General features: G+C 75.1%; 54 protein-coding genes and 1 pseudogene (1 of these 55 cut by a window edge). 27 read left to right on the top strand and 28 right to left on the bottom strand.

The window, feature by feature from the left end; genetic code table 11:
• On the bottom strand, positions 1-686 hold the 5' portion of the coding sequence (locus ABD353_RS15440) for a hypothetical protein (protein WP_344624157.1). It extends 247 nt beyond the left edge of the window; the window shows 686 of its 933 coding nt (coding positions 1-686); the start codon lies at positions 684-686; its stop codon lies beyond the left edge, outside the window.
• A 245-nt stretch (positions 687-931) separates the two neighbouring features.
• Here ABD353_RS15440 and ABD353_RS15435 point away from each other — a divergent pair, with 245 nt between their 5' ends.
• Both ABD353_RS15435 and ABD353_RS15430 read left to right on the top strand, forming a co-directional pair.
• Positions 932-1,699: a crotonase/enoyl-CoA hydratase family protein gene (locus ABD353_RS15435; RefSeq protein ID WP_344624156.1), complete on the top strand. Its 768-nt coding sequence runs from the start codon at positions 932-934 to the stop codon at positions 1,697-1,699.
• A gap of 118 nt (positions 1,700-1,817) precedes the next feature.
• Positions 1,818-2,372 carry a hypothetical protein gene (locus ABD353_RS15430; protein WP_344624155.1) on the top strand — a complete coding sequence of 185 codons (555 nt, stop codon included), beginning with the start codon at positions 1,818-1,820 and terminating at the stop codon, positions 2,370-2,372.
• A gap of 10 nt (positions 2,373-2,382) precedes the next feature.
• Here the strand turns inward: ABD353_RS15430 and ABD353_RS15425 are convergent, their stop codons facing one another.
• On the bottom strand, positions 2,383-3,948 hold the full coding sequence (locus tag ABD353_RS15425) for a PucR family transcriptional regulator ligand-binding domain-containing protein (protein WP_344624154.1): 1,566 nt from the start codon (positions 3,946-3,948) through the stop codon (positions 2,383-2,385).
• A 245-nt stretch (positions 3,949-4,193) separates the two neighbouring features.
• On the opposite strand from ABD353_RS15425, the gene ABD353_RS15420 reads away from it, so the two are divergent.
• The 4 genes from ABD353_RS15420 (at position 4,194) to ABD353_RS15405 (ending at position 9,022) form a co-directional block, all read left to right on the top strand.
• Complete coding sequence (locus ABD353_RS15420) at positions 4,194-5,660, top strand: sodium:solute symporter family protein (RefSeq protein WP_344624153.1); 1,467 nt, start codon at positions 4,194-4,196, stop codon at positions 5,658-5,660.
• Between the two features lie 39 nt (positions 5,661-5,699).
• Positions 5,700-6,662, top strand: a complete 963-nt coding sequence (speB, locus tag ABD353_RS15415) for an agmatinase (protein WP_344624152.1) — start codon at positions 5,700-5,702, stop codon at positions 6,660-6,662.
• Complete coding sequence (locus ABD353_RS15410) at positions 6,659-8,287, top strand: thiamine pyrophosphate-binding protein (protein WP_344624151.1); 1,629 nt, start codon at positions 6,659-6,661, stop codon at positions 8,285-8,287. Before speB ends, ABD353_RS15410 begins: the two co-directional genes overlap by 4 nt.
• A 315-nt stretch (positions 8,288-8,602) precedes the next feature.
• Positions 8,603-9,022: an acyl-CoA thioesterase gene (locus tag ABD353_RS15405; protein WP_344624150.1), complete on the top strand. Its 420-nt coding sequence runs from the start codon at positions 8,603-8,605 to the stop codon at positions 9,020-9,022.
• A gap of 18 nt (positions 9,023-9,040) precedes the next feature.
• Here the strand turns inward: ABD353_RS15405 and ABD353_RS15400 are convergent, their stop codons facing one another.
• From ABD353_RS15400 to ABD353_RS15390, 3 genes are all read right to left on the bottom strand, one after another.
• A complete protein-coding gene (locus tag ABD353_RS15400; protein WP_344624149.1) occupies positions 9,041-9,964 on the bottom strand; it encodes a LysR family transcriptional regulator in 924 nt (307 codons plus the stop codon).
• An 83-nt stretch (positions 9,965-10,047) separates the two neighbouring features.
• The gene (locus tag ABD353_RS15395; protein ID WP_344624148.1) at positions 10,048-10,476 is read right to left on the bottom strand and encodes a DUF7144 family membrane protein; all 429 of its coding nucleotides are present in this window, start codon (positions 10,474-10,476) and stop codon (positions 10,048-10,050) included.
• Between the two features lie 266 nt (positions 10,477-10,742).
• Positions 10,743-11,171 (bottom strand): DUF7144 family membrane protein, encoded by a 429-nt coding sequence (locus tag ABD353_RS15390; RefSeq protein WP_344624147.1) that lies wholly within the window; start codon positions 11,169-11,171, stop codon positions 10,743-10,745.
• Positions 11,172-11,377: 206 nt separating this feature from the next.
• Between ABD353_RS15390 and gad the strand changes: the two genes are divergently transcribed.
• Both gad and ABD353_RS15380 read left to right on the top strand, forming a co-directional pair.
• The gene (gene gad / locus ABD353_RS15385; RefSeq protein WP_425555161.1) at positions 11,378-12,766 is read left to right on the top strand and encodes a glutamate decarboxylase; all 1,389 of its coding nucleotides are present in this window, start codon (positions 11,378-11,380) and stop codon (positions 12,764-12,766) included.
• A 49-nt stretch (positions 12,767-12,815) separates the two neighbouring features.
• The gene (locus ABD353_RS15380) at positions 12,816-13,526 is read left to right on the top strand and encodes a pyridoxine/pyridoxamine 5'-phosphate oxidase (protein WP_344624146.1); all 711 of its coding nucleotides are present in this window, start codon (positions 12,816-12,818) and stop codon (positions 13,524-13,526) included.
• A gap of 104 nt (positions 13,527-13,630) precedes the next feature.
• On the opposite strand, the gene ABD353_RS15375 is transcribed toward ABD353_RS15380, so the two are convergent.
• The 3 genes from ABD353_RS15375 to ABD353_RS15365 all read right to left on the bottom strand — a co-directional run bounded on the left by ABD353_RS15375 (position 13,631) and on the right by ABD353_RS15365 (position 17,462).
• Positions 13,631-15,637, bottom strand: coding sequence for a PTS fructose transporter subunit IIABC (locus ABD353_RS15375; RefSeq protein WP_344624145.1), 2,007 nt, complete (start codon positions 15,635-15,637; stop codon positions 13,631-13,633).
• 122 nt (positions 15,638-15,759) lie between these two features.
• Complete coding sequence (gene pfkB / locus ABD353_RS15370; RefSeq protein WP_344624144.1) at positions 15,760-16,704, bottom strand: 1-phosphofructokinase; 945 nt, start codon at positions 16,702-16,704, stop codon at positions 15,760-15,762.
• The gene (locus tag ABD353_RS15365) at positions 16,701-17,462 is read right to left on the bottom strand and encodes a DeoR/GlpR family DNA-binding transcription regulator (protein WP_344624143.1); all 762 of its coding nucleotides are present in this window, start codon (positions 17,460-17,462) and stop codon (positions 16,701-16,703) included. Before ABD353_RS15365 ends, pfkB begins: the two co-directional genes overlap by 4 nt.
• Positions 17,463-17,751: 289 nt before the next feature.
• On the opposite strand from ABD353_RS15365, the pseudogene ABD353_RS15360 reads away from it, so the two are divergent.
• Both ABD353_RS15360 and ABD353_RS15355 read left to right on the top strand, forming a co-directional pair.
• Positions 17,752-17,994: pseudogene (locus ABD353_RS15360) on the top strand (HPr family phosphocarrier protein); the annotation flags it as partial.
• 47 nt (positions 17,995-18,041) lie between these two features.
• Positions 18,042-19,694, top strand: coding sequence for a putative PEP-binding protein (locus ABD353_RS15355; RefSeq protein WP_344624178.1), 1,653 nt, complete (start codon positions 18,042-18,044; stop codon positions 19,692-19,694).
• A gap of 21 nt (positions 19,695-19,715) precedes the next feature.
• On the opposite strand, the gene ABD353_RS15350 is transcribed toward ABD353_RS15355, so the two are convergent.
• Positions 19,716-20,903, bottom strand: coding sequence for a hypothetical protein (locus ABD353_RS15350; RefSeq protein WP_344624142.1), 1,188 nt, complete (start codon positions 20,901-20,903; stop codon positions 19,716-19,718).
• 38 nt (positions 20,904-20,941) lie between these two features.
• Positions 20,942-21,472 (bottom strand): SigE family RNA polymerase sigma factor, encoded by a 531-nt coding sequence (locus tag ABD353_RS15345; protein WP_344624141.1) that lies wholly within the window; start codon positions 21,470-21,472, stop codon positions 20,942-20,944.
• A 109-nt stretch (positions 21,473-21,581) separates the two neighbouring features.
• On the opposite strand from ABD353_RS15345, the gene ABD353_RS15340 reads away from it, so the two are divergent.
• Positions 21,582-22,142: an SLATT domain-containing protein gene (locus ABD353_RS15340; protein ID WP_344624140.1), complete on the top strand. Its 561-nt coding sequence runs from the start codon at positions 21,582-21,584 to the stop codon at positions 22,140-22,142.
• Positions 22,143-22,158: 16 nt separating this feature from the next.
• Here ABD353_RS15340 and ABD353_RS15335 read toward each other — a convergent pair whose 3' ends face one another.
• From ABD353_RS15335 to ABD353_RS15305, 7 genes are all read right to left on the bottom strand, one after another.
• Positions 22,159-22,761, bottom strand: a complete 603-nt coding sequence (locus ABD353_RS15335) for a DUF4291 domain-containing protein (RefSeq protein ID WP_344624139.1) — start codon at positions 22,759-22,761, stop codon at positions 22,159-22,161.
• A gap of 37 nt (positions 22,762-22,798) precedes the next feature.
• The gene (locus ABD353_RS15330) at positions 22,799-23,449 is read right to left on the bottom strand and encodes a hypothetical protein (protein ID WP_344624138.1); all 651 of its coding nucleotides are present in this window, start codon (positions 23,447-23,449) and stop codon (positions 22,799-22,801) included.
• Between the two features lie 28 nt (positions 23,450-23,477).
• Complete coding sequence (locus ABD353_RS15325) at positions 23,478-24,323, bottom strand: pentapeptide repeat-containing protein (protein WP_344624137.1); 846 nt, start codon at positions 24,321-24,323, stop codon at positions 23,478-23,480.
• Between the two features lie 96 nt (positions 24,324-24,419).
• Entirely contained in the window at positions 24,420-24,593 is a 174-nt protein-coding gene (locus ABD353_RS15320; RefSeq protein WP_199922877.1) for a hypothetical protein, read from the bottom strand.
• Positions 24,594-24,676: 83 nt separating this feature from the next.
• Positions 24,677-25,201, bottom strand: a complete 525-nt coding sequence (locus ABD353_RS15315; RefSeq protein ID WP_344624136.1) for a DUF4240 domain-containing protein — start codon at positions 25,199-25,201, stop codon at positions 24,677-24,679.
• Between the two features lie 47 nt (positions 25,202-25,248).
• Entirely contained in the window at positions 25,249-25,665 is a 417-nt protein-coding gene (locus ABD353_RS15310) for an HIT family protein (RefSeq protein WP_344624135.1), read from the bottom strand.
• Positions 25,662-26,447, bottom strand: coding sequence for a sterol desaturase family protein (locus ABD353_RS15305; RefSeq protein WP_344624134.1), 786 nt, complete (start codon positions 26,445-26,447; stop codon positions 25,662-25,664). Before ABD353_RS15305 ends, ABD353_RS15310 begins: the two co-directional genes overlap by 4 nt.
• Positions 26,448-26,608: 161 nt before the next feature.
• Here ABD353_RS15305 and ABD353_RS15300 point away from each other — a divergent pair, with 161 nt between their 5' ends.
• Positions 26,609-27,817: an MFS transporter gene (locus tag ABD353_RS15300; RefSeq protein WP_344624133.1), complete on the top strand. Its 1,209-nt coding sequence runs from the start codon at positions 26,609-26,611 to the stop codon at positions 27,815-27,817.
• 68 nt (positions 27,818-27,885) lie between these two features.
• Here ABD353_RS15300 and ABD353_RS15295 read toward each other — a convergent pair whose 3' ends face one another.
• The 7 genes from ABD353_RS15295 to ABD353_RS15265 form a co-directional block, all read right to left on the bottom strand.
• On the bottom strand, positions 27,886-28,734 hold the full coding sequence (locus ABD353_RS15295) for a helix-turn-helix domain-containing protein (RefSeq protein ID WP_344624132.1): 849 nt from the start codon (positions 28,732-28,734) through the stop codon (positions 27,886-27,888).
• A 105-nt stretch (positions 28,735-28,839) separates the two neighbouring features.
• Positions 28,840-29,682 carry a class I SAM-dependent methyltransferase gene (locus tag ABD353_RS15290; protein WP_344624131.1) on the bottom strand — a complete coding sequence of 281 codons (843 nt, stop codon included), beginning with the start codon at positions 29,680-29,682 and terminating at the stop codon, positions 28,840-28,842.
• The gene (locus tag ABD353_RS15285; protein ID WP_344624130.1) at positions 29,679-31,151 is read right to left on the bottom strand and encodes a 4-hydroxyphenylacetate 3-hydroxylase family protein; all 1,473 of its coding nucleotides are present in this window, start codon (positions 31,149-31,151) and stop codon (positions 29,679-29,681) included. The genes ABD353_RS15290 and ABD353_RS15285 overlap by 4 nt, the downstream gene beginning before the upstream one ends.
• Positions 31,148-31,675 carry a flavin reductase family protein gene (locus ABD353_RS15280; protein WP_344624129.1) on the bottom strand — a complete coding sequence of 176 codons (528 nt, stop codon included), beginning with the start codon at positions 31,673-31,675 and terminating at the stop codon, positions 31,148-31,150. The genes ABD353_RS15285 and ABD353_RS15280 overlap by 4 nt, the downstream gene beginning before the upstream one ends.
• Positions 31,672-33,501: an asparagine synthase (glutamine-hydrolyzing) gene (gene asnB, locus ABD353_RS15275; RefSeq protein WP_344624128.1), complete on the bottom strand. Its 1,830-nt coding sequence runs from the start codon at positions 33,499-33,501 to the stop codon at positions 31,672-31,674. Before asnB ends, ABD353_RS15280 begins: the two co-directional genes overlap by 4 nt.
• Positions 33,501-34,295 (bottom strand): hypothetical protein, encoded by a 795-nt coding sequence (locus ABD353_RS15270; RefSeq protein WP_344624127.1) that lies wholly within the window; start codon positions 34,293-34,295, stop codon positions 33,501-33,503. The genes asnB and ABD353_RS15270 overlap by 1 nt, the downstream gene beginning before the upstream one ends.
• 303 nt (positions 34,296-34,598) lie before the next feature.
• Positions 34,599-35,504 carry a LuxR C-terminal-related transcriptional regulator gene (locus tag ABD353_RS15265; protein WP_344624126.1) on the bottom strand — a complete coding sequence of 302 codons (906 nt, stop codon included), beginning with the start codon at positions 35,502-35,504 and terminating at the stop codon, positions 34,599-34,601.
• Between the two features lie 597 nt (positions 35,505-36,101).
• On the opposite strand from ABD353_RS15265, the gene ABD353_RS15260 reads away from it, so the two are divergent.
• The 11 genes from ABD353_RS15260 (at position 36,102) to ABD353_RS15210 (ending at position 49,354) form a co-directional block, all read left to right on the top strand.
• On the top strand, positions 36,102-37,046 hold the full coding sequence (locus ABD353_RS15260) for an ABC transporter permease (protein WP_344624125.1): 945 nt from the start codon (positions 36,102-36,104) through the stop codon (positions 37,044-37,046).
• Between the two features lies 1 nt (position 37,047).
• The gene (locus ABD353_RS15255) at positions 37,048-37,890 is read left to right on the top strand and encodes an ABC transporter permease (protein WP_344624124.1); all 843 of its coding nucleotides are present in this window, start codon (positions 37,048-37,050) and stop codon (positions 37,888-37,890) included.
• Positions 37,887-38,666, top strand: a complete 780-nt coding sequence (locus ABD353_RS15250; RefSeq protein ID WP_344624123.1) for an ABC transporter ATP-binding protein — start codon at positions 37,887-37,889, stop codon at positions 38,664-38,666. The genes ABD353_RS15255 and ABD353_RS15250 overlap by 4 nt, the downstream gene beginning before the upstream one ends.
• A gap of 256 nt (positions 38,667-38,922) precedes the next feature.
• A complete protein-coding gene (locus ABD353_RS15245; protein WP_344624122.1) occupies positions 38,923-39,657 on the top strand; it encodes an ABC transporter ATP-binding protein in 735 nt (244 codons plus the stop codon).
• A 65-nt stretch (positions 39,658-39,722) separates the two neighbouring features.
• Positions 39,723-41,354 carry an ABC transporter substrate-binding protein gene (locus ABD353_RS15240; RefSeq protein ID WP_344624121.1) on the top strand — a complete coding sequence of 544 codons (1,632 nt, stop codon included), beginning with the start codon at positions 39,723-39,725 and terminating at the stop codon, positions 41,352-41,354.
• A gap of 50 nt (positions 41,355-41,404) precedes the next feature.
• Positions 41,405-42,430 carry an LLM class F420-dependent oxidoreductase gene (locus ABD353_RS15235; RefSeq protein ID WP_052390229.1) on the top strand — a complete coding sequence of 342 codons (1,026 nt, stop codon included), beginning with the start codon at positions 41,405-41,407 and terminating at the stop codon, positions 42,428-42,430.
• Between the two features lie 104 nt (positions 42,431-42,534).
• A complete protein-coding gene (locus ABD353_RS15230; RefSeq protein ID WP_344624120.1) occupies positions 42,535-43,641 on the top strand; it encodes an LLM class flavin-dependent oxidoreductase in 1,107 nt (368 codons plus the stop codon).
• Between the two features lie 95 nt (positions 43,642-43,736).
• On the top strand, positions 43,737-44,750 hold the full coding sequence (locus ABD353_RS15225) for a carbohydrate kinase family protein (protein ID WP_344624177.1): 1,014 nt from the start codon (positions 43,737-43,739) through the stop codon (positions 44,748-44,750).
• 85 nt (positions 44,751-44,835) lie between these two features.
• A complete protein-coding gene (locus ABD353_RS15220) occupies positions 44,836-45,663 on the top strand; it encodes an FAD binding domain-containing protein (RefSeq protein ID WP_344624119.1) in 828 nt (275 codons plus the stop codon).
• Positions 45,660-48,386, top strand: coding sequence for a molybdopterin-dependent oxidoreductase (locus ABD353_RS15215; RefSeq protein WP_344624118.1), 2,727 nt, complete (start codon positions 45,660-45,662; stop codon positions 48,384-48,386). The genes ABD353_RS15220 and ABD353_RS15215 overlap by 4 nt, the downstream gene beginning before the upstream one ends.
• Complete coding sequence (locus tag ABD353_RS15210) at positions 48,383-49,354, top strand: antibiotic biosynthesis monooxygenase (RefSeq protein ID WP_344624117.1); 972 nt, start codon at positions 48,383-48,385, stop codon at positions 49,352-49,354. Before ABD353_RS15215 ends, ABD353_RS15210 begins: the two co-directional genes overlap by 4 nt.
• Here ABD353_RS15210 and ABD353_RS15205 read toward each other — a convergent pair.
• Entirely contained in the window at positions 49,326-49,751 is a 426-nt protein-coding gene (locus ABD353_RS15205; protein WP_344624116.1) for an HGxxPAAW family protein, read from the bottom strand. The two genes, ABD353_RS15210 and ABD353_RS15205, sit on opposite strands and share 29 nt — an antisense overlap.
• Positions 49,752-49,850: 99 nt before the next feature.
• Between ABD353_RS15205 and ABD353_RS15200 the strand changes: the two genes are divergently transcribed.
• The 3 genes from ABD353_RS15200 (at position 49,851) to ABD353_RS15190 (ending at position 52,763) form a co-directional block, all read left to right on the top strand.
• Positions 49,851-50,333 carry a MarR family transcriptional regulator gene (locus ABD353_RS15200; RefSeq protein WP_344624115.1) on the top strand — a complete coding sequence of 161 codons (483 nt, stop codon included), beginning with the start codon at positions 49,851-49,853 and terminating at the stop codon, positions 50,331-50,333.
• Between the two features lie 106 nt (positions 50,334-50,439).
• Positions 50,440-51,954 (top strand): MFS transporter, encoded by a 1,515-nt coding sequence (locus ABD353_RS15195; protein ID WP_344624114.1) that lies wholly within the window; start codon positions 50,440-50,442, stop codon positions 51,952-51,954.
• 65 nt (positions 51,955-52,019) lie between these two features.
• Positions 52,020-52,763, top strand: a complete 744-nt coding sequence (locus ABD353_RS15190; protein WP_344624113.1) for a TetR/AcrR family transcriptional regulator — start codon at positions 52,020-52,022, stop codon at positions 52,761-52,763.
• Positions 52,764-52,805: 42 nt separating this feature from the next.
• Here the strand turns inward: ABD353_RS15190 and ABD353_RS15185 are convergent, their stop codons facing one another.
• A complete protein-coding gene (locus ABD353_RS15185; RefSeq protein WP_344624112.1) occupies positions 52,806-53,171 on the bottom strand; it encodes a hypothetical protein in 366 nt (121 codons plus the stop codon).
• A gap of 96 nt (positions 53,172-53,267) precedes the next feature.
• On the opposite strand from ABD353_RS15185, the gene grpE reads away from it, so the two are divergent.
• Positions 53,268-53,717, top strand: a complete 450-nt coding sequence (gene grpE, locus ABD353_RS15180) for a nucleotide exchange factor GrpE (protein WP_344624111.1) — start codon at positions 53,268-53,270, stop codon at positions 53,715-53,717.
• A gap of 26 nt (positions 53,718-53,743) precedes the next feature.
• On the opposite strand, the gene ABD353_RS15175 is transcribed toward grpE, so the two are convergent.
• Complete coding sequence (locus tag ABD353_RS15175; RefSeq protein WP_344624110.1) at positions 53,744-54,322, bottom strand: hypothetical protein; 579 nt, start codon at positions 54,320-54,322, stop codon at positions 53,744-53,746.
• Positions 54,323-54,431: 109 nt separating this feature from the next.
• Positions 54,432-55,336: phytoene desaturase family protein (locus ABD353_RS15170; protein ID WP_344624109.1), on the bottom strand; the 905-nt coding region annotated here is incomplete at its 5' end.

Below are 55,336 nucleotides of genomic sequence, written 5' to 3'. Positions count from 1 at the left end.
TTGCTGTCGGTCTTGTTCACCAGCCAGTGCGAGTCGTTGTACGAGGACTCGCGCTGGGTCATGGTGAGCAGGCCGCGCATCCAGTTGGCCCGGGCCTGCGGGTCCTTGATGCCCATGGTGTCGAGCGCCTGGTTGACGTAGTCCTCGCAGGCGGCCCGGCCGCTCTTCCACGAGCCGGCGCCGCTGTAGTCGACGTCGGACATCGGGATCTTGCCGTGCGGGTTCGGCGAGGAGGGCATCGGGTGGTGCCCGCCGCTGCCGCCGCCGTCGTGGCCGCCGCTGCCGCCCTGGTGTCCGCCGCCGTGGTGTCCGCCGCTGCCGCCGGGCTTGCCGGGCGACTTGGGCGGGGTGTGGTGGCCGCCGCCGGGCAGCTGCTTGCCGGCGTGCTCCTCGGCCTCGCGGTAGTTGTCGGCGCAGTGCCGGATCCCGGCCGCGTCCTGGTGCATCGCCTTCGCGGTGGCGGCGGCGCTCTGCCCGGCGTCCTGGGCGGCCTGTTCGGCGGCGAGCACGATGCCGGTGGAGAGCACGCCGCCGGTGATCAGGGTCTCGATCTCGGCGGTGCGGAACTTGCCCGAGAGCGCGTCGACCTTGGCCGCGACGCGTTCCAGGCGTTCGGCCTGGGCCTGCCACTCCTTGGCGAGCCGGTCGAGTTGTTCGGGCGACACTTTGTAGTGGCTGCCTGACATGGCGGTCCTTCCCCCGTCGGACGGCTTCCCGTCCGCGCTGTCCCCGTCGGGTCGGACGGCCCCGGCGGTGCGGCCGCCGGATCGTGTGCCACCCAATCCCCGGCGGCAGATCATAGTATGAGCGCCTGTCAGTGGGCCCGCCGGACCCCGCCGCGCGGCGGCCTCGTCGGGACGGCGCCGTTCTGGTTCGATGGGGTCCGTCCACCGGTCGGCGGTGGCCGCGGCAGCGAGGAGGACCGGCACAGATGCCCGTACGCACCGAACGCAGCGGACCGGTGACCACCGTCGTGCTCTCACGCCCCGAGAGCCGCAACGCCGTCGACGGACCCACCGCCGAAGCCCTCGCCGAGGCCTTCCGCTCCTTCGACGCCGACCCCGAGGCCTCCGTCGCCGTCCTGTGGGGCGAGGGCGGCACCTTCTCCGCCGGCGCCGACCTCAAGGCCTTCGGCACCGCCGACGGGAACCGGGTCGCCCCCGAGGGCGACGGGCCGATGGGCCCCACCCGGATGCGGCTCTCCAAGCCCGTCATCGCCGCCGTCTCCGGCCACGCCGTCGCGGGCGGCCTCGAACTCGCCCTCTGGTGCGACCTGCGGGTCGCCGAGGAGGACGCCGTCTTCGGCGTGTTCTGCCGCCGCTGGGGCGTCCCCCTGATCGACGGAGGCACCGTCCGGCTGCCCCGGCTGATCGGCGCCGGCCGCGCCATGGACCTCGTCCTCACCGGCCGCCCGGTCGACGCCGGGGAGGCCAAGAGCATCGGGCTGGTCGACCGGGTCGTCCCCCGCGGCACCTCCCGGCAGGCCGCCGAACGGCTCGCCGCCGAGATCGCCCGCTTCCCGCAGACCTGCATGCGCGAGGACCGGCTCTCCCTCCTCGAACAGGACGGGCTGAGCGAGCACGACGCCCTCGACAACGAACTCCGGCACGGCCTGCGGTCCCTGCCCGAGGCCGGCGAGGGAGCCGCCCGCTTCGCCAAGGGAGCCGGCCGCCACGGCTCCTTCACCGATCGGCACTGACCGCCGCCGACCGCCGCCGACCGTGCCCCTGCGGGAAGCCGCGCGGTTCCGTGGCGCCTGCACCGGGTAGGGCCCGGGTCGAACAGGTGAACGGGTGGTCGAGTGGCGGGGGCGCCGCATGGGGTGGACGGACCGGACGTGGTCCTGGCGGCTGGCCGGCGGCTTCGCCGTGCTCTGGCTCGGCGGCTGCCTGGCGGTCGTCTGGCTGCTGTTCGGCGCCCGGCTGGCCGCGCTGACCGGTGTCGCGGGGGCGACCGGCACCTTCGTGGTCGCCGGATGCTTCGAGGAACTGGAGGGCAACGACACCCACTGCCGGGGCACGTACACGCCGTTCGCCGCGTCCTCGTCCACCGGTGCGGCGGCTGTTCCCTCGGTGCTGCTCCGCTCCGCCGCCGGCGACCACCGGCCGGGCACCCGGCGCGACGTCCGGCTCGTCGGCCGCGACGTCTTCGAGCCCTTGCCGTCCACCGCCGCCCACTACGTCACCTACGCCGGCTGGACGGCAGCCACCCTCGGTGTGCCCGGTCACTGGCTGCTCACCTCCGCCCGCCGGGGACGCCTCCGCAACGGCGAGAACTACTTCTTCGGCTGGCTCGTCGCCCTGTTCGGCGCCGTCGCCCTCGGCATCCTCGCCCTGCCCGTCGCCTGGATCCTGACGGTCTCCCTCGGTTAGCGGGCCGGATTCAGGCCCGGTGGTCCGTCGGCGGGAGCCGGCGGAGGGCGAACCACAGCTCCATGCGGACGTCGGGGTCGTTGAGGTCGGCGGCGAGGAGGTCGGCGGTGCGGGCGATGCGCTGGCGGACGGTGTTGCGGTGGAGTTCGAGGGCGGCGGCGGTGCGGTCCCAGCTGCCGTGGTGGGCGAGCCAGGCGGTGAGGGTCTCCCGCAGGACGTCCGGTCCGGGGGCGCCCGCCTCCGCGAGCGGCGCCAGCAGGGCCCGGGCGTGGGCGCGGGCCTCGTCCTCGGCGACCAGGGCGTGCATGCTCAGGGCTTCGTCGCGCTGCTGCGCGGCGCCCCGGCCGCCCGCCAGCGCCCGTCGCAGGGCGCGGTCGGCGTGCACGGCCGCGTTCCCGAGCCCGTCCGGCCCGGTGGGGGTGCTGAAGCCGAGCGTCCAGCCCAGCCGGACGGCGGCGGCCGGATCGGGCGCGGCGGGCCCGGGGACGAGGGCCCGCAGTTCGTTGCCGGTGACGTCCAGGTAGGGCGTGCCGAGGGCGGTGCCGAGCGCCGCGACCTGGACGGGGTCGTCCCCGCGTCCGGGCCGGGTGCGCCGTCCGGCGACGACGATCCAGCGGCCGTCCGCGGCGCCGTCCGGTTGCAGCAGGGCGGCGACCTCGGCCGGGGCTGCGCCGAGCAGCAGCCGGACGAGGGCGCCGGAACCGCGGGTGTCGGCGCCGAGGGCGGGCCGGGGGCTGGTGAGCAGGGCGAGCAGGACGGCGGCGACGCCGGTGACCGAGCGGTGGACGCTGCTGGGCGGGGTGTCCGCGGCGATGCCGAGGGCGAGGCCGCCGGGCAGGGTGTGAACGGTGAGGTGGCGTCCTTCGAGGTGCTCGGCGGCGGCCGTCGGGGGCGCCGTCCGGCCGGGCCGGCCGGCGAGCCGGGCCGTGGTGCGGGCGGCCAGCTCCCGCACCTGCCGCGGCGCCGGCGCGGCGGGGCGCTCCCCGGCGGCGAAGAGCTCCTGTCCGGCGGCGTCCAGCAGCACCGTCCAGGAGCCGGTGCGCACGGCCAGCTGGTGCAGCACGGCCTGCAGCGCGTCCGGCCGGGCCGCGGCGGAGGCGAGGGCGGACTGCGCCTCGGAGACCAGCCGCAGGTCGCGGTTGCGGGCCTCGGCCATGAACGCGTACGCGGCCCGGTTGACCGCGACGAACGGCGTCGCCGGCGGCACCCGCACCAGCGGCAGCGCATGCCGCTCGCAGGTCTCGACGAGCACCGCCGGCACCTCGTCGTGGACGGGGGCGATGCCGAAGCCGAGCGCCGCGATCCCGGCCGCGGCGACGCTGCGCACGTACGCGTCCACGGCCTCCGCGGTCGGCGGGAAGCGGACGCCCGCGGTCAGCAGCAGTTCGCCGCCGGACAGGTACGGCGCCGGGTCGGGCAGCTCGGTGGTGCCGATGGTGCCGATCAGCCGGTCGTCACGGGGCCCCGCGATCTGCTCCAGGCCGAGGCCCGGGGCGCCGAGCAGCACCCGCAGCGGCAGGGCGGGCGTCCCCGGCTCGGGCGCGCGCGGGGCCGCCGGGACGGGCGGTGCGGACATGCCCGGCCTCCCTCTGATGGACACTTCCTCCATCCAGAGCATAGAGAATGGACGGATCCGACACTTCAACCGCCCCGGCGCTGCTCGTACCGTTTCAGCACGGGCCGAGGACGCCGTCGGGCGGTCGGTGCCCGTACCCGTCCCCCCTCCGGCGCCGCGGCAGGCCCCCTTCCGGCCGCGGCAGCCGTCCCCCACGAGCACCCCGGCCCCGCACCCGCAGCGCGGCGGCCGGATCGGAGGACCACATGGCCATCGACTACGTCGTGATGACCTGCTACCTGGCGGGCATCGTCGCCGTCGGCTGGTGGGGCAGGCGGCGCGCCCGCTCCAAGAGCGACTTCCTGGTCGCCGGCCGCCGCCTCGGCCCGCTGATGTACACCGGGACGATGGCCGCCGTCGTGCTCGGCGGCGCCTCCACCATCGGCGGCGTCCGCCTCGGCTACACCTACGGCCTGTCCGGCGCCTGGATGGTCTTCGCGATCGGCCTCGGCCTGCTCGCCCTGAGCGCCTTCTTCTCCGCCCGGATCGCCCGGCTGAAGGTCTACACCGTCGCCGAGATGCTCTCGCTGCGCTACGGCGACGCCGCGAGCGTCATCTCCGGCGTGGTGATGTGGGTCTACACCCTGATGCTGGCCGTCACCTCCACGATCGCCTACGCCACCGTCTTCGACGTGCTCTTCGACGTGCCCCGCTGGGCGGCCGTGGTGATCGGCGGCACCATCGTCGTCGGCTACTCCGCCCTCGGCGGCATGTGGTCGATCACCCTCACCGACATGGTGCAGTTCGTGGTGAAGTCGATCGGCGTGCTGGTGCTGCTGCTGCCGATCGCCGTCGTCAAGGCCGGCGGCTGGAGCGCCATGGCCGACAAGCTGCCCGACGGCTACTTCTCCTTCGGCTCCATCGGCGGCGAGTCGATCCTCACCTTCGTGCTGATCTACACCTTCGGCATGCTGATCGGCCAGGACATCTGGCAGCGGGTGTTCACCGCCCGCACCGACAGGGTCGCCTCCTACGGCGGCACCGTGGCCGGCGTCTACTGCCTGGTCTACGGGCTCGCCGGCGCCGTCATCGGCATGGCCACCAAGGCGCTGCACCCGCAGCTCGTCGGCGCCGACAGCGCCTTCGCGACCATCGTGAAGACCACCCTGCCGACCGGTGTGAAGGGGCTGGTGCTGGCCGCCGCGCTCTCCGCGATGATGTCCACCGCCAGCGGCGCCCTGATCGCCTCCGCCACCGTCGCCAACAACGACATCTGGCAGTGGCTGCGCACCCGCGGCGGCAAGGTCCGCCCGCAGGGCGACGACCACGACGAGGTCGGCTCCAACCGGCTGGCGATCATCGTCCTGGGCGCGATCTCCATCGGCCTGGCCTGCCTGCTCGACGACGTCCTCGCGGCCCTCACCGTCGCCTACAACCTGCTGGTCGGCGGCCTGCTCGTGCCGATCCTCGGCGGCCTGGTCTGGCGCCGCGGCAACCTGCCGGGCGCGCTGGCCGCGATGACCGCCGGCGGCGTCACCGTGATCACCCTCATGGTGCTCAAGGGCACCCTCGCCAACGAGCCCATCTACTACGGCCTCGGCGCCAGCCTGGTCGCCTACCTGGCCGTCAGCCTGGCCACCCGGCCCACCGACGCCCGCCTGCTGGAGCGCTGGCGCGACCGCCTCGACGGCCGTACCCCGGCCGAGCCCGAGGCCGTCCCCGCCGCCGCCTGACGGCACGCCACCGCACCCACCGACCCTCCCGAGGAATCCATGAGCACCACCGAACCGCGCGGCCCGATCGACTCGTCCCGCGTCCCGCGCTACGCCGGCCCCGCCACCTTCGCCCGGCTGCCCCGCCTGGACGAGGTCGGCCGCGCCGACATCGCCGTGGTCGGCGTCCCGTTCGACACCGGGGTCTCCTACCGGCCGGGCGCGCGGTTCGGCGGCAACGCGATCCGCGAGGCCAGCCGCCTGCTGCGGCCCTACAACCCGGCGCAGGACGCCTCGCCGTTCGCCCTCGCCCAGGTCGCCGACGCCGGCGACGTCGCCGCGAACCCCTTCAACATCAACGAGGCCGTCGACACCGTCGAGGCCGCCGCCCGCGACCTGCTCGCCACCGGTGCCCGGCTGATGACCCTCGGCGGCGACCACACCATCGCCCTGCCGCTGCTGCGCGCCGTCGCCGCCGAGCACGGCCCGGTCGCCCTGCTCCACTTCGACGCCCACCTCGACACCTGGGACACCTACTTCGGCGCCGAGTACACCCACGGCACCCCGTTCCGCCGCGCCGTCGAGGAGGGCATCCTCGACACCTCCGCGCTCAGCCACGTCGGCACCCGCGGCCCGCTCTACGGCCGCCAGGACCTCACCGACGACGAGAAGCTCGGCTTCGGCATCGTCACCTCCGCCGACGTGATGCGCCGCGGCGTCGACGAGGTCGCCCAGCAGCTCCGCGAGCGGATCGGCGACCGCCCGCTGTACGTCTCCATCGACATCGACGTCCTCGACCCGGCGCACGCCCCCGGCACCGGCACCCCCGAGGCCGGCGGCCTCACCTCCCGCGAACTCCTGGAGATCCTCCGCGGACTCGCCGGCTGCAACATCGTCTCCGCCGACCTCGTCGAGGTCGCCCCCGCCTACGACCACGCCGAGATCACCTCCGTGGCCGCCTCGCACACCGCCTACGAGCTGACCACCCTGATGGCCCGCCGGATCGCCGAGGAGCGCGCATGACCCACGTCCGCAACGGCGGCGACCTGGTCGTCGAATCCCTCGCCAACCTCGGCGCCGAGACCGTCTTCGGCCTCCCCGGCCAGCACGCCCTCGGCCTGTTCGACGCCCTGCGCCGCTCCCGGCTGCGCTACGTCGGCCTGCGGGTGGAGAACAACGCCGGCTTCGCCGCCGACGGCTACGCCCGCACCGCCGGCACCGTCGCCCCGCTGTTCCTCTCCACCGGCCCCGGCGCCCTCACCTCGCTCGCCGCCCTCCAGGAGGCCGCCGCCGCCTCCGCCCCCGTGCTCGCCGTCTCCTCGCAGATCCCCTCCGCCGGCCTCGGCGGCCGCCGCCGCGGCTACCTGCACGAACTCGTCGACCAGCAGGCCAGCTTCCGCGACGTGGTGAAGTCCGTGCACACCGCGCGCACCGCCTCGCAGATCCCCTCCGCCCTCGCCGCCGCCTGGGAGTCCGCCCTCACCGCCCCGTACGGGCCGGTCTGGGTGGAGATCCCGCAGGACGTCCTGCTCGCCCCGACCACCGTGCCCCGGGTCACCGGCCTGCGCGCCGAACCCCGCCCGCTCGTCCCGCGGGCCGAACTCGTCGCCGAGGCCGCCGTGCTGCTCGCCGAGGCCGAGAACCCGGTGATCCTCGCCGGCGGCGGGGTCGTCCGGGCCGGCGCGACCGACGAACTGCTGCGCCTGGCCGAGCTGTTGCGCGCGCCGGTGGCCTGCACCTTCGGTGCCAAGGGCGCCTTCCCCTGGGAGCACCCGCTCTCGCTGCAGTCCTGGCTGGAGGACCGGCACACCACCGACCTGCTGGAGAACGCCGACGTACTGCTCGTCGTCGGCTCCGGACTCGGCGAACTCTCCAGCAACTACCACACCTTCGCCCCACGCGGTCAGCTGATCCAGGTCGAGGCCGACCTCGGCAAGCTGGAGTCCAACCACCCCGCCTTCGGCATCCACGCCGACGCCCGGCTCGCCCTCGCCGCCCTCGCCGACTCCGTCCCCGCGCGCGAGCCCGACGGCCGCGCCGAGGCCGCCGCCGCCGACCTGCTCAAGCAGGTCCGGGCCCGGATCGACGGCCAGGGAATGGAGTTGGAACAGCAGGTCCTCGCCGCGGCCCGCGCCGCCCTGCCGGACGACTCCCCGGCCTTCTTCGACATGACCATCCTCGGCTACTGGGCCTGGTCCGCGTGGGACGCCCGGCGCCCCGGCGCCATGCACTCCGCCCAGGGCGCCGGCGGCCTCGGCTACGGCTTCCCCGCCGCGCTCGGCGCAGCGGCGGCCCTGCCGGGCCGGCCCGTCCTCGCCGTCTCCGGGGACGGCGGCGCGATGTACTCGATCGCGGAACTCGCCACCGCCCGCCAGCACGACCTGGACGTCACCTGGCTGATCGTGGACGACGGGGGCTACGGCATCCTCCGCGAGTACATGACGGACACCTTCGGCGAGGCCACCGCGACCGAACTCGCCCGCCCCGACTTCCTCCGCCTCGCCGAGTCCTTCGGCGTCCCGGCCGTCCCCACCACCCCCGAAACCCTCCACACCGACCTCACCGCCGCCCTCGCCACCCCCGGCCCCACCGTGGTCGTCCTCCCCGCCCTCCTCCGCATGTTCGCCCCCACCCACCTGGAGCCCTGAGGCCGAGTCAGGGGCACCACCCCAGGGGCGCGTGGGGGCACCTCCCGGCCGAAGGCTGGGGGAGAGCTGCGCAATCCGGGATCGGCTGGCTCTGGAGAATCAGGTAGAGCCAAGTCAGGGGCGCGGGGAACTGCGCAGTCCGGGGTTGGGTGTGGGGGCTGTCAGGGCCGACCTCTGGTTCGTAGCGGGCAGCCACATCCGGATCGCGCAGTTCCCCGCGCCCCTGTTTTTGCTTGGCCCATCCTGCAAGTGCGGCCGCACCCGGATCGCGCAGTTCCCCGCGCCCCTGCCGGGCGTGCCCGTACTGTTCGTGGCATGACCGAATTCAGTGTTCCGATCACCGTCCGCGGCTACGAGACCGACTCCCAGGGCCACCTCAACCAGTCGGTCTACCTGCAGTACGCCGAGCACGCCCGCTGGTGCTACCTCGAACACGCCGGCATCCGGCAGGCCGACCTGCTGGCGAAGGGCGTCGGCCCGGTCGTGCTGGAGACGACCGTCCGCTACCGGCGCGAGCTGCGGGCGGGCGAGGAGGTGGCGGTGAGCTGCCGTTTCGTGTGGGGCGACGGCAAGACCTTCGGTGTCGAGCAGACCGTCGTGAAGGCGGACGGCACCCTCGCCGCCGAGGTCACCGGAGTGGGCGGCTTCCTCGACCTGACGGCCCGCCGGCTGGTCGAGGACGCCCGGGAGCCGATGCGCGCCCTGGCGGCGGACCCGGCGGCACTGGGCCTCTGACGCCCGCCGCAGGCGCCCTCACCAGGCCGGGGCCGCCGCCAGCAGTCGTGCACGGACCTGTGCGACGGCGGCCGGTTCGGCGGCCCCGGCCCGTCCGACCAGCCAGGCGGTGTTGATCGGCGGGTCCTCCGGTTCGTGCAGTGCGACCAGTGCCCCCGAGGCGAGGTCGGCCGCGCACAGGTAGCGCGGCAGGACGGAGAACCCGGCGCCGCCGGCCACCGCGGCGGCCACCCCGCGCAGGTCGGGCACCACGGCCGCGGCCGGTCCGGTCAGCCGGGTGCCGAACACGTGCCGCCAGTAGCGCCGGGCGATCGGCAGGTCCTCGGCGTAGGTGACCAGCGGTACGCCGCGCAGTGCGGCGGGGCCCTCGGCGGCGACCCGCCCTGCGCCGATCCGGGCGGCCCAGTCGGGCCCGGCGACGAGGACGAACTCCTCGTCGGCGAGCGGGACGGCGTGCAGGGCCCGCCCGCGCGGCCGGGCGGTGGCCACGACGAGGTCGTAGCGGCCGGCCCGCAGTCCGGCGAGCAGGTCGTCGGTGAGTCCGGCGGTGACCCGCAGCCGCAGTCCGGCGCCGATCAGCGGGGCGAGCGCGGGCATGGCGCAGACGCCGAGGAACTCGGCCGGCCCGGCGAGGTGGACGGGCTCGGCCGGGGCGCCGGGGTCGGCGCTGCCGCGTTCGGCGACGGCGGCGAGGGCGTCCAGCGGGGCGGCGACCTCCGCGGCGAGGGCGTCGGCCGCGGCGGTGGCGGTGACCCCGCGCGGCAGCCGTTCGAACAGCGGCCTGCCGAGCTGCTGCTCCAGGGTGCGGATCTGTGCGGTGACGGTCGGCTGGGAGAGCCGCAGCAGCCGGGCGGCGGCGGTGAAGGAGCCGGAGCGGTGCACGGCGAGGAAGGTCCGCAGCAGGCCGAGGTCGAGCGGTCCTGAGGTGTCACCACTGGGCATGCCCGGCAGCCTAGGGCCTGCCCGGGAACGCGGGCGGCCGCGGCACCCGCTCGGGTGCCGCGGCCGGTCCGCGGAGGCCCTGCTCAGTCCTCGTGGTACAGGGCCAGCGCCCAGATCACGAGGATGTCCAGCGTGATCAACACCCCGCTCCACACCGGGTAGTACGGCAGCCACAGGAAGTTGGCGATGGTGCTCAGCGCGGCCAGCCCCATGCCCGCGTAACGGGCCCAGGCGATGCCGCGCAGCACGAAGGCGCCGATCACGGCGACCAGGATGCCGAGCACGATGTGGGTCCAGCCCCACGCGGTCACGTCGAAACGGAACACGTACCGCGGCGTGGTCACGATCAGGTCGTCCCGGGCGACGGCCACGATCCCCTGGAACACGTTGAGCAGGCCGGTGACCAGCATCACCACGCCCGCGAACAAGGCCAGGCCGGTGACCCAGCCGCTGTACGAACGCGCGGGCGGGCCGCCCGCGCGGGCGCCCGGGGGGACGGAGGTGGAGGCCATGGCGATCTCCCTTTCGGAGACGTACGGATGTCCCGACCGTCCGTCCGGTCGCCGGGCCGGGCCATCGGGGCTGGGCCGTCCGGGTACCGGGGTCGCCGTAGGTGGCGCAGCCCCCGCCCGGTACGGAGTACGCCCGCTGTCGGGCACCGGTGCCGACGCGAGGGGTGCCTCGGTGGCTCTGCACAATGCTCAGGAACCGGCGGCCGACCCGGCCGTCGACGTCTTCGCCTCGCCGCTGAGCGAGCGGCCGCCCCGTGGAGGGCCGCTCAGTCCTGCCGGTACACCGCCAGTGCCCAGATGACGAAGATGTCCAGGGCGATGATCACGATGCTCCACAGCGGGTAGTACGGCAGCCACAGGAAGCTCGCGATGAGGCTCAGCGAGGCGACCCCGATGCCGGCGTACCGGGCCCAGGCCATGCCGCGGAGCACGCAGAGGCCGACGAGGGCGACCACGAGGCCCAGGATGATGTGGATCCAGCCCCAGGAGGTCACGTCGAACTTGAACACGTAGTTCGGTGTGGTGACGATCAGCTCGTCCTGCGCGACGGCGACGATCCCCTGGAACAGGTCGAGGAGACCGGTGACCAGCATCACCACGCCGGCGAACAGCACCAGGCCGGTGACCCAGCCGCTGTTCTGACGCGGTGGCAGGCCCCCCGTGGCGGGGCCCGGGGGGACGGAGGTGGAGGCCATGGCGATCTCCCTTTCGGAGACGTGCGGATGTCCCGACCGTCCGTCCGGTCGCCGGGCCGGGCAATCGGGACTGGGCCGTCCGGGTGCCGGGGGTCGCCACAGGTGGTGCCGCCCCCGCCCGGTATGGAGTACGCCCGCTGTCGGGCCCGCGAGGGCGCCCGTAGGGTCCGAGGGGATGCTGTCGGACGACGCGAGAGGGGCCCTCGGTGGCTCTGCACAACGCTCAGGAACCGGCGGCCGACCCGGCCGTCGACATCTTCGCCTCGCCGCTGAGCGAGCGGCCGCTGCCCAAGCGGGCCATTCCGGACTTCCCGGCCCCGCCGTCGGTGGTCTTCCAACTGCTGCGCAACGAACTGCTGCTGGACGGCAACGCCGCGCAGAACCTGGCGACCTTCTGCACGACCTGGGCGGACGACGAGGTCCGCCGGCTGATGGACCTGTGCCTCGACAAGAACATCGTCGACAAGGACGAGTACCCGCAGACCGCGGAGATCGAGTCGCGCTGCGTGAACATCATGGCCGACCTGTGGCACGCGCCGGCCGGTGCCGAGGGGGCCAACGCGGTCGGCTGTTCGACCACCGGCTCCAGCGAGGCGGCGATGCTCTGCGGCCTCGCGCTGAAGTGGCGCTGGCGCGACCGGCGCAAGGCCGCCGGGCAGTCGACCGAGCGCCCGAACCTGGTCTGCGGGCCCGTCCAGGTGTGCTGGGAGAAGTTCGCCCGGTACTTCGACGTGGAGCTGCGCCAGGTGCCGGTGGAGCCCGGCGCGACCGGCCTGCAGCCGCACCAGCTGCGCGAGTACGTCGACGAGAACACCATCGGCGTCGTCGCGATCCTCGGCGTGACCTACACCTGCACCTACGAGCCGGTCGCGGAGATCGCCGCCGAGCTGGACCGCATCCAGACGGAGACCGGCATCGACGTGCCGCTGCACGTGGACGCCGCCTCGGGCGGGTTCATCGCCCCGTTCCTCCACCGCGACCTGGTCTGGGACTTCCGCCTGCCGCGGGTCTCCTCGATCAACGCCTCGGGCCACAAGTACGGCATGGCCCCGCTGGGCGTCGGCTGGGCGCTGTGGCGGGACAACGACGCGCTGCCGGACGACCTGGTCTTCCATGTCTCCTACCTCGGCGGCGACATGCCGACCCTCGCGCTGAACTTCTCCCGCCCCGGCGGACAGGTCGTCACCCAGTACTTCATGTTCCTGAGGCTCGGCCGCGAGGGGTACCGACGGGTCTACCAGGCCTGCGCCGACACCGCGCAGCACCTGGCCCGGCAGGTCGCCGAGATGGGCCCGTTCACCCTGCTGTACGACGGCGTCGGCGCGCTGCCGGCCGTCTCCTGGACGCTCACCGACCCGGACTCGGTCGGCTGGAGCCTGTACGACCTCTCCGACCTGCTGCGGATGCGCGGCTGGCAGGTGCCCTCGTACCCGCTGCCGCCGGACCGGCAGGAGACGGTCATCCAGCGCGTCCTGGTGCGGCACGGCGTCGACCGCGACGAGATCGAGCTGCTCGCCGAGGACATGCGCCGGGCGATCAAGCGCCTCGAACAGGGACACCCGCACGAGGCGGACCGCGTCGGTTTCCATCACTGAGTACGGTGGGGTCGGGGGTCGGACGTCGGGACGAGCGAACGGGAGGCCGATGGTGGCGGGCGACGACGGGTTCGACAGGTACCGGCCCAGTGCGGTCGGCGAGATGCTGCGGGACCGGCCGCCGATGGCCCGCGAACTGCCGGTCTTCGAAACCGACCTGGCACCGGCCGAGCCGGGAGCGCTCTTCGTGGACTGGCTGGTGCAGGCCCTCGAGGCGGGTGTGCTCGACCCGCAGGTGATGACGCTCTCGACGGTCGACGCGGACGGCGTGCCCGATGCCCGGGTGCTGGTGCTGCGGGACGTCGACGCGGCCGAGGGCGCCTGGCTGTTCGCCGCGGAGGCCGACAGTCCGAAGGGCCGTCAACTCGCGCTCAGCCCGATGGCCGCGCTCAGCGTGTACTGGCCGCTGCTCGGCCGCCAGGTCCGCGTCCGCGGCTCGGTCGAGGCCGCGCCGCCGGCCGTCTCCGCGGAGGAGTTCCGCGGACGCTCGCCGGGCGCCCGGGTCGCCTCGCTGGTCGGACGGCAGAGCGAGCCGCTCGGGTCGCTCGCCGCGTACGACCTGGCGGCCGACGAGGCCCAGCTGCTGCTGGACGCCGACCCGGAGCTGGTGGCCGCGGGGCACACGGTGTACGTGTTGCGCGCCGCCGAGGTCGAGTTCTGGCAGGGCGACCCGAGCCGGCGGCACGTCCGGCTGCGGTACACCCGCACCGGCCTCGGCACCGGCCGGATCGCCTGGACCAGCACCCTGCTCTGGCCGTAGGGGAGCAGCACCGCGAAGGGGCAGCAACACAGGGGCGTGTGGGGCGCCTCCCAGCCTTCGGCCGGGAGACGCCCCACACCACCCTGATCGGCGCCTGCCGACTGTCAGGCCGCGGTGCCGGCCAGGACCCGGGCTGCCGGGTCCGGTTCCTGGGCGGCTGTCGGGGCGGGGCGTCGCAGGCCCTTCAGCAGGATCACCAGGCCGGCGGTGACGACGGTGCCCGCGGCGATCGCCACCAGGTAGAGCACCGGGTTGCCGATCAGCGGCAGGACCCAGATGCCGCCGTGCGGCGCCCGCAGGGTCGAGCCGAAGGCCATCGTCAGACCGCCGGCGACCATGCTGCCCGCCATCGCGGAGGGGATCACCCGCAGCGGGTCGGCCGCGGCGAACGGGATCGCGCCCTCGGTGATGAACGAGGCCCCGAGCACCCAGGCGGCCTTGCCGTTCTCCCGCTCCTCACGGGTGAACAGCCGCCGCCGCACGGTGGTCGCCAGGGCCAGGCCCAGCGGCGGGGTCATGCCGGCGGCCATCACCGCGGCCATCACCTTCAGGCTGCCCGCGTCCGGCACCGAGCCCGCGGTGGTCAGCGCGCCGGCGGCGAAGGTGTACGCCACCTTGTTGAGCGGGCCGCCCATGTCGAAGGCCATCATCGCGCCCAGCAGCAGGCCGAGCAGGATCGCGTTGGTGCCCGACAGGCTGTTCAGCCAGTCCGTCAGCCCCTTCATCGCGGAGGCGATCGGCGAGCCCAGCACCACGAACATCAGGAAGCCGACCGCGGCCACCGACAGCAGCGGGATCACCACCACCGGCATGATCCCGGCGATCGCCCGCGGCACCTTCCAGCCGGTCATCCAGCGCACCAGCAGGCCCGCGATCAGACCGGTGACGATGCCGCCGAGGAAGCCCGCGCCGACCGTCACCGAGACCGCGCCGCCGACGATGCCCGCCGCCAGCGCCGCCCGGTCCGCGATCGCGTAGGCGATGAACCCGGAGAGGACCGGCACCAGGAAGGCGAAGGCCGCCGCGCCGGTCTGGAAGAGCAGCGCCGCCCAGCTCAGGTGGGACGTCCAGTCGAAGTGGCCGACCACCGACGGTGCCGAGGAGATCGTGTAGCCGCCGATCGCGAAGCCCAGTGCGATCAGCAGTCCGCCGGCCGCGACGAACGGGATCATGTAGCTGACACCCGTCATCAGGTAGCCGCGCAGCCGCTTCGCCCAGTGCTCCTGCCGCTGCACGGGCGCCGGGGAGGCGGCCGGCTCCGCGGTGCGGGCGGGGGCGGCCGCGGCGAGCGCGACCGCCTCGGCGACCAGCTCGTCGGCCCGGTTGACGCCGGCCTTCACCCCGGTGTCGACCGTCGGCAGCCCGGCGAACCGGGCCCGGTCGCGGACCTCCACGTCGTGCGCCAGGATCACCGCGTCCGCGGCGGCGATCACCGCCGGGTCCAGCGGGGTCGAGCCCGCCGAGCCCTGGGTCTCCACGTGGATGGTGGCACCGGCCCGGGCCGCCGCCTGCTCCAGCGCCCGGGCGGCCATGTAGGTGTGCGCGATGCCGGTCGGGCAGGAGGTCACCGCGACCAGCCGCGGGCCGCCCGCCGAGGGCGAGGGGGCAGCGGCGGTCGCCGGGGCGGCGGTCGCCGCGGGCTCCGGCGAGGGGGCCGGCTCCTCGTCGTTGACCAGGGCGGAGACCGCGCTCGGGTCGGTCGCCGCGCGCAGCGCCCCGGTGAACTCCGGGTCCATCAGCCGCCGGGCCAGCGAGGCCAGGATCTGCAGGTGGGCGTCGTCCGCGCCGTCCGGGGCGGCGATCATGAAGACCAGGTCGGCCGGCCGGCCGTCCGGGGCGTCGAAGTCCAGCCCGCGGGTGCTGCGCCCGAAGGCCAGGCTCGGCCGGGTGACGTGGGCCGAGCGGCAGTGCGGGATGCCGATCCCGTCGCCCAGGCCGGTCGGCGCCTGCGCCTCGCGGGCGGCCACGTCGGCGAGGAAGCCGTCGAGGTCGGTGACCCGTCCCTCGGCCGCCAGCCGCTGGGCCAGGGCACGGAGGGCCTCCGCCTTGTCGTCGGGGGCGAGGTAGAGATCCACGAGCGCAGGTGTGATCAGTCTGCCGTTGTCGCTCATCGTGTCGGTCCTTCACCAGTCGTGCATCGGTGGTGCGTGGTCGGTTCCCTGTGCCCCCAGGTCCTTCCGATCGGCCGTGCGACGGCCGGTGCGCGTCTGCGGCCCTCGCGGCCGCGCCCGGTTCAGCGGCCCAGCGGCAGCTCCCGCGGCACGTCGGCGGTCACCACGACGGTGTCCGGTTCGAGGTCGGCCGGGATCGGCATCACGCTGCCCGGCAGCCGGACGGCCGCCGCGCCGTGCGCCAGCGCCGAGGCCAGCGCCTTCGGGCCGCTGCCTCCGGCGCCGAGGAACCCGGCCAGGGAGGCGTCGCCGGCACCGACGTCGCTGCGGACCTCGTCCACCGGCGCCGTGCCGTACCAGGAGCCCTCCTCGGCGACCAGCAGCATGCCGTCCGCGCCGAGGCTGGCAAGCACCTGCTGGGCGCCGAGCTCGCGCAGCCGCTCGGCCGCGTCGAGGGCCGCGCCGAGGGTGGCGACCGGACGGCCGACCGCCTCGGCGAGTTCGTCGAGGTTCGGCTTGACCACGTCGGGGCCGGCCGCCAGCGAGGCCAGCAGGGCCGGGCCCGAGGTGTCCACGGCGATCCGGGCGCCGCCCAGGTGGGCCTCGGCGACCAGGTCGGCGTACCACTCGGGTGCCAGGCCGCGGGGCAGGCTGCCGCAGCAGGCCAGCCAGTCCACGTCCGCCCCGGCGGCCTGCCGGCGGACGGCGCCGAGCAGCGCCGCCGACTCCTCGGCGGTCAGCTGCGGCCCGGGTGCGTTGATCTTGGTGAGCGGGCCGTGCCGCTCGACGACCGACACGTTGATCCGGGTGTCGCCGGCGACCGGGACGGCCGCCACGTCGATGTCCTGACGGTGCAGCAGCTCCGCCAGCAGCCGGCCGGGCGCGCCGCCGAGCGGCAGCACGGCGGCGGTGCGGTGACCGGCGGCGGTGAGCGCCCGGGCCACGTTCACGCCCTTGCCACCCGGGTCCAGCCGGTCCCCGGTGGCCCGGTTGACCTCGCCGCGGGCGAGCTCGGACAGCTCGTAGGTGCGGTCGAGGCTGGGATTGGGGGTGATGGTGACGATCATGCGCGGATCACTTCCGGTCCGAGTTCTTCGATCTCCGCGGCCTGCCGGTCGGTCAGCCCGCTGTCGGTGACCAGGACGTCGACCTGCTCCAGCGAGCCGAACCGGGCGAAGTGCCGGGTGCCGTACTTCGAGGAGTCCGCGACCAGCACGATCCGGTGCGCCCCGGCGACCATCGCCCGCTTCACCGCGGCCTCGGCGAGGTCCGGCGTGGAGAGGCCGCCCTCCCGCGAGAAGCCGTTGGTGGCCACCACGGCCACGTCGGCGTGCACGTCGGCGAGCGCGCGCAGCGCCCAGTCGTCGACGGCGGCGTGGGTGCGGTGCCGGAGCCGGCCGCCGACCAGGTGCAGCGAGAGCGAGGGGTGGTCGGCCAGGCGGGCGGCGACCGGCAGCGCGTTGGTGACCACGGTCAGCGTGCTGTCCGCGGGCAGCAGCGCCGCCAGCCGGGAGACGGTGGTGCCGGCGTCCAGCAGCACGCTGCCCTCGGCGGGCAGCAGGGCCAGCGCGGCGCGGGCGATCCGCTCCTTCTCGTCGGCGGCGGTCGAGTCCCGCTCGGCGAGGCCGGGCTCCAGGTGCAGCGCCCCGGCGGGCAGTGCCCCGCCGTGGACGCGGCGCAGCAGCCCGGCCCGGTCGAGGGTGCTGAGGTCGCGCCGGATGGTCTCCTGCGTGACGTTGAACTCCTCGGCGAGCGAGGGGACGTCGACGCGGCCCCTGGTCTGGGCGAGCTGCAGGATCTGCTGCTGGCGCTCGGGAGCGTACATGTGGGATCGGGTCCGTTCATGTCTGTTTACGCCTGGTTGACTCCGACGATACGCCCCGGCCGTGGAAAAGCAAGAGTCCGAACATGTGGGATTTCTGCCCGATTGCGTTGACATGCCGAGCGAACCGGGCGTAAAACCAAATAAAACCCACCCGGTGACGGGTGCGTGACCACCCCTGACCGCCCGGTACCCGCGGACCGCCCCCACCGCCGGTACCGGGCCCGCGGCCCCCATCCGGACCGCCCGTTCGGGCACTCCCGGACGCACCCCGTGAACCCGAAGGACACCCATGCCCCAGCTCCTGGTCACCGTCGGCTCGCAGAGCGGCCTGCACGCCCGACCCGCCTCCCTCTTCGTCCGGGCCGCCGCCCGGCAGAGCGTCAAGGTCGGCGTCGGCCGCCCCGGCCAGACCCCGGTCGACGCCCGCAGCCTGCTCTCCGTCCTCGCCCTCGCCGCCGGCCACGGCGACACCCTGGAACTCACCGCCGACGGCGAGGAGACCGCCGCCCGCGCCGCCCTCGACGAACTCGCCGCCCTGCTCGCCGACGACCTGGACGCCGACCCGGTGCGGCCGCCCCGCTGCACGGCATCGGCGTCGGCCGCGGCAGCGCGGCCGGGCCGGTCGCCCGGGCCGCCCCGCCCCCCGCGCTGCCGCCGGCCCGCCCGGTCGCCGACCTGGCCGCCGAGAGCGCCGCCGTTCGCTCCGCCCTCGCCGCCGTCGTCGCGGACCTGGAGGCCCGCGCCGCCCGGGCCGGCGGCGCCGCCGCGGACGTGCTCACCGCCCAGGCGATGATCGCCGCCGACCTGGTCTTCGCCGACCGGGCCACCGAACTCGTCGCCGCCGGCACCGACGGCCCGCACGCCGTCACCGCCGCCTACCAGGGCTTCCGCGAGGCCCTGCTCACCGCCGGCGGCTACTTCGCCGAGCGCGCCGCCGACCTCGACGACCTCCGCGACCGCGCGGTCGCCCGGCTGCTCGGACTGCCGATGCCCGGCCTGCCCGACCCCGGCCACCCGTACGTCCTGGTCGCCGACGACCTCGCCCCCGCCGACACCGCCGAACTCGACCCCGCCCGGGTCCTCGCCCTGGTCACCGTCCGCGGCGGCCCCACCAGCCATACCGCGATCCTCGCCAAGGCCCTCGGCCTGCCCGCCGTCGTCGGCTGCCCCGGCGCCGCCGGACTGCAGGACGGGCGGACGGTGCTCGTGCTCGCCGCCGACGGCGCCGTCCACCCGGATCCCGTGCCGGAGGCCGTCCGGCATGCGGCCGAGCGGCAGCGGGCCCGCCGGGAAGCGGCCGCCCGCAGCTCGGGGCCCGGACGCACCGCCGACGGGCACCCCGTCGCGCTGCTCGTCAACCTGGGTGCCGCGCACGAACTGACCGCCGCGGCCGCCGCCGACTCCGAGGGCGTCGGCCTCTTCCGCACCGAGTTCCTCTACCTCGACCGGGCCGAGGCCCCCGGCGCCGCCGAGCAGACCGCCGCCTACCGGGCCGTCTTCGAAGCCTTCGCCGGACGCCGCGTCACCGTCCGCACCCTGGACGCCGGCGCCGACAAGCCGCTGCCCTTCGCCACCGCCGCCGACGAGGAGAACCCCGCCCTCGGCGTCCGCGGCCTGCGCACCGCCACCCGCGACCCGCAGCTCCTGGAGACCCAGCTCGCCGCGATCGCCGCCGCCGCCCGCGGCAGCGGCGCGGACGTCCGGGTGATGGCCCCCATGGTGTCGCTGCCCGCCGAGGCCGCCGCCTTCGCCGGCCGGGTCCGCGCCCACGGCCTCGCCCTCGCCGGCGCGATGGTCGAGGTGCCGGCCGCCGCACTGCGCGCCGACCGGCTCGCCGAGGTCTGCGACTTCCTCAGCATCGGCACCAACGACCTCGCCCAGTACGCCTTCGCCGCCGACCGCACCCTCGGCGCCCTCGCCGAGCTGCTCGACCCCTGGCAGCCGGCCCTGCTCGACCGGGCCGCGGCCGCGGCCGGGGGCGCCGCCGCGCACGGCGTCCGGGTCGGCGTCTGCGGGGAGGCGGCGGCCGACCCGGACCTCGCGCTCGTCCTCGTCGGCCTCGGCGTCACCGGGCTGTCCGCCGCACCCTCCTGCCTGCCCGAGGTCCGCGCCGCGCTCGCCGGGCACACCCTCGCCGACTGCCGCCGCCTCGCCGGGCTCGCCCGCAGCGCCCCCGACGCGGCGACGGCGCGGGAACGGGTGCGCGGCTCGCTGCGGACGGCCGGGGGCTGACCCACCCCCGTCGGCGGTGCGTCAGCCGCGCCAGGCGGGGGCCGTCGCCAGGGCCCGGAGCTGGTCCACGGTGAGGGCGGGGGCGCCCGGCAGGAAGGTGCGGGCGTCGGGGCCGTTCCACTCGTTGACGGTCACCCGGGTGCCGTCCGCGTGCAGGGCCTCGGCGTTCCACTGCACCTCCGGGCCGTCCGTCCCGTCGGACTCCCGGTGGGCGCCGGCCACCACCGAGGTGCCGTCCGCGGTGTGCGTCAGCTCCGGGCCCCGGCCGGACTCGAACGTCCCCCGCGGGTCGGACTGCTCGCCCTCCTGCCAGTGCGGCTCGACGTCGACGGTCACCCAGCTCGTCCGGCCGTCCAGCGAGACCTGCAGCCGCACCCGGCCGGGCATCGCGAGGCCGTCGGCCGGGCCGGCCACCGCGCCGGACGGCAGCAGCTTCGCCACCGCGTCGTGCAGCGCGGCCGTCGGCGGCAGGGTCACCCCGGGCTTCGGCGGGTCGGTGACCCGCACGCCGTCGAACGTGACGTCCCAGACGCTGCTCGTCACCACCGCGACCGCCTGCTCGGTGCTGAGCGGGGGCTCCGGCCGCCCGTCCCGGTTGTAGGTGTCGACCCGTACCTGGCGCCCGTCCGGCCTGGTGTACGAGGCGACCAGGACCTTGCCCGCGCCGGACCGCTCCGGCAGCAGCACGTTCACCATCAGGACCGACCCGTCGGGCCGCACCGTGCGGCTGCAGCTGAGCGTCGGCCGCTCCGACGGGTCGAAGCAGTGCGCACCGCGCGAGGCTTCGGTCACCGGCGTGGCGATCCGGTCGACGCCGAGGCTGATCTGCCCGCCGGTGTGCGCCGTCTCGAGGTCGACGACGGCGGACGGCCCCCTCTTCACGTCGCCCTCGTTGCCGGTGAAGCCCATGGCGCCGGTGACCCGGCCGCTCGGCAGCAGCGAGACCAGCGCGTCGCGCATGTACTCCCCGCTGACGGAGGACCGGGGCTGCGCGGCCGGCGCGCGGTCGCCGTGCAGGGCCGGCAGCGAACCGGCGGCCAGCACGGCCGCGCCGACCGCCGCCGCCCCGGCCAGTACGGCGGCCCGGCGCCGCCTGCGCCGGCGCACTCCGCGGGTCGCCGCACCCTGGGCGAAGGCCAGGGCGTTCGGTTCGGGGGCCAGGTCGGCCGCCGACCGCAGGGCGGTGGTGAAGCTCTCCTCGACGGGCATCGTCGTTCTCCGCATCCTCTCGTACTGCAGGTCGTCGGTCAGGGGTGGACGAGCGCGTCGAGGTCCTCGCCGAGCACCGTCCGCATCCGGGCCAGCGCCCGGCTGCTGCGCGAGCGCACCGTGCTGGGGCTCAGCCGCAGCACCGCCGCGGTCTCCTCCGCGCTGCGGTCCTCCCAGTAGCGGAGCACCAGCACCGCCCGGTCCTGGGGCGGCAGTTCGCCGAGCGCCTGCAGCAGGGTCACCCGCAGCGCCGGGTCCGGCGCGGCCTGCGCCGTCTCGGCGAAGGTGTCCGTCACGTGCTCGCTGCTGCTGCGCCGCCTGCGGTAGGAGAGGAAGGTGTTGACCAGGACGGTCTGCGCGTACCCCGCCGGGTTCGCCATCCGGGACACCTTGCGCCACCGGCCGAACAGCCGGCCGAGCGCCTCCTGCGCCAGGTCCTCGGCGAGGTGCGCGTCACCACCGGTCAGCAGGTAGGCCGTTCTGACCAGGTGGTGCCCCCTCGCCGCAGCAAAGTCGAGGAAGGCCGGCGGCTCAGTGGGCGCCGGACGCGTCGTCGTTGTGCGGTCCATGACCTTCTAACGCGGTGGGGCGGGCACCGCGTCCCACCGGATTCCGCACGGATGTCCGGGCGGGCTGGCAGACTGGCCGCTCCGAAGGCGGGGGAGAGGAACGCGGGCCATGGCGGGGAACACTGCGGACGGTGCGGATACGAGTCCGGTCAGCCGTCAACTGGCCTTCGTGGAAGCCGAGGTGCACAGCCAGCTGCGGATCCGCACCCGGCGGCGGGACACGGACCGCAGGCGCGCCTTCGGACTGCAGATCTCCACGGTGAGCCTCTCGGCGGTGATCACCGTGCTCCTCGGCGTCCAGGTCGGCCAGCCGGCCCGGCAGTGGCTGTCCGACGTCGCCCTCGGCCTCGGTGCGGCGATCACCGTGCTCGCCGCCTGGCAGGCCTTCTTCTCGCACCGCGCGCTCTGGCTGCAGCGCTCCGACACCGTGCACCGGCTGGCCGCGCTGGAGCGCCGGCTCGCCTTCCACCGCGCCGGGCTCGCCGGGGCCGAGCCCGAGCCCGCGCAGGTGGCGGAGTTCCTGGCCGCGTACGAGGAGATCGTCCAGGCCGACCACGACTCCTGGACGCGGGTACGCAGCGTCTCCGACCCGCAGGTGGCGCTGCCGCCCGGTCCGGTGCCGCCGCAGGGGCGCGAGCTTCTGACCGACCATCAGGATGCCACCGGCTGACCGGAGACGGCCCGGCTCAGTGGTCGGCGCCGAGCCGGGCGGCCAGGTGCCCGGGCAGCGGGTACGGAGTCTCGGCCGGGATCAGCGCGTCGGCGAGGTCGGTGCGGCCGTCGCGGACGAGTGCCCGGGCCTCGTGCGCCAGCGCGGTCACATCGGTGATCCCCAGGATCCAGTGGTCGACGTAGCCGGCCACCGCCCGCCCGGACAGGCCGAGTTGCAGGGCGCGGTGCTCCAGCGCACCGAGCCGGGTGGAGCGCTCCGGGTCCCACTGCACCCGGACGGGGCTGGTCGCCAGTTCCGCGCGCCACTCCTCCGCGGTGGCGTGGCAGCGCCGGTCGTGGTGGCTGGGGCAGGCCAGCGCGAGGGCCTGCTCGAAGCCGTCCCGGCTGATCCGGACGGCCAGCACCCGCTCCTGGCCCGGCTTGGACGCCCAGCCCGAGCGGTACATCATCCAGCGGAACGAGGGCTTGATCCAGGTCATCCGCTCCCGCTTGAACGGGGGCACGAAGGTGCCCGCCGCGAGCGCCGCCTCCGCGATCTCCACCGGGTACGCCTGGTAGACGGTCAGGCTCCGGTCGTCGTGGGCGGCCCGGACGGCGCGGAACGGCTGATCGGTCACTCGGACTCCAGGGCTGTGCGCGGACATCCCGCGGATCCTATGCGCGGCGCCCCGGGCGGTCATCCCGATTTCGGCCCGTCCGCGGCAGCCGGCCGATCGCGGCGGCCGGATGGCCGCCGTCGGCCGTGCACCACCAGACGGCGGCGTCGGAGTGCCGGAGGGCGTGCAGGCCGAGGCCGTGGTCGGGGCAGAGCGGCAGGGCCCGGCGGTCGCGCTCCATCAGGCTCTCCTGGACGTGCGCGGCGACGGCCGCCACCGCCGTGACCGGGTCGCCGCCGGCGCAGACGGGCAGGCCGCCGCCGTGCAGCCAGCCGTCCGCCAGGACGACGCCCGCGGAGGGCGGGTACCAGGCGTCCTGGACGACCAACCGGGCCCCGGGACCCCCGGCCCCGGGGAGATCGCGCAGGACGGGCTCCAGCGCCCGGCGCAGGGTCTCCAGCCGCTCCGGCACCAGGTCGAAGCCGGGCTCGAAGCCGGCCTCGGCGAGCAGCCGTGCGGCGAGGTCGGCGGCTTCGGCCGGCGGGACGTCGGCCGGTCGGCGTTCCACCGCCTCGCGGACCGCCGGGCCCCGGTGGCCGAGGGCCAGCAGCGCGCAGCCGAGCGCGGCGGCGTCGGCCGCCGCCAACGGGCCCTCGCCGCGCAGACCGCGGTGCAGCCGGACGCAGAGCGCCTCCACCGGATCGTCCACGGGATCGTCCGTGACGTCGCCCACGGGATCAGCGGGCCGGCGCCCAGTGGGCCGGGCGGTCCAGGCCGGCCGGCAGCCGGGTCGCGGCGTCGCCGCGGGCGGCGTTGACCTGCGACTGGGTGAGGAAGACCGCGCCGGTGAGATCGGCCCCGCTCAGGTCCGCGTCCCGCAGGTCGGCCCCGATGAGGTCGGCGCTGCGCAGGTCGGCCTTGCGGAGGTCGGCGGCGATCAGCAGCGCCCCGCGCAGGTTGGCGCCGCGCAGGTTCGCGCCCTTGAGACGGGCGCCCATCAGGTCGGCGCCGCGGTGGTTGCGGGTGCGGCCGGGCACGCCGGCCCGGACGAGCTCGCCGACCCGCAGCAGCAGGGCGTTGACCTCCTGGCGGACCGCGGGGACGTCCAGCGCGGTGATCTCCTCGGCGGTACCGAGGGTGAGCCGCTCGGTGGCGTCGAAGGCGCGCTGCAGCTCCTCGTGGACGGGACGGGCGGCGGGCAGGGCGAGGCCCTCGGCGAGGTAGTGCAGCAGCTCCTGCAGCTGCCGCAGCACGGGGAACACGGCGAACATCCGCCGGGCCGAGCCCGGGTCCTGCCGCCAGTCCTCGCCGCCGAAGGTGATCTGCGAGACCTTCTGGCCCGCGCCGAAGCACTCGAAGACGGTGCAGCCGCGGTAGCCCGCCTCCCGCAGCCGGGTGTGGATGCCGCAGCGGAAGTCGGCCTGCAGATTGGTGCAGGGGGTGCCGGCGTCCTTGGTGGCGGCGAAGTCCGAGGAGGCGGCGAACGGCAGGGCCACGCAGCACAGGCCGAAGCAGCGCGAGCAGTCGGACCGCAGGTCGGGGCGGTCCGGGGCGGGCGCGGGGGAGGGCTTCCGGCTGGCCAACGTGGGTCGTCTCCTCGGTGCGGACGTGCTCGGTACCCGACCATTCTCGCCGATCGGACCCGGACCCCGGACCGTCACACCCCGACCCGGGGCCGGTCACTCCTCGTCGAGGAGGACCTGGAGCTGCTTGAGCTTGCCGGTGGTGGAGACGACGGCGGTGACGGGCTGCTTGCCGACCACCCCCGCCCTGCGTGCGGCGTGGACGAACTTCTCCAGTTCGTCGAAGGTCAGGTTCTTCGAGGCCCCGCTGAACTTCAAGGGAACTGTCATACCGTCATTGTGCGCGGGGCCGGGTGCGGGCGACCGGTGCCGAGGCGCGTGTCGGGTACGCGTGTTGGGCGCGGATGCCGGCTTCACTCCCCGTACAGGGCCGCGAGCCGGGGAAGGCGCCGGGCGGTCTCCGCAGGGTCGTCGAAGTCCCAGTCGAAGACGATCTCCGGGTAGGCGATCGTGTAGCAGTCGCCGGACATCTGCTCGCCGGTGGCGGCGAGATGGGCGTCCCAGGCGAGACCCAGCGTGCGTTCGCAGTCCAGGTCCGCGCGGTTCGCCGCTGCTTCGCGGACGGACGGCAGCTCGGCGAGCGAGTCCGGAGAGGCGACGGCCCGCTCGAATACCTCCCGGCCCTGGACGATCAGCCAGCCGCGGAAGTAGTCGAAACCGTCGTCCGAGCAGCCGCCGTTGATCAGGTACGCGGCACCCCACAGGTCGCCGCGGTACGACTCCGCCATCGCGTCCCACAGCAACTGCTGTGCGGCGAGGATCTCCTGCCGCGGCCGGACGGCGAGCAGGGCGGTGGCCCGCTCGACCACGGCCCCGGCGTCGTCCGGGCCCGGCCGGCGCGCTGCTTCGATCAGGTCCCAGAACTGCTGCTCGTCCATGGCCCGGAGCATGCCGTACCGCTCTGACAGGGCCGCCGCGGAGCCGGTCAGCCGGCGGCCAGTGCGGCGGCGATCAGGGCGGCCGTCTCCACGGCGTGCGCCTCGTCGCGGTAGCGCGTCCGCGGCCAGAAGAAGCCGCGCAGGCCGTCCTTGGGATTGCGCGGCACCACGTGGACGTGCAGGTGCGGCACCGACTGGCTGATCCGGTTGTTCGCGGCGACGAAGCTGCCGGCCGCCGCCATCGCCGTCTCGACGGCCGCGGCGATCCGCTGGACCCGGGCGAAGTACGGCCCGATCTCCTCCGGCAGCAGGTCGGTCAGCGTCGGCACGTGCCGCCGCGGCACCACCAGGACATGGCCGGGGAACAGCGGGCGGTGGTCCAGGAAGGCGACCGCGGCCTCGTCCTCGAACACCCGGTGGGTGTCCGCCCCGCCCGCCACGACCTCGCAGAAGATGCAGCTCATGCCGGTGATTGAAGGGCATCCGGCAGCCGGGCGGCGGCAGGGTCGACGGCGTGTCGCATCCGGTCGTACGCGGGGTCGACCGTCCCGAACAGCCGGTCCCACACGGTGGTGTAGAAACCGAAGTTCACGCCCGGGTCGAGGTGATGGCCGACGTGGAACATCGGCAGCGCCACCCAGCGGAACACCGGCCGGCGCCGGACCCGGGCCGGCAGCGGCTCCACCCCGAGGTGGCCGAGCAGCCCGAACACCAGGTTGAGCAGGACGAACCCGCCCAGGGCGAGCGCCGACAGCTCCCACACCGTCAGGATCGCCAGCCAGGCGCCGCCGAAGCCCAACGCCTCCAGCGGGTGCAGCACGAACAGCGTCGACGGCCGCGGATCCGGGTAGCGGTGGTGGAGCTCGTGGGCCAGCCGGTACAGCCGGCGGCGGTGCGCGATCCAGTGCGCGGCGTACGCCAGGACGTCCATGACCAGGGTGAACGCCAGGAGTTCGAGCAGCACCCGCGGACCGGTCGAGGCCGAGAGGGTGACCAGGCCCGCCTTCCACAGTGCCCACCCGGCCACCCCCACACCGCTGTTGATCAGCAGGGCGACCACCGTCAGGGCGACCTCCGCCCCGGTCACCGGGCCGGGCGGCGGGGCCACCCGGCGGTCCCCGTAGCGCCGCACCAGCGCCCGCCCGGCGGCCACCGCCGCGACGAACAGCACCGCGTTGAGCAGCAGCGCCCCCGCCACCACCTCGCCCGCACCCAGCCGGGCCGCCCACCCCAGGAATCCGTCCACCGGCCCAGCCTGCCACGCGGTCCCGACGCGCGGGAGCCTGTGAGCGGCGGTCACAGGATGATCGCCTGTCTGGTTGCCGCCGCGGCACCGGCACACGATGGCCCGGCCGAGATCCGTCGTCCGTGCGCCCGTGAAGGGCCTTTCGAAGGGGTGTGAGGGCCGTGACCAGTGTGTCCGCGTCGCCGCCGAGTGCCGAGCCCGCGGCGCAGCCGTTCGACCGGCTGCGCTACGCCGGGGTGTTCCTGCTGCTGTTCCTGTTCGGCGCCGAGACCTTCCTGGTCTCGCCGCTGCTGCCGACGATCGCCGACTCGATCCGGGTCAGCGAGGCCGCCGCGGCTTCCAGCGTCACCGCGTACGTGCTGGTGTACGCCGTGGCCGCCCCCTTCCTCGGGCTGCTCAGCGACCGGTTCGGACGGCGGCGCACGCTCGTCGCCGGAACACTGCTCTTCGTCCTGTCCAACGCCGCGGCAGCGCTCTCCACCGGGCTGACCCCGCTGGTCCTCTCCCGGGCGGTCGCCGGACTGGCCGCCGCCGCGGCCGGACCGGCGATCTGGGCGCACATCGCGGAGACCGCACCGGACGCCGTCCGCGGCCGCGCGCTCGGTCTCGGCATGGCCCTGTTCTCCGCCGGCCAGGTCGTCGGGGTGCCGCTCGGCGGCTTCCTCGCCGGGCTGGCCGGGTGGCGCTCCGCGTTCTGGGCGCTCGCCGTCGGGACGGCCGCCGCCGTGCCGCTGCTGCTGAAGCAGGTCCCGGCGGGCGGGAGCGCGGCACCGGCGGACGGGCGCGGCAGTGCGGTACGGGCCGTGCTCGCGGGCTGGGCCGATCCGGCGCTGCGGCGCGCACTGCTGGTCAACACCGTCTTCCACGCGGCGAACCTGGGCGCGTACACGTTCCTGGGGGCGGTCCTGGTGCAGCGGTTCGACCTGTCGGTGGAGGCGCTCGGACTGGTCGGTGTGCTGGTCGGCGCCGGCAGCGTCGTCGGATCGCTGCTCGGCGGGCGGCTCGGCGACCGGGCGCGGGCCGCCGGACGGGACGGCGTGCCGCTGCTGCCGCTGTGGGGGCTGCTGCTGGCCGCCGGCATCGGGCTGGCGGTCGGCGGACCGGGGATCGTCCTCGCGCTCCTCGGGGTGACGGTGTGGTTCCTCGCCTCGGGCGGCTTCGTGACCGACCAGCAGACACTGGCGGGGACGGTGGCGCCGGAACTGCGGGCCACCTCCAGTGCCTGGCTGACCTCGACGATGTACGCGGGGACGGGCGTCGGTGCCTGGGCGGTGGGGGCCTTCGCGGACGTCGCGGTGGGGACGGCCGTGGTGGGGATCGGGCTGGCCCTGGTGGCGGCGGTGGGGGCGCGGGTGCTGCGGGCGCGGTAGCGGACCCGTCCGGCGGGCTCGCCGCATCCGGATCGCGCAGTTCTCCCGCGCCCCTGGGGGCGCCCTGCCTAACCCGCGCTGCGGAGGGGGTGGGTGGTGAGGGTGGTCATGCGGGCGCGGGCGGTGGGATCGGCGGGGGTGAAGAGGAGGACGAGGGCGGTCGGGTCGTCGACGGGGTGGAAGGAGGAGAGGGTCAGCCGGATCGGGCCGATCCCGGCCGGTTCGACGGTGACCGTGCGGGCCGTGAGCTCCGCCACGGAGTGGCAACCCCACCAGTGGCGGAGCTCCGGTGCGTCGGTGTCCAGATGGCGGTAGACCTCGTCGGTGCGGGGGTCGGAGAGGGCGGGGCCGGCCTGGGCGCGGAAGTGCTGGAAGACGTTCATGGCGAGCGGCTCCCAGTCGTGCAGGACGCCGCGCAGCCGCCCGTCGGCCGCCATCAGCCACATGAGGTTGCGGCGGTCGGCGGGAACGGCCTCGGGCGGGCCCCAGAGTGCGGACCAGGCGGCGTTCCAGCCGAGCAGGTCGAAGTGGCGGTCGAGCAGGGCGGCGGGGCTGGCCGGCCAGGAGTCGAGGACGGGCCGGACGGCCGCGGCGAGCCCGTCCCGGTCGGCGGCGTCGGCCGGTGCCGGCGACTCGTGGTAGCCGGCGAGGCGCATCGCGTGGCGCAGTCCGGCGGCGTCGAGGCGCAGGGCACGGGCGACCGCCTCCAGGACCTGCCGGGAGGCGGTGACCCGGCCCTGTTCCAGCCAGGTGTACCAGGCGAGGCCGACGCCGGAGAGCGAGGCGACCTCCTCGCGGCGCAGCCCGGGGGTGCGGCGGCGGGCGGTCGCGGTGAGGCCGACGTCGGCGGGCTTGAGGAGCTCGCGGTGGGCGCGGAGGAAGGCGCCGAGTTCCTGGCTCGCGGCGGGAGTTGACACGGATGGCTCCTCGGGCGGAGGTGGTGCGGTCGGGTCCGGCGTAGGTGCCGCCGGCCGGCCGCCGCGGTAGGTGCGGCGGTCGGCCGGCGGTGTGGTGACGGTCCGTCAGTGGGTGGTGAGCTCCCACAGTCGGACGGGCATGTGGCTGACGTGGCCGCGTTCGCCCTGGCGTTGCCGGGCGGCCTCGCCGACGGCCCGGAAGAAGTCGGCGCGGCGTTCGGCGGGGACGAGGCGGCTGTAGTAGTCGCCGAAGGTGGCGGCGTGGAAGTGCGCGTACTGCTCGGCGCTCTCCACGGTGACCACGGCGTCGCGCTCCCGGTGGCCGGCGACGGCGAGGTGCGGACGCAGGACGGCGGCCAGATCGTCGACGGTGCGGGTGCGGGTGGCGATCGGCAGCACGCCGGCGCGGGCGAACAGCGCCGGCACGTCGGCGCGCGGCGTGCCGAGGGCGGTGAGCGCCTCCCGGACGATCTCGTCCTCGCCGCCGAGGCCGTGCTCGTCCCGGGCGGGGTGGTAGGTGGTGAGCAGGAACCGTCCGCCCGGGGCGAGACGGTCGGACACCCAGGCGAAGATCCTTTCCTCGTGCGGGAAGAGCCAGTGCAGGACGGAGGTCATGGTGACGGCGTCCGGGCGCAGCGGCAGCGGTTCGGGGTCGGTGAGGTCGGCCCGGTGCAGGACGGTTCGGGCGCCGTACGGGCGCAGCCGCTCCGCGGCCTCGGCGATCCGGTGCTCGGACCGCTCCAGGCCGGCGGCGAGGCGTATCGACGGGAAGCGTTCGAGGGCGGCCTGCAGCAGTTGGCCGATGCCGCTGCCGAGGTCGACCAGGATCTGCGGCTCCGCGGGGAGCCGTTCGAGCACCCAGTCGCGGTCGTGGACCTGGCGGAGCCGGCTGGCGTCGGCGTACCCGGCGAGGGTGCGGGACTGGATCTCTGTGGCGGACGCGGTCACGGGCGGGCCTCCTGGGGCCGGTCGACGAGCTGCAGCAGCCGCGCGCGGGCGGCGCTCTGGTCATAGCGCTTGAACAGGTTGATCCGGTTGCGGGCGAGGTCGCCGCGGTGCACGTACTCGTAGAGGTCCTGGCGCTGGCCGAAGCCGTCGCCGGTGAGCTCCCAGGCGAGCCGGAACAGGCGGGACTTGCGCTCGGCGTCGATGCCGCGGCCGCGCATGTAGCGGTCGAGATGCGGGCGCAGCCGGGGGTTGGCGAGGTCGCCGGCGGTGGGCTGCATCAGCAGACCGGAGGCGCCGATCCGGCGGACGATCGCGACCGCGTCGGCCGCGACCTCGGCGGACCACACCCGGGAGGCGGCGGTGTCGCCCGGCGCGAACAGGCCGCCGTCGGTGACCCCGCCGCGGGCCTCGGCGGCGTCCAGGAAGTACTCGGTGAGCTCGGCGTACCCGGCGAGCCGGCCGAGGTCCTCCTGGACGTTGCGGAAGCCGTCCACGCCGATCGACTCGGCGACCAGGGTCGCGGTGGCGAGCAGGGCGCGCAGCCGCTCCCGGTAGCGGACGTGGCCGACGTAGGCGCTCCAGGCGTTGATCCGGCCGAGTCCGGCCCGGGCGAGGTCGGCGTCGCGGAGCAGCAGCACGCGCTCCCAGGGGACGAGCACGTCGTCGAAGAAGAGCATGGCGTCCTGCTCGTCGTACCGGGCGCCGAGCGGGTGGGCGTGCCCCCAGGGGGCGCTGCCGAGCGGCTCCCGGGCGAGGGTGACCAGGCCCGGCGTGTTGAGCGGCAGCGCGAACCAGACCACGAACTGCTCGCCGCGGCGCTGCGCGAACGAGGCCGACAGGTAGACCAGCACCTCGTGGGCGAGCGGCGCGAGCGTGGTGAGCTGCTTGGCGCCGCGCACCACGATGCCGCGCTCGTTCTCCTCCAGGACGCGCAGCGCCAGGTCGGGCTCGTCCACCGGGTCGGCGGAGCGGTCGATCTGCGGGTCGCCGAGGGCGTGCGACAGGACGAGGTCGTTGGTGGCGCAGTGCCGGTACCAGGCCTCGGCGTTGGCGCCGAACCGCGGGTCGTTGCCGGCCAGCCGGTGCCGGAAGTCGTAGACGCCGACGGCGATCGAGGCCATGAAGGCGGGGGAGCGGCCCTGTTGGCCGAGGGCCTCGGCGTGCCAGAACTCGGCGCTGCGCCGCTGGACGCGCAACTCCTCGACCGTGCGGGGCGGTTGGTATGCGCGGGCGAGCCGCAGGCCGGTCTCCGGGTCCTTCCAGGTCAGCAGCTCGCGGTGTTCGGGCTCGTGCTGCAGGTCGATCAGCCGGGCGAGTTCGTCGGCGGCGGGCCGGAAGGCGGGGTGCTCGGCGGGATTGCCGATCCGCTTGCCGTCCAGGTAGAGCTCGCGCCCGTCGTCGAGCTCGGCCCGGTACCGGTCGCCGGTGAGCAGGCCCCGCGCGGCGGCGGGGGTGTCGAGCAGGGTCATGCGCCAACTCCAGGTGAGCGGTGGGCGAGTGAGCGGTATCGGCCGTCGTGGTAGAGCAGCGGCTCGCCGGGCGAGGCGTCCGCGGCGGCGACCCGGCCGACCAGGACGGCGTGGTCGCCGCCGGGCAGGACGCCGTGCAGCCGGCAGTCGAACCAGGCGAGCGCGGCCTCCAGCACCGGCGCGCCGGTGGCCTCGGCGCGCATCGGAACGGCGGTGAAGGTGCCGAGAGCCCGGCCCGCGCCGGGCGTGGCGAACCGCCGGGCCACCCCGTGCTGGCGATCCGTCAGGACCGAGACGGCGAACCGGCCGCTGCCGCGGACCGCGGACACCAGCGGGCTGTGCCGGGCGACGGCCACGCTGACCAGCAGCGGGTCCAGCGAGAGGGTGCAGAACGAGGAGACGGTCTTGGCGAACACCTCCTCGCCGGAGCGGGTGGTGAGCACGGCGACGCCGGTGCTCCAGTGCCGGGCGGCAGCCCGGAAGGCGTCCTCCGGGGCCGGCGCGGGGCGGGCGGGGGCGCTCATCGCAGCCCCACCCGGTAGGCGCGCAGCCACTCGTCGACCTGGACGAGGTGGTCCAGGCCGCCGACCGGGTTCGGCGCCGTCCGGGGGCTCGGCAGCGGCCGGCCCTCGGCGAGGAGCCGGCGGACCGTCCCCCGGTCGACCAGGTCGAACACCGGGGCGTTCGGGTCGGCGAGCAGCTCCCGCGCCCGGTCGGTGAGCACCTCGGTGTAGCGGACGGCCGGCGTGGACGGGTAGCCGCTCTTCGGCCGCTCGGCGACCTGCGGCGGCAGCAGGTCCCGGACGGCGTCGCGCAGCAGCCCCTTGGACCGGCCGCCGGACGCCTTGAGCGCCCACGGCACGTTCCACAGGTACTCGACCAGCCGGTGGTCGCAGAACGGCACCCGCACCTCCAGCCCGACGGACATCGAGACCCGGTCGACCCGGTCCAGCAGCGGCGGCAGCCAGCGGGTCAGCGCCAGGTGGAACACCTCGCGCACCCGCGCGTCCGCCGCCGGCTCGCCGTCCAGCCGCGGCACCTCGGCGAGCGAGCGGCGGTACGCCTCCGCGGTGTACTCCTCGGGCCGGACGGCCGCGCGCACCTCGGGGCGCAGCAGCGCGGCCGGGGTGGTGCGGCCGTGCAGCCACGGGAAGGTGCCGGAGGCGAGCGCGGCCGGATCGTGGAAGTACGGGTAGCCGCCGAAGATCTCGTCCGCGGCCTCGCCGGACAGCGCCACCGTGGAGCGGCGGCGCACCTCGCGGAAGAGCAGGTGCAGCGAGGCGTCCATCTCGCCCCAGCCGGGCCGGTCGCGGGCGCGCAGCACGGCGTCCCGGGCGTCCAGCAGGTCGTCGTCGGGGACGAGGACGGCGGTGTGCAGGGTGCCGATGTGCTCGGCGGCGGCCTGCACGTACGGGGCGTCCAGGGTGGTCCGCCAGGCGTCGGGCGTCCGGTCGGCGCTGCCGGGGAAGTCCACCGAGAAGCTGGTGATCTTGCCCTGGCCGGACCGCTCCCGGGCGGCCGCGGCGAGCGCCGTGATCGCGCTGGAGTCGACCCCGCCGGAGAGCAGCGTGCAGAGCGGGACGTCGCTGATCAACTGGCGCTCCACCGCGTCGGCGAGCAACCCCCGGACGCGCTCCCGGGTGGCCACCCCGCCGTCCCGGTGCGGCCGGGACTCCAGCGCCCACCAGCGCAGTTCGCGGGTGGCGTGCCGGGTGACGGCCACCAGGTGGCCGGGCCGGACCTCGTGCAGCCCGCGGAACAGTCCGTGCCCGGGGGTCGGCGCGGCGGGCAGCGCGAACAGCTCGGCGATCCCCCCGGTGTCCAGCTCGGCGGGCAGCAGCGGGTTGGCGAGCAGCGCCTTCGGCTCGGAGCCGAACAGCACGCCCGTGCGGTGCGCGTGCCAGTACAGCGGCTTGATGCCCAGGTGGTCGCGGACGAGCAGCAGCTCCTCGGCGCGGGCGTCCCACAGGGCGTACGCGAAGATCCCGTTGAAGCGGCGCGGCGCCTCGCGGCCCCAGTGCAGGTGGGCGCGGAGCACCACCTCGGTGTCCGAGCGGGTGCGGAACACGTGCCCCAGGGACTCGAGTTCGCGACGGAGCTCGTGGTGGTTGTACAGCTCGCCGTTGTAGCCGAGCACCGCGCCGGGCGGTTCGGCGTCCGCCTGCGGCTGGGCTCCGCCGTCCAGGTCGATCACCGACAGCCGGCGGTGGCCGATCGCGGCGTGCCGGGACAGCCAGACGCCGTCCGCGTCCGGGCCGCGGCAGGCGAGGGTGGCGGTCATCTCCCGCAGCAGGTGCCCCTGGTGGCGCAGGTCGGTCTCCCAGTCGACCCAGCCGGTGACTCCGCACATCAGGACTCCCGGGGTTCGTCGTCGGTGGTGGTGGCGGGCTCGGGCCGGGCGGCCTCCCAGCGGCAGCCGTGGCCGGTGGGGCCGCTGCGCAGCCGGTGCGCGGGCCGGAAACCCTTGGCGCGGATGTTCGCGGACAGCGCCTCCGTGCAGTACGTGCACGGGGACGCGAGGGTCAGCCGGACTCCGCCGCGGCGGGCCTTCTCCCGGTAGTCCCAGATCGCGCAGTGCGTGATGGTGAGCACCGCACGGTCCGCGGACGGCGGCTGCTCGTCGTCGAACTCGTAGTCCGAACCGTAGAGTTCGGCCTGCCGGGCGATCCGGTGGATCGGATCGGCGGCGCCCCGGCCGAGGTCCGGCTCGACCTCCCGGTGCACCTCGGCGTTGGACCGCGCCCACTCCGCCAGCACCTGCTCGCCGTACCGGGCGACCAGGAAGCGTTCCATCAGGGCCTGGCCGCGGAAGAACACCCGCTGCCACTCGGTGGCCGGCGCGGTCGCCGGATCGGGCAGGTCGGCGAAGATCTCCGCCTGCAGGGCGAACCAGTCGGCCAGTTGCACCTCGTCGCCGCGCGAGACCAGGTAGCGGGTGAGGCCGGCCTCGGCCTCGTGCAGGCGCCGCCGCCACAGGGCCGAACGGTCCGCGTCCGGCATCGACCGGTACGGGGAACGCTGCGGTTCGGGGCGGGCGGCACCGCGGCCGGCGGGAAGCACGGCGGTGCCGGCGGGCAGGTGGGGCGGCACCGGGCCGGCCCGGTCGCCGGTGTGTGCGATGGTGCCGTCGGACGCGTCGCCCATCGGGCTCTCCCTTCGGCTGGACGTGGTGCGGCCACGCTACGAACCGCCGACGGTCCGTCAGAAGCCCCGAACGGAGCCTCCCCGGGCGACGATCGGCGCCACCGATTGCTCCGAAGGTCGCCTTCGCGAGCAGGGGATACCGCGAGGGGCGCGGGGGGCTGCGCGATCAGGGAGTGGGTCACCTGGTGAACTCCGGTCGGCCGTGGTGGTCAGGTCGCCCGCTCCCTGATCGCGCAGCTCCGCCCCCGGCCTTCGGCCGGGAGGCGCCCCCAGCGCCCCTGAGGTGCAGCCCTTGTCCGCGGTTCAGCCCGCGAGGCCGTGGCGGTGGGCGTAGAGGGCGGCGCGCAGCCGGTCCGAGTGGCCGGTCTTGCGCATGGCCTGGGTGAGATGTTTCTTCACGGTGGCTTCGGCGAGGGCGAGTTCGCGGCCTATCTCGGCGTTGCTGAGGCCGAGGGCGAGCTTGGCGAGCACCTCGCGTTCGCGTGCGGTCAGCCCGACCTGCTGCGGTGGCGGTTCGACGGCGTGGCCCGGCGGCGGGGCCGGGTGGGTGCGTGCCGCGGGCGGCGCCGGGAGGAACACCGATCCTCCGGCTGCGGCGAGTTGGACGGCCGCGATGATCCGTTCCTCCGGCAGGTCGAGCGGGAAGCAGCCGCTGGCGCCGGCCAGCAGGATCCGGCTGGCCTCGGCGGTGGACTCGGCCCGGCGCAGCAGCAGCACCCGGGCGTCCGGGGCGCCGTCCGGCCCGCGCAGTGCCGCTACGGCGGCCAGGTCCTCGCCGAGGCCGCCGCCGCGGCCGAGCAGGACGACGTCGGGGTGGACCCGCCGGACCGCCGGTACGGCGCGCAGCGGGTCGGCGGCGGAGCCGGCCACCGTCAGGCCGGGCACGGTGGAGAGCACGGAGCGCAGTCCGGCCGCCGCCACCGGGTGCCGTTCGACGAGGAACACCCGTACGGCGTGGGCCCGGTGGCCGTCGCCGGGGCACATCGGGTGGCCGCATCCGCAGTCGGCGGCCGCGGCGCCCGGTCTGTCCGGCGGCGCGGCGGTCGGTTCGGCGAGCAGCTGGTGGCCGGCCAGCAGGTCGAGCGGGTTGTCGATCTCGGTGTGCAGGGCCTCCGCGGGTGCTGCGGTGGCACTGCGCGGGGTGCGGCGGACCGGGTGCCGGCAGGTGCGCGGACCGGTCGGCGCGGGCAACTGGGTCAGTGCTGCCATCGCGAACCCCCCGGGGCGGAGGGCGAGTCGGTGCGGTAGGGCATGGCGGTGCGGTCCCCTCGGAGATGGCGGGCCGGCCGGACGGGCGCGGCGCAACGGCAGGGAGCCGCCGACGGTGGCGGCCGGGCTCCGGTCACGGAGACGGCGGGCCGGGGCGGTCCCGGAAGGAGGAGGGCGCTGAACGGGCAGCGGGCGAGTGCCGGGCGGTCAGCGCGGGGAGCGCAGCGGACACAGCTCGTCGAAGCACCTGCGGTGCCACGAGCCGCCGATCCCGACCAGGGTGAAGTCGGTCCGCCGATAAGCCATACGAGAACCCTAGGTCCGGCTCTCGCAGCAGGTCAAGGACGGGACGGGCCCCCGGCGCCCGGGGCATCCGCACAGGGGGCTCCCGCGCTCCCGGTACCTGCTCCTATGACCGCCGGTATCAGCACGAACTCCTGACTGGCTGTCCGCGCCGCCGGTCCGCAACCTTCCTCACAGTGAACGCCGCAGGCCCGTGCCCCGCCGCCCCTGCACCCCGCACCGCCCGGAAGGACACCGCGCCATGCCCACCCCGCCCGCCGGCCCGGCCGGCGCCCCGCCCCGGAGGGCCGGCGGGTGACCGGATTCCTGCTCCGCCGCCTGCTGTTGGCCGTGCCGACCCTGCTCGGCGTCACCGTGGTGGTCTTCGCGACCGTGGCGCTCGTCCCCGGCGACCCGGTCGCCGCCTTCCTCGGGCCGGGCGCGCCGCCGGAGGCCCGCGCCGAACTCGCCGCCCGGCTCGGCCTGGAGCGCCCGCTGCCCGTCCGGTACCTGTCCTGGCTGGGGCACGCCCTGACCGGTGACCTCGGCATCTCGATCGCCGACCAGCGGCCGGTCGGAGGGCTGCTGCTCCCGGCGATCGGCCAGACCCTGGTCCTCACCGCCGCCGCCTTCGCACTGGTGCTGGTGGGCGGGGCCATGCTCGGGGCCGTCGGCGCGCTGCGGCCGCGCGGCCCGCTCGGCCGGCTGTCCGGCGCGGCGACCACGCTCGCCGTCTCCGCCCCGCAGTACTCGGTGGCCCTGGTGCTGATCGCGGTGGTCGCGGTACGGCTGCGCTGGCTGCCCGCGGGCGGCACCCACGACGTGTTCGGCGACGGCGGCTTCGCGGACCTCGCCCGGCACCTGGTGCTGCCGGCCGTGGCGGCCGCACTCGTCCCGCTCGGCCTCACCGCCCGGGTCTTCCGCGCCGCGCTCGGCTCCGTCCTCGCCGGGGACCTCGCCGACGGGCTGCGCGCCCGCGGCCTCTCCGGGGTCGCCGTCCTGCGGCACTGCGTGCACAACGCCTCGCCCGCCCTGCTCGCCATCGGCGGCCTGCAACTCGCCTACCTGCTGGAGGGGGTGGTCTTCGTGGAGACCCTGTTCGCCCGGCCCGGCCTCGGCCGGCTGCTCTACGACGCGCTCGCCGCCCGTGACCTGCCGCTCGTCCAGGGCGGGGTGCTGGTCGTCGCGGCGGCGTTCGTCGGCGTCAACCTGCTCGTCGACACCGCGCACGCCGCCGTCGACCCGCGGACGAGGAGCTGAGATGGCCCGCAGCCCGTTCCGCGACCCGGCGGTCGCCGTCCCCGCCGCCCTCGCCCTGCTGGTCGTCCTGGTCGCCGCAGCCGCACCGCTGCTCGCCCCGTACGACCCGGCCGCCGGCCGCTTGCAGGACCGGCTCCTCGACCCGGGTGCCCCCGGACACCTGCTCGGCACCGACGGCCAGGGCCGTGACCTGCTGAGCCGGCTGATCTGGGCCGGCCGGGCCTCGCTCACCGGCGGGCTCGTCCCGGTGGCCGCCGCCACCGCGGCCGGCACCCTGATCGGCATCACCGCCGGTCTCGGCGGCCGCGTCCTCGAACAGGCTCTGCTGCGCGCCCTCGACGTGCTCTACGCCTTCCCCGGGGTGCTGCTCGCCATCGCCGTCGCCACCCTGCTGAGGCCCGGCCTCGGCGCCACCGTGCTCGCCCTCTCCGTGGTGCTCACCCCGGCGGTCGCCCGGGTCGCCTTCACCGAGGTCCGGCGGATCCGCACCGCCGAGTACCTGGAGGCCGCCCGGGTCTCCGGCGCCGGCCCGCTCGCCCTGGTGCTCCGCCAGGTCGTCCCGGTGGTCGCCCCGGTCGTCCTCGTCTACGCCTCCTCCCTGGTCGGAATCGCCGTGGCGTATGCGGCCGGGCTCGCCTTCCTCGGCCTCGGTGTCGCCCCGCCCACCCCCGAGTGGGGTGCCATGCTCGACGAACTGCGGCCCGCCCTCTTCACCCACCCGTGGCCCGCGGTCCTGCCCGGCCTGGCCGTGCTCGCCGTCTCGGTGGTGTTCACCACCCTCGGCGAGGGGCTGCGGCAGCGGATCGGCGACCGCGGCGCCCTGCTGCCGGAGGCCGTCCGATGAGCCTGCTCCGCGTCGACGACCTCACCGTCACCTACCCGGGCGGCGTCCGCGCCGCCGACGGGGTCTCGCTCGACCTCGCCGCGGGCGGCGCCCTGGTGCTGCTCGGCGAGTCCGGCAGCGGCAAGACCACCGTCGCCCGCACCGTCCTCGGACTGCCCGGCCGCGGCGCCGCCGTCACCGGCCGCGTCCGGCTGGCCGGCACCGACCTGCTCGGCCTGGACGAACGCACCCTCGGCCGGATCCGGGGCCGCCGCATCGGCTACGTCCCGCAGGACCCGGCCGCCGTCCTCGACCCGCTGCGCCGGATCGGCCCGCAGATCACCGAGGTGCTGCGCCGCCACCGGGTCGCCGACTCCCGCCGGGCCGCCCGTGCGGACGCCCTGCGGCTGCTCGCCACCGCCGGCGTCCCCGACCCGGAGCGGGTCGCCCGCGCCCACCCGCACGAGCTGTCCGGCGGGCTCCGCCAGCGGGCCGCGATCGCCGTCGCCGTCTCCTGCGGTCCCGAACTCCTGATCGCCGACGAGCCGACCACCGCGCTGGACGCCCTGGTCCGCGGCCGGATCCTCGACCTGTTCGGCACCCTGCGCACCGACTGCGGGATCGCCCTGCTGCTCGTCACCCACGACCTGGCGGCCGCCCGCCGGATCGGCGGAGAGGTCGCCGTCATGCGGACCGGCCGCATCGTCGAACGCGGCCCCGCGACCCGCATCCTCGCCGACCCCGACCACCCCTTCACCACCGACCTGGTGACCGCCGACCCGGGAGCCGACCGATGACCGCACCGAGGAAGACCGGCCGGCGCACCCCGGCGGCGCAGCCGACCGCGCACCGTTCGCGGTGGGGCGACCAAGCGGTGCGGCCAACTGCGCACCGGTCGCGACGGGCCACCCCAGGGGGCGCGTGGGGGTACCTCCCGGCCGAAGGCCGGGGGAGAACCGTGCACCGCGGAAGGGCAGGCGCCGCACCGGAGGCTGTCCGATGACCCCTTCCACCACTGCCTCCGGCAGCACCCCGCTCCTTCAAGTCGACAAGGTGACAAAGAACTTCCGGGGCCGCCCCGCACTGCAGGAGGTCTCCCTCGCCGTCGCCGCGGGCGAGACCCTCGGGCTGGTCGGAGAGTCCGGCTCCGGCAAGTCCACCCTCGCCCGGCTCGCCCTCGGCCTGCTGGCTCCGGACGCCGGCACCGTCCGCTTCGCGGGCCAGGACCCGTACCGTCTCCGCGGCCGTACCGGACGGTCCCTCCGTGCCCGGCTGCAGTTCGTCCCGCAGCACCCCCGCGGTTCGCTCAACCCCGCCCTGCGGGCCGGCGAGGCCGTCGCGTTCGCGCTGCGCCTGCACGGCACGCCGCGCCGGGAGCGCCCCGAGGCCGTCGCCGCGCTGTTCCGCCAGGTCGGCCTGGAGCCGGGCCTCGCCCGCCGTTTCCCGCGGGAGCTGTCCGGCGGCCAGCTCCAGCGGGTGGCGGTGGCCCGCGCCCTCGCCACCGGCCCCGACCTGGTGGTCTGCGACGAGCCGACCTCGGCCCTGGACCGCACCGTGCAGGCCCGGCTGCTGGACCTGCTCACCGGTCTGCAGGAGAGCACCGGCGTGGCCTACCTGTTCATCTCGCACGACCTGGCGGTCGTCCGTCACCTCGCGCACCGGGTGCTCGTGCTGCGCCGGGGCCGGGTGCTGGAGGAAGGGCCGGCCGCCGAGCTCTGGGAGGCGCCGGCCCACCCGTACACCCGGGCCCTGCTGGAGGCCGCCACCGGCGGCCCCGCCACCCCCTGACCAACCCACGCACCCGCAGCACCCGTACCGCCCGCTCCACCGAACCGAACGAACAGGAAATCGCCATGACGAACCGTCATCACCGCCACCGCCCCGTCCGATCCGGAGCCGGCGCGCTGTCGGCCGCCGCCGTGCTGCTCGCGGCCGCCGGCTGCGCCTCCGCAACCGCCACCGGCGCGGGTGACGCGGGCGGCGGCCCGGGCCGCGGCGGCACCCTGGTCGTCGGTGCGACCGGCAAGCTGCCGAACCCGGACACCCTCATCGGCGGTGCGGGCTTCGAGGGCAAGCGCCTCGTCAGCTTCCAGATCTACGAGGGCCTCACCCGGTACGAGCTGCTCAAGGACACCGACCGGCCGCCGGTCGTCACCGGCGCCCTGGCGGAGTCCTGGCAGGTCGCCGCCGACGCGAAGACCTGGACCTTCACCCTGCGCAAGGGCGTCACCTTCCAGGACGGCACCCCCTTCGACGCGGACGCCGTGATCTTCAACCTGGCCCGCTACCTCGACAAGCGGAGTCCCGAGTACACCGACGCGCTGGGCGCCGCCGCCAAGGAGTACGCGGGCGACATCGTCTCGTACCGGAAGACCGACGCCGACCACGTCGAGCTCGTCACCGCGGAGCCCAACGGGCACTTCCCCGAAGACCTGGCGCACGTCCTGATCGCCAGCCCCACCGCCGTCCGGAAGACCGGCTCCGCCAACTTCTCCCAGCACCCGGTCGGGACCGGTCCGTTCGCCTTCGCCTCGCAGACCGAGGGCAAGGAGATCGACCTGGTCGCCAACCCGTCCTACTGGCGGGGCGCTCCGAAGCTGGACCGGCTGGTCGTGAAGTCGCTGCCGGACGCCGCCGCCCGCACCGCCGCACTGCGCTCCGGCGGCGTCAACTGGATCGAGTACCCCAACCCGGACGACATCGACAGCCTCAAGGCCGACGGCGTGCGGATCGCCACCAACAGCTACGACCACCTCTGGTACTGGATCCTGGACACCGCCAAGGCGCCGTGGAACGACCCGCGGGTGCGCCGCGCCGCCAACTACGCGATCGACCGGAAGGCCATCGCCGAGAAGCTGCTGCACGGCACCGCCGACCCGGCCCAACAGGCCGCCCCGCGAGCCACCTCCGCCTACGACCCGGCCGGTGACACCTACGGCCACGACCCCGCGAAGGCCAAGCAGCTGCTCGCCGAGGCCGGGCTCGCCGGAGGCTTCTCCACCTCCGTCACGGTGCCGACCGGAGGCTCCGGGAACCTGCTGCCGGTGCCGATCGCGGAGGCGATCCAGCGCGACCTCGCCGCCGTCGGCATCAAGGTCGAACTGCGCACCACCGACTGGTCCACCCTGATCGGCGCCGAGGCCAAGGGACAGGTCGCGCTCGGCTCGGACGCGATCGCCCAGTCCACGACGCTCTTCCAGTCCGAGGCGCTGCTGCCGCTGTTCATCGGCTCCAAGAGCCCGTTCTGGACGGGCCACTACGCCAACCCGCAGGTCGACGCGCTGCTGGCGAGCGCCTCCGCCTCGCCCGACCGGCAGAAGCGGCAGGCCGACTACCGCAAGGCGCTGTCGCTGGTCACCCAGGACGCCCCGTGGCTGTTCGTGGTCAACGACCGCAACCCGCGGGCGCTCTCGCCGAAGGTCGAGGGGCTCGTCCAGCCGCAGTCCTGGTTCCTCGACCTCACCACCGTCCGGGTCCGCCCGTAGCCACGGCGCTCCGCCGCCCACCGAACCGTCCAGGAAGGACGTCCGCCGCCATGACCGCCCCGTACCCACCGCACGGCCGCACCCCGGCCGGACCGCCGAAGTGGGGCATCACCCTGCCGCTGCCGGGCCTCACCATCGACCGGCACCGCTTCCTCGTCGAACGGCTCCCCGACCTCGGCTACACCGACGTCTGGAGCGCGGAGGGCGGCGGCACCGACGCCTTCACCCCGCTGGCCGCAACCGCCGCCTGGTCCCCGGGCCTGCGCATCGCCACCGGCATCGTGCCGGTGCACACCCGGGGGCCGGCGGTGCTCGCCCAGACCGCCGCCACCCTCGCCCAACTCGCCCCCGGGCGGGTCCTGCTGGGCATCGGGGCGTCCGTGCCCGCGCACGTCACCGACATCAACGGCATCCCGTTCGACGAGCCCTTCAAGCGCACCCGGGACGTGCTCCGCTTCGTCACCCGCGCGCTGCGCGGCGAGCACGTCGCCGGGGACTTCGACACCTTCTCCATCACCGGCTACCGGCTGCCGCACCCGCCCGCCGAGCCGGTCAAGGTGATCCTCGGCGCCCTGCGCCCCGGCATGCTCCGGCTCGGCTTCACCGAGGGGGACGGCGCCATCACCAACCTGCTGTTCCCCAAGGACCTGCCGACCGTGCTGGGCGCCGTCGGCCCGCAGCCGCCGGGCAAGGAACTCGTCGTCAAGGTCTTCGTCTGCCCCACCGAGGACACCGACCACGCCCACCGGGCCAGCCGCCCCTTCCTCGCCTGGATCCTCAACCGCGAGCCCTACCGGAAGTTCCACGAGTGGCTCGGCAACGGCGAGCTGCTCGCCGAGACCCACGAACGCTGGGCGGCCGGCGACCACGAAGGTGCCCAGAAGGCACTGCCCGACGAGGCCGTCGACGGCCTGTTCATCAGCGGCTCGCCCGAGGAGTGCCGGGAGCGGATCCTGCAGTACCACCTGCCCGGCGTCACCACCATCCAGCTGTACGTCTCGCTGCCGCCGGAGGTCTTCGTCAGCCGGTCCCGCCTGCTCGACACCCTCGCCCGCCTCGGCCCCGCCGCGGGCTAGGGGCCTGTTCCCGCAGGCACGCGGGGTGCTTCACCAGGTGCCCCCACGCGCGCCTTGTGGTGCACCTGTGGTGTATCCCCGTCCGATCCAGGAGGTCCCACCCGATGGAACTCGAGATCCGCGGCGGCGTCCGGGCCGCCCCCGTCACCGGTCGCACCCCGCAGGAACGGCAGGCGCTGCGCCACGCCCCCGACCCGCGGGACCGCACCGCCGACCCCGGGCACGTCGCCCGCACCGCACGGGAGCTGGAGGAGGACGGCTTCGACTCCGCGCTCGTGGTGCAGTCCAGCTCCTGGCCCGACCCGTGGCTGGTCGCCGGCTGGGCGCTCGCCGCCACCGACCGGCTGCGGCTCGCCGTCGCGCACCGGGTCGGCGCCGCCGCGCCCACCACCGCGGCCCGCGCCCTCGCCACCCTGGACCGGCTCTCCGGCGGACGGGCGGCCGCCCACGTGATCGTCGGCTCCAGCGACCTGGACGTCGCCCGCGACGGCGACCTGCTCGGCAAGGCGGACCGCTACCGCCGGGCCGGCGAGTACCTGGAGGTGTTCCGGCGCTACCTCACGGCCGACGAGGACATCGACCACGACGGCGAGTTCTACCGGGTGCACGGCGCCAGGCCGGGGCTGCGCCCCCACCCGGGAGGCGAGCTGCTCTCCTTCGGCGGCTCCGCCCCGGAGGGCGTCGCCCTGGCCGCCCGGTACGCCGACGTGTACGCGGTGAGCCCGCTGCCGCTGCCGGACACCCGCCGCAGGATCGCCGAGGTCCGGGCCGCCGCGGCCGCGCACGGCCGCACCCTGCGGATCTGGCGGCACGTCACCGTCGTCCTCGACGACACCGACGAGGCCGCCCGGGAGCGCGTCCGACGGCTGCGGCGCGACGCCCTGCGGCTCACCGCGGGCCCCGGCGCCCACGGCTTCGCCGAGGCCGTCCAGCTCGACCGGGACCGCGAACGCGGCCGCGCCGACCCGCGGCGGGCCGGCAGTGACGGTGCCGACCAGGTCGCCGCCTACGTCCGCCGCTCGCTCGCCGCCACGTACACCGGATCGCCGGACACCGTCGCCGACCGCATCGGCCTGCTCCGTTCGGCCGGCGTGGACATCGTCCAGCTCGACCTGCCCGCCGAGACCGACCACGACCGCGGACTGCGCCGTGCCCTCGTCGCCCGCCTCCGCCACGGCGTCCGGATCCCGGCCGCCCGACGCGGCTGGTGACCGGCCCGCCACCGGAAGGAACCCCCGTGACCAGCACCGCGTACGACCCGGCCGGGCGGATCGTCGTCAGCGGCTCCATCGCCACCGACCACCTGATGGAGTTCCCCGGGTCGATCGCCGAACAGCTGCTGCCCGACCGGCTGGACCGGGTCTCGCTCTCCTTCCTGGTCGGCGGGCTGGAGGTGCGCCGCGGAGGCGTGGGCGCCAACATCGCCGTCGGCCTCGGCCGGCTCGGGCTGGCCCCGGTGCTGGTCGGCGCCGCCGGGGCCGACCACGCCGAGTACGACGCCTGGCTGCGCGCCAACGGCGTCGACACCACCGGGGTGCTGACCGTGCCGGAGCTGTTCACCGCCCGCTTCCTGTGCACCACCGACCGGGAGCAGAACCAGATCGCCTCCTTCTACCCGGGCGCGATGGCCCGCGCTGCGGAGATCGACCTCGCGGGGGTGCTGGCCCGTACCGGACCGGCGCGGCTGGTCCTGGTCGGCCCGGACGATCCCGCGGCCATGCGGCGCCGTACCGAGGAGTGCCGCCGGGCCGGGATCCCGTTCGCCGCGGACCCGTCCCAGCAGCTCGCCCGGCTCGACGGCGAGGAGATCGCACAGCTCGTCGGCGGTGCCGAGCTGCTGTTCACCAACGCGTACGAGCGGGAACTGCTGCTCCGCAAGACCGGGCTGACGGCGGAGCAGGTGCTCGGGCGGGTCGGCAGCTGGATCACCACGCTCGGCGCCGACGGCGTCCGGATCGAGCGCCGCGGCGCACCGCCCGTGCACACCGCCCCGCCGCCCGAGCGGACCCTGGCCGACCCGACCGGCGTCGGAGACGCCTTCCGGGCCGGGTTCCTGGCCGGGACGGTCTGGCGGCTGCCCGTGCTCGCCGCGGCCCGGGTCGGCTGCCTGCTGGCCACCCTGGCCCTGGAGGCGGTCGGCACCCAGGAGTACCGCTTCGACCCGGCGGACTTCCTGCACCGGCTCGCCGAGGCCTACGGGCCCGCGGCGGCCGCGGCCGTCCGGCCGCACCTGCCGGCCCGTTCCGGTATACGCTCGAAAGGTAATCCAGCGCCCGCCGGTCCTTCCTCGAACAGCTCGACCGCAGCGGCCGGAACATGACTCTGTCGCTCGAGGTTGTGCCCGCTCCCGGCGCACGTCGCGACCCGTCGGATTCCGCGAGTCCACTGAGCCGAGACCAATTGCCATGGACCTCAACACCATCACCGAAGTCGTGCGGCGACCGGCCGACCTGCCGGGTGCGGACTGGCGCGAGGGCGACGCCTGGCTCGCCGGCGGGACCTGGCTGTACTCCGTGGAGCAGCCGCACCTCGACCGCCTGATCGACCTGACGTCGTTACGCTGGGAGCCGCTCGTCCCGAGCGACACCGGTCTCGCGATCGGCGCCACGTGCACCGTCCGTGACCTCCACGCCTTCGAGCCGCCCGGCGAGTGGACGGCCGGCCACCTCCTGGCGACGAGCTGCGAGGCGTTCCTGTCCTCGTTCAAGGTCTGGAACTCGGCGACCGTCGGCGGCAACATCTGCATGTCGCTGCCGGCCGGCCCGATGATCACCCTGACCGTCGCCCTGGAGGCGACGTACGAACTGTGGGCCACCGACGGGTCGGTGCGCACCGTCGACGCCCACGACTTCGTCACCGGCGACAACCGGAACGTCCTCGCGCCCGGGGAGATCCTGCGGCGCATCGACATCCCGGCGCGCGCCCTGCGCAAACGCACCGCGCACCGCCGTTTCTCGCTGACCCGCCTCGGCCGCTCGACGGTCTTCCTCGTCGGCACCCGGACGCCGGGCACGAGCGACCTGCTGCTCACCGTGACCGCCGGCACCACGCGGCCCGTGCGCCTGGCCTTCGACACGATGCCCGACGCCGACGCGCTGCGGCGCGCCGTCGACGCGATCCCCGACGGCGTCTGGTTCGCGGATCCCAACGGGACTCCCGAGCACCGCCGCCACCTGACCCAGCACTTCGCCGAAGAGATTCGCCGAGAACTCACAGCCGGGGGTCCGGCATGACCTACATCGTGAACGGCAGGGGATTCGACGAGGAACCGGCCCCCGGCCAGTGCCTGCGCACCTTCCTGCGGCAACTCGGCCACCACGGCGTCAAGAAGGGCTGCGACGCGGGCGACTGCGGCGCCTGCACGGTGTGGGTGGACGGCACTCCGGTGCACAGCTGCATCACCCCCGCCTTCCGTGCGGAGGGCCGTGAGGTGACGACGATCGAGGGCCTCGGGTCACCGGGGAACCTGCACCCGATGCAGCGCCGGTTCCGCGACGCGCCGGGCTTCCAGTGCGGCTTCTGCACCGCAGGGATGATCATGACCTCGGCCACCTTCACCGAGGCCCAGAAGGAGGACCTGCCGAGGGCGCTGAAGGGCAACCTCTGCCGCTGCACGGGCTACCGGGCGATCGAGGACGCCGTACGGGGTGTCGCCGGCGTGGAGACGGCCGCGCCCGGCAAGGCCGTCGGGACGAGCGTCGGTGCGCCGGCGGCCAACGACGTGGTCACCGGCCGCGCCGAGTTCACGATGGACACGCACATCGACGGCATGCTGCACCTCAAGGTCCTGCACTCGCCGCACGCGCACGCCCGGATCGTCTCGATCGACAAGACCGCCGCGCTCGCCGTCCCCGGCGTGCAGCGGGTCTACACCTGGGAGGACGTGCCGCGCAAGCGCTTCACCACCGCGATCCACACCGACCACCTCGTCGACCCGGACGACACCTTCGTCCTCGACGACACGGTGCGCTTCGTCGGTCAGCGCGTCGTCGCCGTGCTGGCCGACACGGTCGCGGCGGCCGAGGAGGGCTGCCGCAGGGTCGTCGTCGACTACGAGCCCCTGCCGGCGGTGTTCGACCCCGAGGAGGCCATGGCCGAGGGGGCGCCGCAGCTGCACGGCACGGCGGACCCCTTCGTCCGCGACCCCGTCCACAACATCCTGCTCGAACTCCACTCGCACATCGGCGACGTGGACGCGGGGTTCGCCGAGGCCGACGTGATCCACGAGGGCACGTACTCCTCGCCGCGGGTGCAGCACGCGCACCTGGAGACCCACGGATCGATCGCCTGGATGGAGGACGGCCGGCTGAACGTCCGCACCAGTTCGCAGTCGCCGTCCATCGCCAAGGTCAAGCTCGCGTACCTCTTCGCGCTGCGGCCGGACCAGCTGCGGGTGTTCTGCAAGCGCGTCGGCGGCGGCTTCGGCGGCAAGCAGGAGGTGATCTCGGAGGACCTGGTCGCGCTCGCCACCCTGGACACCGGCCGGCCGGTCTGCTTCGAGTACACCCGCGAGGAGGAGTTCACCACCGCCTCGCCCCGGCATCCGATGACGCTCACGGTCAGGCTCGGCGCGAAGGCGGACGGCACCCTCACGGCGTTCCAGGTGCGCAACGTGTCGAACACGGGCGCCTACGGCAACCACGGCGGCGAGACGCTGTTCGCGGGCGGCGCGGCCGTCATGATCTACCGCTGCCCCAACAAGAAGTACGACGCCTACTCCGTGTACACCAACACCGTTCCGAGCGGGGCGCTGCGCGGCTACGGGATGACGCAGCCGGCGTTCGCCGTGGAGTCGGCGATGGACGAGCTGGCCCGCGCGCTGCACATGGACCCGCTCGACCTGAGGCGGCGCAACATCGTGCGTCCGGGCGATCCGCTGGTCGCTATGCACGACGGCCCCGACGACGTGATGTTCACCGAGGACGGGCTCGGGAAGTGCATCGACCTGGTGGCCGACGCGCTGGCCCGTCGGGTCGACGAGCCGCCGCCCGGTCCGGGGTGGCTGGTCGGGACGGGCGTGGCGAGTTCGCTGCACGAGACCGCTCCGCCGACCGACCACATCTCGGAGGCGTGGGTCACGCTCGGCGACGACCTCGTCTACGAGTTGTCGGTCGGGACGGTCGAGTTCGGCGAGGGCACCTCGACCGCCCACGTGCAGATCGCGGCCAACCAGCTGGGCACCACGCCGTCGCGGATCCGCCTGGTCCAGTCCGACACCGACCGCACCGGGTTCGACACCGGTGCCTTCGCGAGCGCCGGCCTCTTCGTGGCGGGCAACGCCGTCCTGCGGGCGGCCAACGCCGTGCGCGACCGGATCCTGGAGTTCGCCGCGGCGCACACCGGCGTCCACGTCGTGCTGTGCTCGATGGACGACGACGGCGTCGTCTGCGGCGACCGGCGGGTGTCCCTGGCCGAACTCGTCGCACTGGCCCGGGCGCGCGGGATCCGCTTCACCGCCGCCCGCCGGGCCTACGGGTCGCCCCGGAGCGTCACCTCCAACACACAGGGGTTCCGGATCGCCGTCCACCGGGTGACGGGCGAGATCCGGGTGCTCTACAGCGTCCAGGCGACCGACGCCGCCGTGGTGATCAACCCCGCGCAGGTCCGCGGGCAGGTGGAGGGCGGCGTCGCCCAGGGGATCGGCTTCGCACTGACCGAGAACCACCACGTCGACGCCGACGGGGTCATGGTCAACCCCAACTTCCGCAACTACCGCATCCCCACGTACGCCGACGTCCCCCGCACCGAGGTGCTCCTGGTGGAGTCCTCGGACTCCTTCGGGCCGATGCGGTCCAAGGGCATGGCGGAGTGCTGCATCAACCCGGTGGCCCCGGCGCTGGCGAACGCGCTCCACGACGCCACGGGCGTCCGTCACCGCGCGCTGCCGCTCACCCCGGAGCGCATCTACGGCCGGCTCGCCGGGAGCAGGCAGGCATCCACGGGGCGGACGACATGACCACCGAGGAGCGCAACGGCGCGACGGCGACGGCCATCATCGGTCAGAAGGTCCGGCCCGGACTGGACCGGGAGTACGCGACGTGGCAGCTGGACGTCAACAGCGCCGCCGCCGACTACACCGGGTACCTCGGCGCGGAGATCTCCCCGCCGACGGCCCTGCAGCCGGACTGGGTCGTGGTGTACCGGTTCGACTCGATCGCCCACCTGCAGGCGTGGATCAACAGCGCCACCCGGCAGACCCTGCTCGACGTCGGCCGCGTCTACTTCGACGGCCCGGCCACCCAGCAGGTGGTCAGCGGCGGTGCCAGGCCGCCGGATCCGCTGGTGACCATGGTGGTCACCCACCGCGTCCACCCGAACCACATCGACGACTTCCTCGCCTGGCAGCAGCGCATGAGCCAGGAGGAGAGCACCTTCGTGGGCTACCGCGGCACCGAGCTCTTCCGCCCGATCGAGGGGCTGCAGGAGGAGTGGACCACGCTGTACCGGTTCGACAACGCCGAGCACCTCGACGCCTGGCTGACCTCGGCCGAGCGACAGGAGATCCTGGAGGAGGGCCGGAAGTTCAACGAGTTCAAGCTGCACACGATCGACAACTCGTTCGGCAGCTGGTTCGCCTTCGAGGAGAACGGCAGGGAGGCGCCGCCGCCCTCGGAGGCCAAGACCGCCCTCGCGGTCTGGGTCGGCCTCTACCCGACCGTGGTGCTGCTGACGCTCGCGCTGTCGCCGGCGCACATGCCGCTCTGGCTCGGGCTGCTCGTCGGCAACCTGCTGTCGAGCTTCATCATGACCTTCTTCACGATGCCCTACTACGTGAACCGGCTGCTCAAGCGGTGGCTGCGGCCGAATCCCGACGAGCCGGCGGCGAAGACCAACCGCATCGGCCTCGGCATCGTCGCCGCGGCGACCGCGTTCTGGGTCGCGGTCTTCTACCTGATCACGACGCAGTTCTGGACGCTGCCCTGACCGGCTCGGTGCCGGTCCGCGCCTGAACGCGCACCCGCTCCGGCGCGGGGACGGCCCGCCCGGGAGCGGGAGCGGGAGCGGGAGCGGGTGCGCGGTGTCCGCGGCCGGCCAGCCGGCAGCCGAGGCAGTCGGGGTGGCCGTGCCGGGCGTGCGCGTCGCGCAGCCGCCAGTCGCGGCGGCCGGGCGGGCGCGGGCCGGTGGCCTTGCCCCAGCCGGCGAGGTGCAGCAGCCAGGTGGTGAGGGCGGCGGCCGGCAGCAGTGCCAGGCCCGCCCACAGGACGGCGGTGGAGCCCGCCGCGAACGCCGTGCCGGCCACCGCGGTGCCGGCGACGGCGAGCAGGGAGCCCGTCCAGCCGGCGACGGTGTGCCCCATGTCGTGGTCGCCGTGTGCGCTCATGTCTCCTCGTACGGTGTGATGGTGCCGTCGGCGCAGGCCCGCGCCCGGCAGAACTTTTATCTCACGAGCTAAGTAGCTTAGATGCTAAGGAGACTGTCCGTGGAAGGCAAGCCGCGCCCGGCTGCGACCCCCGAGCAGGCCCTGCAGGCGATGGACCGGATGATCGCCCTCGCCCACTTCGGGCAGCAGGACATCGCGGCGCGACTCGGCCTCAACACCACCGACCTGACCTGCATCGGCTTCCTCATCGAGGCCGATCTGGCGGGCGAGTCGCTGGCCGCCGGCGACCTCGCCGAGCGGGCCAACCTCACCACCGGCGCCGTCACCGGGGTGCTCAACCGCCTGGAGAAGGCCGGCTACGCGCGCCGCGCGCCCGACCCGGACGACCGCCGCAAGGTCCGGATCGCGATGGACCCTTCGGCCCAGCAGCGGATCATGGAGGCCTACGGGCCGTTCTACCTGCGGCTCGGCGCCCTCTTCGCCGACTACGGCGCGGAGGAGGTCGCCGTGCTGGCCGACTGGTTCACCCGGGCCCGGGCGCTGATGCAGGAGTCGCTGGACGAGATCCGCGCCGGACTCTGACGCCCCGCCGGGCGGATGCGTTGCCGTAAATCGGTGGCGCCCCGCGCGGACTCTCTTCTACGGTGTACAACTCTTGTACACCGTAGAAGAGGGAGTGGAGCCGGCTGTGACCGATCCCCAGCGCCGCCCGGACCGATGGGTGATCCTCGCGGTCATCTGTCTGGCACAACTCGTCGTGATCCTCGACAACACCATCCTCAACGTCGCCGTGCCCTCCCTCACCGAGGAACTCGGCGCCACCACCTCCCAGACCCAGTGGGTCATCGGCGCCTACTCGCTCGCCCAGGCGGGCCTGCTGATCGCCGCCGGCGGCCTCGCCGACCGGTACGGCCGCAAGAAGGTCCAGATGATCGGCCTCGGCCTGTTCGGCGCCGGATCGCTCGCCGCGGCGCTCGCCGGCGACCCCGGCCAGTTGATCGCAGCCCGCGCCGGCATGGGCGTCGGCGGCAGCCTGCTGCTCGCCACCAGCCTCGCCATCGTCGTCCGCACCTTCGACGCCGACGAGCAGCCCAAGGCGATCGCCGCCTGGACGGCCGTCGCCTCGCTCGGCGTCGCCCTCGGCCCGGTCATCGGCGGCCTGCTGCTGAACCACTTCTGGTGGGGCTCCACCTTCCTGGTCAACCTGCCGGTCGCCGCCCTCGGCCTGATCGCCGTCGGCCGGCTGGTGCCCGAGTCCAAGGACCCGCGCGGCGACCGCCCCGACCTGCTCGGCGCCGTGCTCTCCACGGCCGGCCTCACCGGCCTCGTCTACGCCGTCATCCAGGGCCCCGGCTACGGCTGGACGGCGCCCCGCACCCTGCTCGCCGGCGGCCTCGGTGCGCTCTTCCTGCTGGCCTTCGGCCTCTGGGAGCGCCGGATCGAACACCCGCTGCTCGACCTCGCGTTCTTCCGCAACGCGCGCTTCCGCGGTGCCGTCTCCGGCGGCGTCCTGGTCAGCTTCGGCATGGGCGGCTCGCTCTTCCTGCTCACCCAGCACCTGCAGTTCGTGCTCCACTACGGGCCGCTCGACGCCGGCCTGCGCACCGCCCCGATGGCCCTCACCGTCGTCGCGCTCAACCTCACCGGCACCGGCATGCGGCTCACCGCACGGCTCTCGCCGCCCGCCGCCATCGCCACCGGCCTCTCGCTGCTGGCCGGCGGACTCGCCGCGATCGCCCTCTTCGGCCGCGGCGGCTCCTACCCGGGCATCCTGCTCGGCCTGGTGATGATGGGCGCCGGCGTCGCCTGCGCCCAGCCCGCCATGGCCGGCGCGGTGATGACCTCCATCCCGCCGGAGAAGGCCGGCGTCGGCTCCGGCCTGATGGGCACCCTCGGCGAACTCGGCAACTCGCTCGGCGTGGCCGTCCTCGGCGCCGTCCTCGCCGCGAACTTCGCCGCCGCACTGCCCGCCGGGCTGCCCGACTCCGCCGCCCGCTCGCTGCCCGCCGCCCTCGCCGCCGGCGGCGCCTCCGCCGCCGGCACGATCCGGTCGGCCTTCGCCGACAGCCTCACCGCAGGACAGCTGATCGGCGCCGCCGCGGTGCTGGCCGGCGGCCTGGTCGCCGCCTGGCTGCTCGGCCGGGCCGCCGACGCGCCGCCCGCCGCGTCCACCCCCGCCGAGCCGGTGGCCCAGGCGGGCTGATCCGGCCCTACGATCGCTGCACGGCCGCAGCACCGGCGGCCGTGCAGCGAGCACGAAGGACGAGCATGGCGGACAAGCCCCGCGACCCGGCCGTCAGCATCTGGGTGGCGCCGCCCCGCGAGCGGCGCCGCGGCAGCGCGCCCGCCGGCCTCAGCCGCGAGCGGATCGTGCGCACCGCCGTCGCCCTGCTGGACGCCGACGGCGTCCAGGCCTTCAGCATGCGCAAACTCGCCGCCGCCCTGGACGTCACCCCCATGTCGGTCTACTGGTACGTCGACAACAAGGACGAACTCCTCGAACTCGCCCTCGACGAGGCCTTCGGCGACATGCGGATCCCGCCGCTCGGCGACGGCGACGACTGGCGGGCCCACCTCAGGCTGCTCGCCCACGAGTACCGCCGCTGCCTGCACGAACACCCCTGGGCCGCCCGACTCGCCGGCCAGTTCCTCGCCCTGGGCCCCAACGCGCTCTTCTTCTCCACCAGCGCGATCGGCGCGATCCGCCGCACCGGGCTCACCGGCGAGCGGCTCGGCGGCGCCCTCGGCCTGGTGCTGCAGTTCGTCTACGGCTTCGCGCTCGCCGAGTCGCAGTGGCAGGAGCGGGTCCGGGCCTCCGGCCTCCAGGAGGACGAACTCAACCGCGTCGTCCGCGGCGTCGCCGAGCGGGCCGACGCCCGCTTCCTCGACAACGCCGACCTGCTGCCGCCCACCGAGGACGGCGGCCTGCGCGCCTCCCGCGACAGCCAGTTCGAGGCCGGGCTGGACATCGCCCTGGCCGGCATCGACGCCACCGTCGCCGCGCAGCGCTGAGTGCTGAGCGCTGAGCGCGGTCGGCGGATCGGCGGCCGGTGGTCAGCTGGGCGGTGCCGGGTGCGGCTCGCGGTGCACGGTGCCGGACAGCAGCGGCGCCTCGTGCCGCTCCGGGCGGTGGCTCTCCCGGTCCTCGACGAGGTGGCGCGGCGCGGACCCGCCGGAGCCGGCCAGCGGCACCAGCCGCCGGGCCACGAGATGGCCGACCCAGTGCCGCCCGCACTGCGGACAGGGAACCCCGCCGTCCGGCGTGTAGGGGGACGCCGCGCCGATCCCGTCGCGGGAGAAGTACTCCCAGTCGGTGCCGTCGTCGTCGCGGTAGTGCTGGACGTCGTAGTCCACGGACCAGTGGTGCCAGCATTGTCCGCAGGTGAATTCGACCCGCTCCACGGCCAGTTCGGTGATCATCGCGTCTACCTCCCTGCCTCGGCCCTTGACAAGCCCTTTATCCAGAATTATCCCGGTTTCAGGGGCTGCGGATACCGTCCGGAGGGAGTCCGGTCCATGGCGCACTCGGCAGGCGACGGAGAGGGCCCGAACTCCGGGCCCGACGAGGACCTGCGCCGCCTCAAGGCCGAGTACGACAACTACCGCCGCCGCGTCCACCGCGACCGCCTCGCCGTCCGCGAGATCGCCGTCTCCAACGTGCTCGCCCGGCTACTGCCCGTGCTCGACGCCCTCGACCGGGCCCGCGCCGCCGGCGAGGTCGTCGACGGCTTCGGCGCCGTCGCCGACCTGCTGGAGAGCGAGCTCGGCGCCCTCGGCCTGCAGTCCTTCGGCGAACCCGGCGAAGCCTTCGACCCCGTGCTGCACCTCGCCGTCGGCTACACCCGGTCCGCCGTGGTCACCGGACCGATCTGCATCGAGGTCGTCCGCGCCGGCTACCGCGTCGGCGGCCAGATGCTGCGCCCCGCCGAGGTCGTCGTCGCCGAACCGCCGTCCGGCCCGGACTGAGCACGGGCGGCCGGGCACACCGGCGCTCAGGGCAGCCCGAGCTCCCCGCGCACCGGCTGCGGGACGCTCCGGAGGACCGACACCGGGACGTCCCGGTACTCCGACCTGTCGACCGTGCGGGGCGACCAGGCGCCGTCGGGCCCCTCCGTGACCACGTGGAACGCCACCGACGGGTGCGGCACGCCGCCGGGGGTGAGGACGATCCAGACGCGGTCCCGGGCCTCCTCCCACCGGAAGGACGGACTGTCGGCGAAGGTGCCGTACTCCGCGGTGTCGCGCCACACCACCGCCCCGAGCGTCCCCTCGCCGGTCGACGAGGGCGACGGTGTGTAGGAGCTGATCACCGCCCGGCGGCGGGTGCCGCCGGGATCGCTCCTCGACCCGGTCTCCTCCACCAGGAGGGCGAACCGGTCCGTCGGTGACCGCACCCAGTACGACGGGCTCGCCTCGCTGCCCGTGTGGATCCGGTTGCCGTGGGTCGGCCCGCCGTCGGACGGCGCGGGAGCCGCGGTGTGCCGTGCCCCGGGCGTGCAGCCGGCGAGGAGCAGCGCCGCGGCGAGGGCCGCGGCGAGGCGGGCGGGTACGGCCCGGGTCCGTGGCTGCACGGTTCCCTCCCTGAGCGGTGGTTCCCGGGCGGCCTTCCGACGACCGGTCCGGGACAGCCTCCGGCAGCGCCGGCGGCTCGTCAACGGCGATTTTGCGGGCCGGGCGGGCTCAGCCCTCCGCCAGCCGGCGCAGCGGGTCGGCGGTGAGGCCGAAGCGGTGCTTCAGGGCGCGGCGGGCGGCGTGCAGGCCGGCCATGCCGTGGACGCCGGGGCCGGGCGGGGTGGAGGAGGAGCAGAGGTAGACGCCGTCGAGAGGGGTGGCGTACGGGTCGATGGCGGGGACGGGGCGGAAGGCGGTCTGCCACAGCGACATCGCACCGCCGCCGATGTCGCCGCCGACGTGGTTGGCGTTGTGCAGCTGCTGGTCGGCGGCGGTGGTGGCCGACCGGGCGAGGACGAGGTCGCGGAAGCCGGGGGCGAAGCGCTCGACCTGCCGTTCCACGGCCTCGCCGACGTCCACCGTCGAGCCGTGCGGCACGTGGGCGTAGCTGTACAGGGTCTGCATCCCGGCGGGCGCCCGGCCCGGGTCGACGACCCCCGGCTGCACCGCCAGCACGTACGGCCGTGCCGCGTGGCGGCCCGCGGCGACCTCGCGTTCGACGGCGACGGTCTCCTCGCGGGTGCCGGACAGGTGCAGGGTGCCCGCCTCGGCGCAGGCCGGGTCGGCCCACGGCACCGGGCCGGCCAGCGCGAAGTCGACCTTGCAGACGGCCGAGCCGTACCGGAAGGCGCGCAGCCGCCGGGCGTACCCCTCGGGCAGCGCGGGCCCCGCCAGGTGGAGCAGGCCGGCGGGCGTGAGGTCGAGCAGGACGGCCCGGGCGGGCGGGAGTTCGGCGAGCGATCCGACCCGGTGGCCGGTGACGATCCGGCCGCCGCGGCGGACCAGTTCGGCGGCCATGGCATCGGCGATCGCCTGGCTGCCGCCGCGCGGCACCGGCCAGCCGACGGCGTGCCCCAGCGCGGCCAGCAGCAGCCCGGCGCCGGCCGAGGCCAGGCCGAGCAGCGGGGCGACGG

Origin of the sequence: Kitasatospora arboriphila, assembly GCF_039528095.1 — a bacterium.
Taxonomy (GTDB): domain Bacteria; phylum Actinomycetota; class Actinomycetes; order Streptomycetales; family Streptomycetaceae; genus Kitasatospora; species Kitasatospora arboriphila.
This window is presented reverse-complemented; position numbering and strand designations above follow the sequence as displayed.

What these genes read in the sequence shown, in the direction of transcription:
- ABD353_RS15365 (WP_344624143.1), bottom strand. Translation starts at nt 17,462, where the DNA reads ATGTACGCTCCCGAGCGCCAGCAGCAGATCCTGCAGCTCGCCCAGACC.
- ABD353_RS15350 (WP_344624142.1), bottom strand. Translation starts at nt 20,903, where the DNA reads ATGCCCGTCGAGGAGAGCTTCACCACCGCCCTGCGGTCGGCGGCCGAC.
- ABD353_RS15395 (WP_344624148.1), bottom strand. Translation starts at nt 10,476, where the DNA reads ATGGCCTCCACCTCCGTCCCCCCGGGCGCCCGCGCGGGCGGCCCGCCC.
- ABD353_RS15430 (WP_344624155.1), top strand. Translation starts at nt 1,818, where the DNA reads ATGGGGTGGACGGACCGGACGTGGTCCTGGCGGCTGGCCGGCGGCTTC.
- ABD353_RS15380 (WP_344624146.1), top strand. Translation starts at nt 12,816, where the DNA reads ATGGTGGCGGGCGACGACGGGTTCGACAGGTACCGGCCCAGTGCGGTC.
- ABD353_RS15310 (WP_344624135.1), bottom strand. Translation starts at nt 25,665, where the DNA reads ATGAGCTGCATCTTCTGCGAGGTCGTGGCGGGCGGGGCGGACACCCAC.
- ABD353_RS15250 (WP_344624123.1), top strand. Translation starts at nt 37,887, where the DNA reads ATGAGCCTGCTCCGCGTCGACGACCTCACCGTCACCTACCCGGGCGGC.
- ABD353_RS15240 (WP_344624121.1), top strand. Translation starts at nt 39,723, where the DNA reads ATGACGAACCGTCATCACCGCCACCGCCCCGTCCGATCCGGAGCCGGC.
- ABD353_RS15225 (WP_344624177.1), top strand. Translation starts at nt 43,737, where the DNA reads ATGGAGTTCCCCGGGTCGATCGCCGAACAGCTGCTGCCCGACCGGCTG.
- ABD353_RS15230 (WP_344624120.1), top strand. Translation starts at nt 42,535, where the DNA reads ATGGAACTCGAGATCCGCGGCGGCGTCCGGGCCGCCCCCGTCACCGGT.
- ABD353_RS15435 (WP_344624156.1), top strand. Translation starts at nt 932, where the DNA reads ATGCCCGTACGCACCGAACGCAGCGGACCGGTGACCACCGTCGTGCTC.
- ABD353_RS15190 (WP_344624113.1), top strand. Translation starts at nt 52,020, where the DNA reads ATGGCGGACAAGCCCCGCGACCCGGCCGTCAGCATCTGGGTGGCGCCG.
- ABD353_RS15270 (WP_344624127.1), bottom strand. Translation starts at nt 34,295, where the DNA reads ATGGGCGACGCGTCCGACGGCACCATCGCACACACCGGCGACCGGGCC.
- grpE (WP_344624111.1), top strand. Translation starts at nt 53,268, where the DNA reads ATGGCGCACTCGGCAGGCGACGGAGAGGGCCCGAACTCCGGGCCCGAC.
- speB (WP_344624152.1), top strand. Translation starts at nt 5,700, where the DNA reads ATGAGCACCACCGAACCGCGCGGCCCGATCGACTCGTCCCGCGTCCCG.
- asnB (WP_344624128.1), bottom strand. Translation starts at nt 33,501, where the DNA reads ATGTGCGGAGTCACCGGCTGGGTCGACTGGGAGACCGACCTGCGCCAC.
- ABD353_RS15210 (WP_344624117.1), top strand. Translation starts at nt 48,383, where the DNA reads ATGACCACCGAGGAGCGCAACGGCGCGACGGCGACGGCCATCATCGGT.
- ABD353_RS15340 (WP_344624140.1), top strand. Translation starts at nt 21,582, where the DNA reads ATGGCGGGGAACACTGCGGACGGTGCGGATACGAGTCCGGTCAGCCGT.
- ABD353_RS15285 (WP_344624130.1), bottom strand. Translation starts at nt 31,151, where the DNA reads ATGACCCTGCTCGACACCCCCGCCGCCGCGCGGGGCCTGCTCACCGGC.
- ABD353_RS15375 (WP_344624145.1), bottom strand. Translation starts at nt 15,637, where the DNA reads ATGAGCGACAACGGCAGACTGATCACACCTGCGCTCGTGGATCTCTAC.
- ABD353_RS15220 (WP_344624119.1), top strand. Translation starts at nt 44,836, where the DNA reads ATGGACCTCAACACCATCACCGAAGTCGTGCGGCGACCGGCCGACCTG.
- ABD353_RS15400 (WP_344624149.1), bottom strand. Translation starts at nt 9,964, where the DNA reads ATGCCCAGTGGTGACACCTCAGGACCGCTCGACCTCGGCCTGCTGCGG.
- ABD353_RS15320 (WP_199922877.1), bottom strand. Translation starts at nt 24,593, where the DNA reads ATGACAGTTCCCTTGAAGTTCAGCGGGGCCTCGAAGAACCTGACCTTC.
- ABD353_RS15425 (WP_344624154.1), bottom strand. Translation starts at nt 3,948, where the DNA reads ATGTCCGCACCGCCCGTCCCGGCGGCCCCGCGCGCGCCCGAGCCGGGG.
- ABD353_RS15345 (WP_344624141.1), bottom strand. Translation starts at nt 21,472, where the DNA reads ATGGACCGCACAACGACGACGCGTCCGGCGCCCACTGAGCCGCCGGCC.
- ABD353_RS15390 (WP_344624147.1), bottom strand. Translation starts at nt 11,171, where the DNA reads ATGGCCTCCACCTCCGTCCCCCCGGGCCCCGCCACGGGGGGCCTGCCA.
- ABD353_RS15410 (WP_344624151.1), top strand. Translation starts at nt 6,659, where the DNA reads ATGACCCACGTCCGCAACGGCGGCGACCTGGTCGTCGAATCCCTCGCC.
- ABD353_RS15235 (WP_052390229.1), top strand. Translation starts at nt 41,405, where the DNA reads ATGACCGCCCCGTACCCACCGCACGGCCGCACCCCGGCCGGACCGCCG.
- ABD353_RS15280 (WP_344624129.1), bottom strand. Translation starts at nt 31,675, where the DNA reads ATGAGCGCCCCCGCCCGCCCCGCGCCGGCCCCGGAGGACGCCTTCCGG.
- ABD353_RS15215 (WP_344624118.1), top strand. Translation starts at nt 45,660, where the DNA reads ATGACCTACATCGTGAACGGCAGGGGATTCGACGAGGAACCGGCCCCC.
- ABD353_RS15265 (WP_344624126.1), bottom strand. Translation starts at nt 35,504, where the DNA reads ATGGCAGCACTGACCCAGTTGCCCGCGCCGACCGGTCCGCGCACCTGC.
- ABD353_RS15315 (WP_344624136.1), bottom strand. Translation starts at nt 25,201, where the DNA reads ATGGACGAGCAGCAGTTCTGGGACCTGATCGAAGCAGCGCGCCGGCCG.
- pfkB (WP_344624144.1), bottom strand. Translation starts at nt 16,704, where the DNA reads ATGATCGTCACCATCACCCCCAATCCCAGCCTCGACCGCACCTACGAG.
- ABD353_RS15205 (WP_344624116.1), bottom strand. Translation starts at nt 49,751, where the DNA reads ATGAGCGCACACGGCGACCACGACATGGGGCACACCGTCGCCGGCTGG.
- ABD353_RS15405 (WP_344624150.1), top strand. Translation starts at nt 8,603, where the DNA reads ATGACCGAATTCAGTGTTCCGATCACCGTCCGCGGCTACGAGACCGAC.
- ABD353_RS15255 (WP_344624124.1), top strand. Translation starts at nt 37,048, where the DNA reads ATGGCCCGCAGCCCGTTCCGCGACCCGGCGGTCGCCGTCCCCGCCGCC.
- ABD353_RS15420 (WP_344624153.1), top strand. Translation starts at nt 4,194, where the DNA reads ATGGCCATCGACTACGTCGTGATGACCTGCTACCTGGCGGGCATCGTC.
- ABD353_RS15185 (WP_344624112.1), bottom strand. Translation starts at nt 53,171, where the DNA reads ATGATCACCGAACTGGCCGTGGAGCGGGTCGAATTCACCTGCGGACAA.